Raw genomic sequence first — 57,671 nt, 5'->3', positions numbered from 1 at the left:
AAAGTATTCCACCAATTAGGTCGCTGGAAATTACTAAAAGAAGATAACCCTGATTTGGTTATTGGTGTAGGTGGCTGCGTGGCATCTCAAGAGGGTGACACAATCCGTCAACGTGCCCCTTTTGTTGATATTGTATTTGGCCCACAAACACTTCACCGTCTACCTGAAATGATTAAACAAGTTCAGAGCAAAGAAGGTTCTGTTGTTGATATCTCATTCCCAGAAATTGAAAAGTTTGATCGCCTACCAGAACCAAAAGCAGAAGGACCAACAGCCTTCGTTTCGATTATGGAAGGTTGCTCTAAGTACTGTACCTTCTGTGTAGTACCATACACTCGCGGTGAAGAAGTAAGCCGTCCGCTTGACGACGTTATTTTAGAAGTTGCTCAGCTTGCTGAACAGGGTGTTCGTGAAGTAAACCTACTCGGTCAAAACGTAAATGCATTCCGCGGCGAAATGCATGACGGTGAAATCTGTTATTTCTCAGATTTACTACGTTATGTTGCTGCAATTGATGGTATAGACCGTATTCGCTATACGACGTCTCACCCTGTGGAATTTACGCCAGATATCATTGAAGCATACAAAGATGTGCCAGAGCTTGTAGACCACCTCCACTTGCCTGTTCAAAGTGGTTCCGACCGCGTACTTAACCTAATGAAGCGTGGTCATACAGCGCTTGAGTACAAATCAACTATCAGAAAGCTACGTAAAGTTCGCCCTAATTTAAGTATGAGCTCAGACTTCATCATTGGTTTCCCTGGTGAATCTAAAGCAGACTTTGAAGAAACAATGAACCTTATCAATGCCATCGGTTTTGATATGAGCTTTAGCTTTATTTATTCTGCTCGCCCAGGTACGCCAGCAGCTGATTTACCTGACGATGTGCCAGAGCAAGAGAAAAAAGAGCGACTATATATCCTACAAAATCGCATCAACCAAATGGCGCAAGACATTAGCCGTAAGATGTTTGATACAGAACAGCGTATTTTGGTAGAGGGGCCATCCAAGAAAAACCCTATGGAACTGCGTGGCCGTACTGAAAACAACCGAGTAGTGAACTTTGAAGGCCCACATTCAGTGATCGGTCAATTTGTCGATGTACGTATTACAGAAGCGCTACCGAACTCACTACGTGGTGAATTGATCAGAACCGAAGCACAAATGGACTTGCGTCGTGATGTTGCCCCATCTGACATTTTAAATCGCGCACCATCGGAGCCAGAAGCTAACGAGTTGGGTGTTGCCACCTTTACTCCATAGAACGAACGTTATGCGCCAGCACCTTGCTGGCGCATTCAATCTTAGGAAGTCATTTTGAGCAATCAAGTAAAAAATATTGAGTTTTATCTAGAACCTGCCGACAACAACCGCCTCTCTTCTCTTTGTGGTCCTTTTGACGATAACTTAAAACAAATAGAACGCCGATTAGGGGTAGAAGTCGCCCACAGGGATAACTGGTTTAAAGTCACAGGAAACCAAATCACAGCCAAAGCCGCTGTTGATATTTTAAAGTCTCTGTACGTTGATACTCAGCCAGTAAAAGGCAAAGCCCAAGATATCGAACCTGATCATGTTCATTTGGCGATCACAGAAGCCAACTGTCTAGAACAAGACATGCCCAACGTGTGGGAAAAAGAAGTCTTTATCAAAACGCGTCGTGGTGTTGTTAAGCCTAGAAACCCAAACCAAAGCCAGTATGTTGCAAATATTCTTACTCATGACATTAGCTTCGGTATTGGTCCCGCAGGTACAGGTAAAACATACTTAGCGGTTGCTGCCGCTGTAGACGCGCTTGAACGTCAGGAAATCCGACGCATACTTTTGACTCGCCCAGCTGTTGAGGCAGGTGAAAAGCTGGGCTTTTTGCCAGGTGACTTGACCCAGAAGATTGATCCATACTTACGCCCGCTTTACGACGCCTTGTTTGAAATGCTTGGTTTCGAAAAAGTTGAACGTTTAATCGAAAAAAATGTCATAGAAGTTGCCCCTCTTGCATACATGCGTGGACGTACTTTAAATGATGCCTTTATCATTCTTGACGAAAGCCAAAATACAACGACTGAACAGATGAAGATGTTTTTGACGCGTATTGGCTTTAACTCCAAAGCCGTCATTACCGGTGATATTACGCAGGTCGATTTACCTCGTGGAGCCCGTTCTGGTTTACGTCATGCCATTGAAGTATTAAGTAACGTAGACGAAATCTCTTTCAACTTCTTTAAATCACATGATGTTGTTCGTCATCCAGTTGTGGCACGGATCGTGGAGGCATATGAAGCAAAAGAAGAGCAAGAACGTCAAGAAAAAGTGGCAAAACAAAAAGCGCGACAACAAGCAGCAGAACAAGGTCCAGAATCATGAGTGTTGATGTAGATTTACAGCTCGCCTGTGAATTTAACGATTTACCTAGCGAAAACCAGTTTCAAAATTGGGCCGAAAAAGCGTTGCTTCCGTATAGAGAACACGCCGAAGTGACGATTCGTATTGCTGATGAAACTGAAAGCCAAGAATTAAATGGTCAATATAGAGGAAAAGACAAGCCAACAAACGTTTTGTCGTTTCCTTTTGAAGCACCTCCTGGCATCGAGTTGCCGCTCGTCGGAGATCTAATTATTTGTCCGCAAGTGGTTTTTCGCGAAGCTCAGGAACAAGAAAAATCTTTCCATGATCATTTTGCTCATATGGTCATACATGGGTGCTTGCATTTGTTGGGCTTTGACCATATAAATGAACAAGACGCCATGGAAATGGAAAGTCTTGAAAAAGAATTTTTAGCCGATTTGGGCATTGCTGACCCATATCGAGATGATATTAATTAATTGGAGTAAAAGACTACAATGAGCGACGATAACTCGCAAAGTAGCCAGGGTTCTTCTAGCAGAAACTGGCTGGGACGCATCACTCAGATGCTGCAAGGGGAACCCCAAAACAAAGAAGAGTTGGTAGAAGTCATTGCTGACGCTCAAGAAAGAGCACTTATCGACCCTGAGACCAAGGATATGATGGAAGGTGTATTGAGCGTTTCTGAGCTCAAAGTTCGCGACATCATGATCCCTCGTTCTCAGATGATTACACTCGATGTAGAGCAAGACTTAGAATCTCAACTTCCTGCGATGGTTGAATCTAGCCACTCTCGCTTTCCCGTGGTTTGCGAAGACAAAGACCACGTAGAAGGTATATTGCTTGCTAAAGATCTTTTACCTTTAATACTTAAGCGTAATGGTGCACTACCAGCCATTAAAGAGTATTTGCGCCCGGCCATTGTAGTACCTGAGAGTAAAAGGGTTGATACGCTACTTAATGAGTTCAGACAAAAACGATACCATATGGCTATCGTCATTGATGAATATGGCGGTGTATCAGGTCTCGTTACCATCGAAGATATTCTTGAAACCATCGTTGGTGAAATCGAAGATGAACATGACGATGAAGATGAACAACAGGACATTCGTCAGCTCTCAAAGCATGTATTTAACGTGCAAGCACTCACGCCACTTGAAGAGTTCAACGAGTACTTTAAAACAGAATATGACACACAAGAGGCCGATACGATCGGTGGCATAATTCTACATGCATTTGGGCATATGCCGAGTAAAGGTGAAACCATTGATGTGGAGCCATTACAGTTCAAAGTGACTAACTCTGACAATCGCCGTATTTTGCAACTGCAAGTAACGGTGCCTAAAACTGAGCATGTTGAAGACACAACTGAATAAGCTCATTACCTTATGTAAAGATAAGAACGCATGGCTGGCTTTAATCGCGGGCTGTGCACTTACTTTTGCCTACGCCCCTTTTGGCTTATGGCCCATCACGTTTATATGCTTCTCAATTGCGGCCTATGTCACCGATCAACCCACTCCCAAACAAGCTGCTAAATATGGTTTCTTATTTGGCTTTGGTTGGTTTGCGTTAGGTATTAGCTGGGTTCATGTTTCCATTGCGCAATTTGGTGGGCTACCTATTGCCCTGTCCTTACTTGCTATGGCCCTGCTGTGTGCATATTTAGCACTTTACCCTGCTTTAGCGTTTGCGTTTGCTAACCGCTACAGTAAATCTCACTGGCAAAGGCTAGCTCTACTCATCAGTGGTTTTGCAATTACAGAGTATCTGCGCGGGACCCTGCTGACAGGCTTTCCTTGGCTCAGTTTTGGCTACACCCTCACAGACTCACCTTTCAATGGTCTAGCACCTTGGATTGGTGAATTTGGCCTAACCTTGCTATGCGTTGCGCTTGGTTACATAGGTTATTGGTTGCTTAGATACAAACACTACAAAAGCGTACTCGCAACACTTACACCCATAGTGATACTGTGCCTTTTTAGTGCACATAATACAGATACACGATACAGTGGTCAGCAGCTTAAAACCTTGCTAGTACAGGGCAATATTGCGCAGAGTTTGCGCTGGGCCCCTGAGCAATTTTGGCCCACCATGTCAAAATACCAAGATATGACAAGGCCTAATTGGGCGAATGTCGATCTCGTAGTCTGGCCAGAAGCCGCGATACCCGAAATAGAAGATTATGCGTTTGATTATTTGATCAATTTGGACAAAGCCGCAGCATTTAACAACACCGCTTTGATAACGGGGATCCCCGACTACCAGTTTGATACGCGCAATGTCTACAACACGCTAATTGTCCTCGGTAAAAAGCAGCAAGATGACAAAGAGGGTCAGTACCGATACCTACATCGTAATCGCTACCAAAAGCACCAATTATTGCCTATTGGCGAGTTTGTGCCCTTTGAGGACCTATTAAGACCTCTCGCGCCCCTATTTGACCTGCCAATGTCCTCCTTTTCTCGAGGGGACGCGGTACAAAATAACTTACTAGCAAATGGTATTCACGTTTTACCAGCCATTTGCTACGAAATTGCCTTTAGCGAACTTGTGCGTGGTAACTACACCAATAAGTCAGATATATTATTTACAGTGAGTAATGACGCATGGTTTGGCGATTCTCATGGTCCACATCAGCATATGCAAATAGCTAGAATGCGCGCATTAGAGTTACAAAGGCCTATGGTACGGGTGACCAATAACGGTATCAGTGGCGTGTATGACCCGCTATCTCAGCAACAAATTACAATTCCTCAGTTTACTAGCAACGTACTTAGTACAGAATTAAAACTGATATCCGGCCATAGTTTTTTTAGTAAACATGGTCATACGCCCGTTTGGTTGTTCGTCGGATTACTGTTACTTTTGGTGCTACTGACTCATGCCAGACGTTATGTGTCTGCGAAAATGGAAAAAGCCTTTTTCTAACGGTTGGTTTATCGGTAATGCCACTTAGCTCATCATCTATAAAACTCCCCACTTTGGTGCAAGTTTAGAGACAAAGCACCGTTATGACCCAAAAAGCCATTGGTAAAAAATTTAACCAACTGATTTTTATATAGATTAACTTTTGGCATTAATCTTTCTTCTTGTTATTACTTTAACAAGTGAAGAAAGGGTTCCCATGGATATAGCAACCTTAAACATGCAAGATAACTTGCTCCGCGCAATACATATGGTCAATGAAAAAGGATTAAGTATTAGCGAGAGCGCCAAGTCATGCCATATTTCACAACTGCGTTTATATAAAGCCGTTCGCGCACATAATGCGACCCAAGCGCAGCAACTGGCTCAGCTACAATTAAAGCGCAGCCATTTATTTGAACAGCTTACTGAAATTGATGCGCGTATAACTCAATTAGAGCGCAAGGTAGCAAAGTGATAACCATTGAACGTATTGCTCGAATAGACCCCGCAACCTTTGAAGCGCTGCGCAACCTATTAGACGCTTGTATTGATCACGGCGCATCTCTCGGTTTTTATGCACCAGCAGGGGCAGACTTGCTGCTTTCTTATTGGCAAACAGTTGCAAAAGAAGTCAGTAACAACCAAAGATTGTTATACATCTTATATGACCATGGTGAAGTGCAAGCCACCGTACAGCTGTCATTGTGTCAAAAACAAAATGGGCGTCACCGTGCTGAGGTTGAAAAACTGCTCGTTCAGCCACGCGCTCATCGTCGAGGATATGCTTCACAGCTGATGGCATATATTGAGTCAGATGCGTTACAACAAGGTATTCAACTTTTGGTATTAGATACTCTAAGTGGCGACAAAGCTGAGCACTTTTATCATTCCATTGGGTATAGCAAGGTTGGGCAAATACCCTATTATGTATCCGATGTATCAGGGCGGCTCAATAGCACAAGTTATTACTATAAACACCTTATTGTTAATCCCCAATAAATACTCGCTGATGGGGCTTAATATATAAAGCAGTATACATGGGCTCGTCGGGAGCCCAAAAACTTTTGCTGTTAAAAAACACCACGGTGTAACATGCTCTGCATATTGAGTTAATTAAATTATGCGTTTAATTAGACTGTAAAAATAGAACGGCTTTCCCCATTGTTACTTTTTGTTGCTCAAAATGTGTAGTTTACTATTGGTACGCACATAAATTACGACCTCCTTTTCGGCTACCTCGATAAGAGAACCATCATCTGTATGACTAAAATAGCTCCCAGGGTTGAGAATAGAGTTTTGTTTTATATGCTTTAAATGACCACGAATAACCACGGCATGAAAGATACTGCCTTCACTTTTAAGCTGGCCATTAAAGCCCGCAGGAAGTTTAATCAAGCTGCCATTTAATTGGCCTTTAGCAGTACTCCCCCACAAAAATGCTCGCTTCACATCTTGTTGCGCATCAACCCACTTGATGTCATTCGCTCCAAGCCAAACTAGATTTGACTGGTCAACATTGACCGCACGTTCGCCATTATCAAAAGCTTGCTCTTTTGGATGCACAAGATAAGGACCATTATCAATCTCTATGTAGGCAATGCTTTGTTTGTCTTTCGCCGCAGTAATATGCGCCTCACCAGCAGGTTGTGTCCAAAAAGACCCAGCCGGTAGCCACATTGTTGCGGCTTGCGGATCATCATTATGAACCAGCCCCTCTATAACCACGCCACGATAAGAGACATTGTGAATGTGAGGTGGAGACTCAAAACCCGGCCTAAATTTAACTAAAAACCCTGTTGCTGCACTGCTTTTTCGATCGCCCCATAAATCAGCAGCTTGCGGGCTAGCAACGCCCCTTGCAGGATTCAGAGGGCTCCACTGAAGTTGATCAATAGAACGTACACCAGCCGCTTTACTGGCAGCAAAATGGCTAATGAATAAAAACAAACCAGCTAAAATTAACTTCAAACGACTTACCACACATACTCCTATATTTTCAGATGATGAGAGCACATAAGCTCCTTCCAAACTCAAGGGTAATTCCTATAACTAAAACTGATAACAAGCATAAAAGAGGAAACATAATTAAGATTTTATTGATAATTGAAGTGTTCTATTAAGCTGACGGCCAAACTTGAGCAAAAATGACTAAAAATGCCAATCAGCCACTAAGCTCTATAGACTCACGTTAGTTTTTCATCAAAGTTATAAAAACTAACGTGAGTCTATTTAAACGAAAAAACCTATAAAAATTAATAAAGTCACAATTTAACAATTTAACAATTTAACAATTTAACAATTTAAATATATTATTTAAAAGCATATCATTATTTAAAAATTTGATTTTTTAAATAGAATAGCCAATGGATTTAAAGTTGAAAAATAAAGGACACTAATATGAAAAAATTGGCTATAGCTGCATCTTTTGTTTTATTCGCTGGCTTATCTCAAGCACAATCAACAACCGTTGTAACAGCCGATAAGGTTGTAAAGGAAGTTCGTGTCGAAGTATATCACGGTAATGCATACTATTACTTCGCTTCAGTAGATAGCAATGAAGCCGCTGCAAATGACGCCAATAATACGTGGGAAGCACCAGGTTGCCCATCTGCAATTTATGCGTATATTCCAGCAAGCTCACCAGGTGCTGAGCGCATGTTTGATCTGGCTATGCATTCAAAAAACACCAACACCCCTCTTCAGTTTTCTGGCATCTGTGGCGATCACAAAGGCAATAATATCTATATTCAAGCAAACTACGCGACATTCTAATCGCTAGTTTATTTACAAGCCGTATTAAGCGGCTTGTTCAGCCTATTTTACCTATCAGAATAAGTAGGGTTTTGAGCCTAAGCATCGTACATTAGCTTACTACTTACGATTGCGATAAAAACTAATGTAACATAGAGGATCTCTATTACACTTATCTTCCACTGTAAAGTGACTTCCACTTCTTCTGCTTCTACTTTCTTTTTTATCTTTCGCCAAAAGTAATAACCCGCAAATACGTGCAAAATACATAATAATAAATAATCAAATAATTTAGATGATGTATTAGGTATTGAGTGATAGGCTCTGAGAATAAAAAAAGAGCACACAACACTATAAAAGCAATTCACAATCGAAAACAAAGCAAAGAATATATTTATGTAATACCCAACTTTAAATTCAATCGGAACAAAAACAAGCAATAGTAGAAAAATCAATATCGAGATAGGCAGTAAATATAAGGAAGCAACAACCGATTTCGAAATTTTTATTCTTTTAAGCATCCCCCTACCTTCTTTTGTCAGACAAGTACATACGAATCTCCTGATACTAGCTCAGTTGAAAGCCAATGGATAGAGAATTTTTGTTGATGTTTATGGGACAGTTACATAGCGTCATCCCAATTTTTCCAGTAGCCTTTTTGATCTTTCTTAATTTGGTCTCTTTGAGCCATTTTTAACCTTTAACCCCTTCACGGTGGTTCTTTTTATAATTATCTTTCCCCTGATAATTTTAGTTGAGCACTTGGAAATTGAATTAGGGCTCAGTTTTTTTGCCCAATTTAAAATGGGTGTCTTCTTAAATTGGCTCGTAGCTCATGAGGGGCGCTGAAAAACAGTTAAGCCCAGATATATGTCAGAGCAACGCTTTATTGCATGTGGCTAATCATCGAAGTGCAGCTGGTAGATATTAAAAAACAACGAGGCAGCAAAAGCTGCCCCGATAGATTTGCTTAGCTTGACATAAATGGAGTGTCCATATATGTCTTTTATAGTTTTGCTATGCTTGAATAGTCTACTTTCTTTTTAACATTAACTTAAGAAATCAATGTGACTTACAGTGGCTTTGTATCTGATGATAGTACTAAGCCACTTGTTTCTAGTGCTTCGCCTATCTCCGCCAATCTTCCAGTTTCTATGCTCCATAGAAACTGAGGGATATCATTGTTTAATTGAATCAATGAACCGTTAGACTCCATAAACTCCTTCATAGTATTTTCTGCAAATCTTTTATTGAGATGAGACTCCACAATAAAGTTATATTGATATATCTCTCTGAAATATCCATTTAAGGGGTAAAATTTTGCTACACCCGAGTTTTCTCTCCAGTTATTTAGCCTTCGAACATATTCATCATTAGAACCGAATTTCGTCCCTTTCGGCATTGCATTAATAGATGATAAATAATAGTCTGGGCCGTACTTAGCTGGAAACAAAAACACCCCGCCATAGAAAAGACCTAATTTATTCAAATAGCCTTCATACACATCGACTACATCTTCACTGGTAATATCGTTACTTGTTTCTCTTGCAGAGAAAATCCCTTGATTGAGGGCTTCCTTATCAAGGCTAAATGCAGCAAGAAGCTTTGATGGAAAAAAATCATCTTGGTAGTCTGGCTCACTGACCAATCTAAAATCAACAAATGAGGCTTCTGACCGAAGAAAATCTAATAGTTTCTTTCTGACCCGGCTATATTTACCATCTGTGGTTTTGTCATCGCAGCTTCCATTGGCCAATATAGGCTTCAAACTGTAGTGATTAAAAAGCCCCTCATTAATATTTAAAAGCTCATCTTCTAACTCGCTAGACCAATTGCAGACAAGGAAGCTAACAGCTTTATCTAAATTCAAATCACCTGGAAATACATTTTTGTACATGGCAACCCCAACCTTTAATCTTGTGCTACACAGGTATTTGTTCCACATTTGGAATCAGGCGCTTTCCTTATCTTTCTTTCCATTTGTGCAGCTGTTTGCTTTCCTGATAAGACTTCCACTACATTGACCTCTTTATAGACACCCATCTTAATTTATCACAGCACCAAATAAGCTTCTAAGCAGGAACAAACAACTCCTAAAAGTGATATATGCTGCAATTGTTCAGGTATTTTGCCCAATGAGTAGTCTGAGCAGGAATTTAGGCATGAACAGCCCTGTAACCTTTTATTAGTGGCTTGTGGAAGTGCGGTGATGAAAGTCTGGTAAAAAATTTTAATAGACATATATGGACACTCCGTGTGTGTCTTCTTAAATTGGCAAAGCCCACGGGTGTGGGCTTTAGATAATAAAGGCTAAAGTAATATTCAATCTTCCTGCTACGGTAGAGAGTCATGGTTCATGATAGTAATACGCTCTATCTTTTCTGACCCAACTTTGTATTGAAAATGAATTACAAAGTCATCAAGTACAAACTGATCCCAAGCACCTGAGCGACCCAGTATAGGATGATCAACGGGTCCACCTGACATAGTTGGAGCACCAAAATCATTTACGACTTCACTTTTCTCCAAAGTCAAAAACGCATCTTCAAATTCCTCTTTGAACCCACCATACTCACCAGAATTAATGAATATTACACAGATTTTTAACTCTTCATCGCATCGCACTTCAAGACCATTTTTAATAAAGACATAGTGATAAACTAACTCTTCACCTTCGTCATCTAATGACTTCTCCAAATTCCAATCTAAAAATGGTTTTTTTTCTAATAGTGAATCGATGCTCTTCCCGATAAAACTCGATAGCTTCATGGCTTTTACTACTTCTCCTTCATTGCATCATCAAATATTTTCTTATGTCTTTTAGCTGCACCTGCAAGATCCTCAGAGTATGCATCACTACGTGCAGGTGTATTGTCCTTCAAAGTGTTCTTTTTCGCTTTAGTCAACGGCTTACCTAACTCTCATTCCACAGCTTTTTCTTGGGCTGTGTGGGATGGCTGGAGATCCATTTCCACAACCTCACTTTATGAAGGTGACTATACCCATTGCTAGGTGTGATTTTTACCATGACTCACTTCTCGGAAACCGAAAACGTGAAGGCTGGTATATGAAGGGAAACAAGATGACGGAACTAAGCTATAAACCAAGTATTCTGATAGAGTATGAGAGATATCAGACTTGGTGTCCGTATATGTCAGTTGAAAAATCTAATCGATAATCCAGCTAAATACGACTAAATAACAACCACAAAAACACAAGAGCACTGGCTAAAGAGTAGACAACAAAATTGAGTATCCCATATTTTTTAACCAAACTGCTTTGCATCATTTCTTGGTCAAAATCTGGAAAGCCCTTATACTTTTTCCGTCTTGCCCAGCAATACATGAATGGTACAAAGTAAATGGCAATTGCATTTATATGAAAAAACGCTTCATGATAAAGCCAATCGTTTATTCGCTTAAAAGCACTAGGAATAAGAAGCTCCCCAAGCAAAAAGGCACTATGTACGTTCAACATAATCAAAAATGAAATCAAACACAGAGCAGAAAAGAAAGCGTAATCATTGTTTTCTCCCCTACTTCTTTCAAATGTATAGAGAACATAAAGCTGGACTTTATAAAAATACTCCATGCGACTGAGTCTCCTCTTCTAATAAACTTAATGTGTCCTACATACCGGTTGTAAAATCGAAAGTGTAAGCCAGCCCGCTCAAAACGCAGGAGGAGCGCTAATTAGTTATGGTAGACCCAATTTTCCTACCCAATTACATAAAAAACCGATAAGCATTAGCTGTGATATTAGGTAGGTCAGTGAAATTTAGTCTCTATATAAAAGGCGATAAACCTAAGAGTGCGCTCTTTCAATATGGTAAACAGGGCATCACCCCCAATTAAAATTAGCTTACTTCCCACCAGCTAAATCAATAAACGTGCCGGTGGCATAAGACGCTTCATCACTTAACAACCAGGCAATCGCATTAGCAACCTCTGCAGGTGTCCCACCACGTTTTAATGGCAAAAACTCTGCGACTCTATCAACCCGATTTGGCTCTCCACCATCGGCGTGAATATCAGTATAGATACAGCCAGGTCGCACACCGTTCACACGTATTCCTTCAGCCGCAAGCTCCAGTGACAAGCCTGTTGTGAAACTGTCTATCGCGCCTTTTGCGGCGGCATAATCAACATATTCATTTGCTCCGCCCAAGTAAGAGGCCGCTGAAGAGACATTTACCATGGCACAGCTTGTTACAGGATAGCTTGAGTCACGCATATGTTTAATCGCCTCCCGCGCACAAATAAAGTACGGTGTCACATTTTGTGTCAGCATCCAATTGATGCGCTCAGCATTCATTTCCTCGACACGCATCTGTGTTTGCAATACACCTGCATTATTAACGAGGTGTGTTACCCGCCCCAAACGCGTTTCAATCGCGTTAAACATCGCGACGACCTGCTGCTCATCACTAATATCAGCCTGAAAAAGCGCAGCTTTTCCACCAGCCGCCAAAATATCACTTTTTACTTCTTCAGCGGCTTGATGATTCGACTTATAGTTAATCGCAACCACATACCCTTGGGCTGCTAAGCATCTCGCACTCGCAGCACCGATGCCACGACTAGCACCTGTGATCAGTACAATTTTCATGTGTGCTCCTTGAATAAAAAAAGGGGGCCGTGCCCCCTTTATAATTAACTAATTAACTGACTAAATAGCTTTAGTCAATAAACTTTGTCGGTGCCGGTGGTACAGTGAGCGCTTTCTTCGGGTTTTCTTCAAGCTCTTTTAATAGCTCTTTAACCGCTCGCTCAACAGACGGGTCTTTACCCGCTTGAATGAGTTCAGGACGATCGATCACTTCGATGTCTGGTACCACACCTTCATTTTCGATGATCCAGTTACCGTCGTTGTCAAGAATACGGAAAGTCGCAGCAATTACCTGACCGCCGTCAACCAAACGTGGGTTACCCGAAATGCCGATTAAGCCACCCCAAGTACGTGTGCCAATCAACTTACCTAATCCCGCTTGGCGGAAATAGTAAGGAATAGCATCACCACCAGAACTCGAATAGCCATTAATCAACATAGCTTTAGGTCCATCGTGTGCAAATTGTGGGGTTTTCGTTGGCGTTACGCCACGACGCTTCCAGTAGTTAAGTGGCTTACGTGCAAGCCACGTGATGACATGTTCAGGAATAAAACCACCACCGTTGTAACGATCATCAATGATCAATGCATCTTTGGTCGTTTGTGGCATAAAGTTTTTGAACATTGAACGGTTGCCTTCGTAAGCCGTATTAGGAAGGTGTACATAACCAATACGACCACCAGAGAGCTCTTCTACGTAAGCTTTACGTGACTCGACCCACTGTAGGTAACGTAAACCAATTTCACTCTTTACAGGTTTAACGCTAACTTTCCAACTGTCTGCAAAACTTGGAGACTTACTTAGAATAAGCTCTACCGGCTCACCTTGTGTGTTCTCCAGTAACTCATAGAAGTTACTTACTTCATTTACGTTGCGACCATTTACAGCAAGGATGAAATCTCCCTCACTTGCGCGCACACCCGTTTCATTAAGCGGCGAGCGGAAGTCTTCATGCCAATTCTCACCTTTGAAAATATGCTTGATAGTCACAAAACCTGAACGATGGCTAGCGACTTCTGCACCCAATAAGCCGTGCTTCTTACGCTTGCCTTTTGGTTCATCACCTGACTGCACATAGATATGACCAGCGTTGATCTCACCCGCAATTTCACTGAGTACATAATCGATATCAGTACGGTGTGCCGCAGCATCCGCCATCGGCTGGTAACGCTTCAAGATTGCATCCCAGTCCTGACCGTGATGATTCTCGTCATAGAACCAATCACGTAATGTACGCCAACCTTCCGTGTACATTTGTGACCATTCAATGCGTGGGTCTATCTTCAAGTTCATTTTGCTTAAATCAAGCTGGTTCGCTTTTAAGTCTTGTTTGGCTTTTGGCTTGATCACACTGTATTTACTACCAGCTCGCACGATTACATGCTCACGATTTGTAGACACTTTGTATGTGCTAACGCCTTTGGCAACTGTTTTAACTTTGCCGTCAGCTTTATTTTCCACCAACTTAAGCGCGCCACCAGAAAGTGTTAGCACACCGCCTTTAACACCCGTCAATGCACGGTAGTTACCTGCTGGAGCAGGTAGTGACACCACCCGGTCCATAAACCCATCAACTTGAATGCTGGTATCTAAATCGGCTTTGTCGGCCTCGCTCTGGTCATCACTAACAATGCTCGTTTCATCGCTTTGCGGCGTATTGATTGGTTCAATAGAATCATTCACCGCCACTGAGTAAATACGGGTCGCTTTATTAAATAGATAATCAAACTCGTATGAACTGAAGGCTAAGTTGTAATCACGCTCAGAGGTGAAGTAAATATACTGACCATCTTCAGAGAATGTTGGGTTGTTTTCAGAAGTCATATCATCGGTTAAACGACTTAACTTTTTGCTTTCAACATTGTAGTGCCAAAGTGATGCATAACGGTTTTCGTTGTTTTTAACAAATACTAAGTCTTTACTGTTTGGCGACCATGTATATTGCGTAATGCCATCTTCATCATGTAAACCGCGATCGACTTTTGTTAGCTTTCCTGACTCAACGTCTAATAACCAAACGATATGATCTTTGTCTGCAAACAACAACTTCGTGTTATCTGGCGACCAAATAGGGTCAAAACGCCAAATCGTACCATTGTCTGTTAACTGCTTAACCTCGTTATTATTAGCACGATCTTTTAGGTAAATTTCGTATTCACCCGTTGCATCGCTCAAGTAAGCAATATAACGCGCATTTGGCGACCATGTCGCTGCAATTTCTCGGCCATTAGGCGTGTGTGATAAATTGCGCGTTGGGCCATTTTTAACAGGCACAGAAAAAATTTCACCGCGCGCAGCAAACACAGCGCGTTTACCATCGTGAGAAATATCCATTGAATCGATGAATTTACTGACATTTTTGCTATAAGGCATCGCGTGCTTACGCACACCATCAATATTAATAGTCAGCTTTTCTGTCATCTTATTCGCTTCGTTGAAACGATATAAGTAGCCGCCGTTTTCATAAACGATGGCATCAGGACCCGCAGAAGGCCAAAGCACATCAAACTCTTTATGGTCCGTCATTTTGACAGGCTTTTTACCTTCACGATATTTGTAAAGGTTAAGCGTGTAGTCTCTATCAGATACAAAGTAAATGCTGTCATTTACCCACGTTGGTTGCTGATCAGTAGCACGGTGAGTGGTAAGTTGCTCAGAGGTATTTTTTTCTAGGTCATATACCCAAACATCTTGCGCACGACCGCCACGTGAACGCTTCCAAGTTCTAAACTCTCTGTCGATAGGTGTATAAACGAATTTGCTGCCATCCGCTGATAACATACCGCCGCCACCTTCAGGGATCGCTAACGGTTGCTCTAGGCCCCCTTCCACAGGCACCATATATGGACGACCCATGCGCTTACCCCAAGGCGTACGGTTGGCGCGAAATACAATATGTTTGCCATCTGGTGTCCAATCTAATACACGGTAGTCAAATCCACCACGAGGCGGCATTGGGCCCACATCGTTATAGTAAGTCAGCTGCTTTAACCCAGAACCATCTTTGTTGATAACATAGATCTGACGACTGCCATTATATTCGGCAGCGAATGCAATTTTTTCACCATCTGGAGAAAATTTAGGAAAGGTTTCAAAGCCCACGTGATCGGTTAAGCGGGTGCTTTTACCAGTTTCGGTATTGGCTACATAAATGTCGCCAGAATACACAAAAGTGACGTGCTCTTTATGAATATCAGGGAATCTTAATAAACGAGTATCTTCCGTGCTATAGGCATTTGCCACTGGGCTCGCAAGTGGCCCAAGCACTGCAGCCATAGCCGCAAATAAATGCTTTATTTTCATTATTTTCTCATATTTAGCTAGTACTGTTACATAATAACAACTTCAAAAATAATGTCAGTTTGATGCGACAAAAAGCAAAAATCCGCTTTTAAATGATCCGAAATTAAATAACTAGCCTTATAGATGGCTTACTCTTGCATTGGTAAGCCATCAATTTAGAAGTAGTGTTTACTCCGCTTTATCAAAAAAGCGCGTCACACTAAATGGAGTTAAATCGATTGACGTGGGTTGGCCCATCACTAATTCGGTCATGAGTTTACCCGTGATAGCAGACGTTAAAATACCTGTCCTAAAATGACCACATGCATTTAGATAGCCTTCAATGCCCGGAACTTCGCCCAAAATGGGCAATTCATCTGGTGTGCCAGGTCTAAGCCCTGCCCAGCAACGTTTGATATTCGACTCATTAAGAATAGGCAAACACTTCATAGCACCTCGGGATAGCTCTTGAATTTTATCCAAGCTATTGGTGGTATCAAAGCCTTTTTCCTCGGTAGAAGAACCAATCAATACTTCACCATTGTCTTTTTGTGCAATGTAGCAATCACTGGTGCTGATACACCCATTTAGAATTTTTGGCATACGCTCTGACAACACAATTTGGCCTTTTACTGGATAAACAGGCATGTCCAAGTCTGTGGCTTGTTTAAAGAGGGTATTCGCCCAAGCGCCTGTCGCATTGATGACAGTGTCACTGTGTAGCTCACCAGCGGCGGTTTTTAAACCCAGTACTCGGTTTCCTTCGCGCAGTACGTGTTCAATTTCAGTATGTAAAAACAGTTCAACCCCGTTCTGTCTCGCCGCCTCGGTATACGCTTCAACAAGACGATAAGGGTTCACTTGGTGATCACATTTGAAATCAATGGCACCAATCGCATCAGGTGTAACATATGGTTCTTCTGCTTTTAACTGTTCTGCATTTAGCCAGCGGATCTGATCGCTCAAATGCGGAATACCACTGACAATTTGGTCGGCGTATAACTCGTCATCACGGTTGTACATGATAAACTTGAGCCCAGTTCGTTCAAACTTAAAGTCTACATCATGCTTTGTGCGCAGCTCTTCATAGAGGTCTGGGTACATAGCATTCGATTTTAATGCCAGTTCAAAAAAGCAATCTGGTAATTGGTGGGGGCGCATCGTCGGAATTTCTTCGCCTTGCGCTTCACTTTGCAATTTGGACAAGGTTTTGAAAAAAATCACCCCACATCCAAGTCCTACCGACTCACCAATTGCCCACAATCCACCCGCAGAGGCGCGAGATGCATTACCAGGCTTTTTAATATCGACTAAGGCTATTTTAAGGTCGGTATCACGACTTAAAAAGTACGCGCAAGCCGCACCAATGGCGCCACCACCAGCAATAATGACATCATATTTGCTCATCAATTTATTTCTTCCATAAAAGTAAAGGGAATGGGATCTAAAGGAAATCGAGGTTTTATCACCCCTGTTTTTGGATTTTGGTTATGGCCAGCTTGATGAAGCAGGTCTAACGCATAGCTACTACAAGTTTTGCCTTGACAATCACCCATGCCAATTCGAGTACGCATTTTCAATGTTGTCAGATCTTTTACACCTTGCTTTATCGCATCGTCTAACTGTTTTTTAGTTGCTTGCTCACAACGGCACACCACGGTGTCATCTTGTGCCAAATTGAGTATGCCGTTTTGGCGCTCGCTGAAGCGATCGAAACCAAACCTAAAACGTGAAATTCTGCCATGTCGACGCATTATTTTGTTTTTCTCTTTGAGCGCGACACTCGCGGTTACAGCCCCTCGTTTCAAGGCAATATTCAGTGCGGCGATTTGGCCCTCACATATCGCGGCATCTGCGCCCAGTAGACCACTGCTATCACCCACAACATACATGTTGTTTTGATTACTGAGAAAGTTATCATCCAGCTCTGGTATGTAACCACTCACTTTTGTGTATTTATGTTCTATTCCTAATAGCATTGCCAATTGAGTACGAGCAACAAAACCATACCCTACGCCAATTGCATCAACTTCAATTGACTGTGCGCGACGATGATCGGCCTGCCAATTGTCATCATATGGTGCGACTGTTATTCGCTCTAAACTTTCTGCTCCCTGAGCATTTACGATGCCATGACCGTAGTAAAAAGGGATCTGATGTTTCTTCAGGTACCCCATCATACTCAAACCTGAAAGTGTCAATTTAGGCTTGTTTAATAGTGCAACCGCTTCTTTCGCTAGTTTATTAAATGAGCTTGCTTCATATACACCAACGACATTTACACCCGCTTTGTGTAACTGACAAGCAACCAATGGCAGTAACGGACCTGTTCCTACTAACGCCATTTTGGCACCCGGTTTAACCAGGCCACTTTTTATTTGCAATTGCACGCCTCCCAGCAACATCACCCCCGGTAATTGCCAACCAGGAAACGGTACACTGCGCTCATGACATCCCGTTGCCAAAATTAATTCATTGTAACTTTGCGTAGTCAGTTCGCCATTTTCACTTAACAGTAACTGCTGCTTACCCTCAGGCCCTAACACACGAGTCAATAACTTTAGGTCGATAAAATCACGATTATTCTCATATCGTGTACGAAGTGCACTCATCGCCCGCTGCAAATTATCATCTAAATGGGGCAAAGACGACGTCCTACGTAGTGGCCCTCTATAAATCACACCGCCTATTTTTGGCGCTTCATCAATCACTACTGATGGGATCTGATACTTCCCTAACATGGCGGCAGCGGCGGTACCCGACGGTCCACCACCAATGATCACTACAGGACTAGACTTTACCATTGCATAGTCCCTCTTCTTTAAAGCGGTTACTCAGTGTTTCAATGTTCATGTTTGGCTCAACCAAAGTTTGGCAAGCCCGTTGCTTGTGGCGTTTATTAATTTTAACGTGGCAGCAGTGACAAACTCCCATAGAGCAATATGCACCCGTGACGACATGTTTATCGTTTTCGCATATGCGCTTTGTATTTGTTGCCTGCAATACTGATAACACGGTTTCTCCCTCGCAGGCAGTGACCGGCGTATTATCAATTAGGACTTGAAACTGGATAGAGTCTAAAGGCGTAATATCCTTTGTACGCGTCGCTGTTGTCATTTTATTACCTTACTTACTTTACCGAATTCATTCTGCTTCAGATTAGGGTAAAAAATTGCCAACAAGAATCATAAATTTACAAAAGTTAAACTTTTGTTGATCTAAATTAAACTAGTCTCAAAAAGAGCTCATATGTAATGCGCTGTAATGTATTTTTCCATTTCTTTATGATTTAGGAATAAAAAAGCATAAAATAAAAACTCAAATATACAAAGAGTTATAATCAAAAAAAGATTGATAAAAAGGGTTTAGCGTTAAACACACACAAAATATTGCATTAAATATTTTATTTCAATTATTACCATAAAAATTACTAAACCCATAAATAGAAAGGGGGTGATTGAAATTAATTGTTAATCAATTGGTAATATCGTTACTCCAGCATCTTCTTTTACGTGCTCAATTACCATATAAGTATGATTTGTTCCTACTCCAGGTATTTCAACAATTTGGCCAAGTACTTCCCGATACTGATGCATGTCTGTTACTCGAATTTTTAGTAGGTAATCAAAGCCTCCCGCCACCATGTCACACGACACGACGTGCGGGATCTCAATGACGTGTTGCTTGAATGTTTCGAATACCGACTCCGTAGAACTTTTTAATGTGATTTCGACATGTGCCACCAGCTTCTGGCCTAATTTCTCTGCGTTGAGCCTTGCTGCATAGCCTTCTATATACCCTTCAGCTTCGAGCTTTTTAACTCTATCTAGACATGGGCTGGGGCTTAAATTCACAGCTTTAGCAAGGTTAACATTTGAAATTCGGCCGTTTTTTTGCAGTGCTTCTAATATGGCAGTGTCAATGCGATCTAACACTCTGGTTTTTATTGACGTGGTCATGCAGCATAAAATTCTGTAAGAAAGTCTTTATACCCCTAAATTTACCGTATTTAGTGAAAATAGAACAGCATATTCTGCTGAAACTTCTATACAATGCTCTCAAATTTCTATGGCGTTCCTATGATAAGGGCAAAGTTGTTTCTTATCACTCAGGGGCTAAAATTTAACCACCGTAAATTTACACAGCAGCTTACTCTTTGAGCTGCAGAAGACACTTGCTGTCTTCGTAGTACTTAGGTTTTTATATTGAGGGTTTAACCTATGCTATTTCAAGGCGATTTAACAACCCAGTGTCCGATCCGTCAAAAGATCCGTGACTTCTACCGCATTGATGAAGAAACTGTCATCGATCATATTTTACCGCTTGCTGAAGTCGGTGTTTCTGCTCGTACTCGTGCATGGGAACGAGCTCGTCAAATGGTATTAAACATCCGTAAAGATCAACACGGTCAAGGCGGTGTAGACGCATTATTAGAAGAGTACTCACTGTCTTCTGAAGAAGGTGTTGTGCTTATGTGTTTGGCTGAAGCGCTTTTACGCGTACCAGATGCACAAACGCAAGATATGTTAATTCGCGATAAGCTTAGCAAAGGTGACTGGAGCTCGCATTTAGGTAATAGTGATTCACTATTTGTAAACGCGTCGAGCTGGGGCCTATTACTAACCGGTAAAATGGTTAACTACGCTGACAAAAACAAAGAAGAACAATTTGGTTTACTAAAGCGCACTATGGGTCGCATTGGCGAACCTGCGATTCGTAAGTCAGTGCAATATGCGATGAAGATCATGGGCCAGCAATTTGTAATGGGCACCACGATTGAAGCTGCACTTGAACGCGCTAAAGAAAAAGAAGCGACAGGCTACGCATATTCATACGATATGCTTGGTGAAGGCGCGCGCACAATGGCTGACGCAGAGCGTTACTTTAACAGCTATATGACGGCTATCCATGTCATTGGTAAAGCAGCAAATAACCGTGGCCCAATCAAGAGCCCAGGTATTTCAGTAAAACTATCAGCCATTCACCCTCGTTATGAATTTACTCACCGCGACCGTGTTATTGAAGAGCTGGTACCTAAACTTAAAGAATTAGCACTTGCGGCAAAACAATACGACATTAACTTCACAGTAGACGCTGAAGAAGCGGACCGTTTAGACATATCACTTGATATCATCGAAGCCGTATTTTCTGATGATGCACTCGGTAACTGGAATGGCTTTGGCCTTGCTGTGCAAGCGTATCAAAAGCGTGCTATTTGGGTTATTGATTGGCTGGAAGCCCTGTGCCGCCGAGTTGGTCGTAAGATGATGGTTCGTCTTGTAAAAGGGGCTTATTGGGATACTGAAGTTAAACTCACTCAAGCTGATGGCCTTGAAGACTTCCCAGTATTTACTCGTAAAGCAACCACTGACGTATCTTACAAAGCATGTGCAATCAAGCTAATGAATGTACGTGACGTGATCTTCCCTCAGTTTGCAACCCACAACGCCTACTCAGCTGCCACTATCCTTGAGCTTGCAAACGGTGAATTCAATAACTTTGAATTCCAGTGTCTGCACGGTATGGGTGATTCGTTATACAACCAAGTCGTAACAGAAGACAAAGTACAATGTCGTGTCTATGCGCCAGTTGGCCAGCACGAAGACTTGCTTGCCTACCTTGTTCGCCGTCTACTTGAGAACGGTGCAAACTCTTCTTTCGTAAACGCGATTGTTGATGAGTCAATGCCTGTTGAGTCTCTCCTTGAAGATCCGGTAGAAAAGATCCAACGTGTTAAGCACAAGCGTAATATGCAAATCACGTTGCCAATCGACCTGTACGGTGAAGAACGCAATAACTCAAAAGGTCTTGACCTGACAAACATCAACCACATCACACCGATGCGTGACAACTTGCAAAAGTGGGTTGAGGAAAACTTAATGACGGCTGCGGATGTCCCAGCAGGTCACGAAGCGGTATTAAACCCAGCTAACCACGATGAAGTGATTGGCTCTATTCGCCACCAAGATGCTGATGAAATGAAGCAACTTGTGGCCAATGCAGAGACGGCTTTCGCAACTTGGTCACAAACATCAGTCAGTGAACGCGCAGAAATTTTGCGCCGCACAGGTGATGCACTTGAGCGCCATCGCGACGAACTTATCGCGATGTGTATCAAAGAAGCAGGTAAAATCACACAAGACGGTATTGATGAAGTCCGTGAAGCAGTTGATTTCTGTCGTTACTACGCTGCAAAAGCTGAAGAGCTTGCTCTGGATGAGCGCTTTAGTCCACGTGGTGTGATCTTATGTATCAGCCCTTGGAACTTCCCACTGGCTATCTTCCTTGGACAGGTTGCTGCGGCAATCGTGACGGGTAACACCGTTATCGCAAAACCAGCTGAGCAAACATCATTGGTTGCCCTTCGTACCATTGAACTAATGGAAGAAGTGGGTTTACCAAAAGGTATTGTACAGCCTGTTATCGCGCGCGGTAGTGAAGTAGGCAAACACATCGTGCCAGATACACGTATCCAAACGGTGATGTTCACAGGCTCGACTGAAACTGGAACGCGTATTTCGCAAACGCTTGCTGAGCGCGGCGGTGATCAAGTGCCTCTAATTGCAGAGACTGGTGGTCAAAACTGTATGATCGTTGACTCAACCGCACTGCCTGAGCAAGTGGTTGATGATGTGATTTCATCTGGTTTCCAAAGCGCCGGTCAACGATGTTCAGCACTTCGCGTACTCTTTGTACAAGATGAGATCGCGGACAAGGTGATCAATATGATCAAAGGGGCGATGAAAGAGCTACATATTGGCGACCCTGCGCATCTATCTACTGACGTAGGCCCTGTAATTGACCAAAAAGCATTGAATGCGCTAAATGAGCACGTTGAATACTTAAAAGGCAACGCAACACTGCATTATGAGTGCTCACTGCCAGATATGGACGAGACTGGTCACTTCTTCTTTGCACCGCGTCTATACGAAATCAGCGACCTATCAGTACTGAAAAAAGAAGTATTCGGCCCATGTGTTCACGTGATCCGCTTTAAAGGCGCTGATATAGACAATGTTATTGACCAAGTTAATAGCACTGGTTTTGGTTTGACTATGGGTATCCACACACGTATCGAAGAACGTGCTGAGTACTTAGCAAAGCAATCTCGCGCTGGTAATATTTACGTTAACCGTAACATGATTGGTGCGGTCGTAGGTGTACAACCATTTGGTGGTCGCGGCCTATCTGGTACAGGTCCTAAAGCAGGCGGCCCTAACTACATTGCTAGATTAGTAAAAGAAAACCAAGCTGCAGAAAACATCCAAGCGACTAATATCAAAGCTGACGGAGAAGAGATCACTGCTTATCAAGGCGCACAAGAGCAAGTATCTCGCATGATGAATATCTCAAAGCGCGACGAAAAGACTTGGCGTGCAATGCCACTAAACGATCGCGTTTCTGTCGTACGTCAGCTACTTGCTAAGCTCGCCAAAGTTGAGATCCTAGATACGCTTGCCGATGACTTAAACAAAACGCTGGCCGATGCCCGTGAGCAACTTATTCGTGTTGAAAAGCGTTTAGATACGGTAATTGAGCTACCTGGCCCTACAGGCGAATCAAACACGCTTCGCTACGAAGCACGTGGCTGTGTTGTCTGTTATGCAGATAAAGATACCTCATTTAACTTCTGGGTATTATCGGTTATCACTGCGCTAGCAGCTGGTAACACCGTGATCACGGTTGTCTCTGACTTATTCCACGAAGAAGCAATTGCGTTTAGAGATAAGTTATTAAGCAGTGGTGTAGCAGAGGGCGTACTTCAAGTTGCTAAGCTTAACCAGCTTCCTGCACTTCTTGCACACGAACACCTTGCTGGTGCTGTCGTCGGAAGTGGCTGTGAGCGTAAGGGCTATGTCAGTACGCAGCTTGCCGCGAGAAGTGGTGCGATTTTGCCTGTGATCAGCGCAGAGTACTACGATACGCTACTAGGACGCCTAGTCACCGAGAAGACAATCAGTATCGATACAACAGCTTCAGGCGGTAATACATCGCTGATGACGCTTGTCGAAGATGAGTCATAAATCACATCATGACTAAGTCGTAAACGAAGTTTAAAAGCCAGCTAATGCTGGCTTTTTTATTTTTAAACTCATTCAAAGCGTCTTCAGATAGCACTATAACTAACAACAAGTTATCTTCACTAAAAACAAAATAAATTAACTTTTGTAAGACATAAATTACAATCCTTTACTTTGATTTTCAGCAAAACTATTTCAATTTTGTGCAGACCGTTATATTGTGCCTGTTTCTCTCACAAATATAGGGGCAATTTGTGCTTAATAATAAAACACTGGGCAGTATGCTGATTGTCGCAGGTACCACAATTGGTGCAGGTATGCTCGCGCTGCCAATTGCATCGGCTGGGCTCGGGTTCACCACTTCGCTCATTTTAATTATCGCAACTTGGTTGTTAATGACTTATACCGCCCTGCTTATGCTTGAAGTCCACCAGTTTGCTAATCAAGAAGCCACATTAAATACATTGGCGAAACAGATCTTAGGCATTAAAGGACAATATATTGCCAACTTTTCGATGGTCTTCTTATTTTACGCACTTTGCGCAGCCTATATCGCTGGTGGTGGCTCCCAATTAGGAGAAAAACTCAGTAACCTAGCGGGCGTGAAAATTGCGCCTCAAATAGGCTCCATCGTTCTCGCCGTGATTGTCGCAACCATTGTTGCGCTAGGAACCAGCACAGTAGATAAACTAAATAGAGTATTATTTACAATTAAAATCATCGTACTTGCTAGTTTGTTTTTCGTTTTAACTCCTTATGTTCACGGTCAACACTTATTGAATATGCCGATTGAACAGGGGCTTATCTTGTCAGCTATTCCCGTTATTTTTACCTCATTTGGGTTCCATGGCTCTATTCCATCTATTGTGAAGTATGTCGGGCTAGACATTAAAACTTTACGACGAGTGATGATAGCTGGCGCAGCTTTACCATTGACTATTTACGTTTTTTGGCAATTGTTAAGTCAAGGTATCATGGCACAAGAAGCACTGCTCCAAAGTGAAAACCTTCAGGGCCTAGTGACCTCAATTTCAAGTATTGCCCAAAGCTCTAAAGTACATACCTTTGTTACTATTTTTGCCGATTTAGCGCTCGCAACATCATTTTTGGGAGTGAGCCTGGGACTGTTTGATTTCTTTGCCGATGCTTTCAAACAAAACAACAATGGTATGGATAGAGTGAAAACGGCTTTAATAACGTTTATACCACCGCTTGGTTTTGCACTTTTTTACCCACAAGGTTTTATCATGGCGCTAGGCTATGCTGCCATCGCGCTAGTCGTATTAGCAGTATTTCTACCAGTCGCCATGGTTTGGCAACAAAGAAAGGAGAACATGTCTGGTTACCAAGTCCGAGGGGGTAACTTAGGGCTCGCTTGTGCAGGCTTATGCGGCCTGCTTATCATCTCTGCACAATGCTTACAAATGTTTGGTGTAATACCTGCACTGGGATAATCACCCAGAATACATGTCCTTTGGAGATAGACTTCCTATCTCCACTGCCTTTGCATGGTAACTCCATCTACCACGCTTCTACAATCTCTAATATATCACTACCACTTTCTTACAATTCTAGTGTCGATTTTCATCTAGTGCGATGTATATAATAGGCTCAATCATAAAGGAGTTAACAATGAAACAGGCTACATTGGCGCTAGTGCCACTACTATTGCTCAGCGCATGCGGCGGTGAGAATGACTCACCATTACAGCGAGACAATAGTTCTAATCCAGATACACCAACTGCACAAAATCCAAGTACAGGGCAAGATTGCGGTGCAAACTTTAGTGCTGAGCGTTCGCTGAATAAGTTTGAGTTCTCTAGCGTGTTCTGGCAAGTGGAAGGCGAACGCCTACAATCTAAGCCTGAGTTCAGACTCTATGCAGATAGCCGCTCTCTCGGGGCTACACATACAATTACTTCGGATAAAACACTTTGTCTACTCGCTGCCAGTGTTTTTGGCTCAATCAGCGCAGAAACATGGGATGGCGAAGATAATGCGTCATTTAAAAAAGGTGAGCTGTACTACTACGCGCCAGAATTTAAATTTAAGACCAGTTTACCTGATATTGCTTCACTTACGGATTGGCGTTCAAAAAGCCAGCCAGAGAAAATAACGCAATCGCTTGAGAGCGTTAATCTAACAATTCACTACCGAGATAGAGACAACAACCTAATAACATTGGGGGATCCTCAAACAAATATGAACTCCATCATATTAAGTTGTGATCAAACAGAATTCGATATCTCTCTCTCTTTACAACAAGTTGCCAATTCAGCTCTCGCCACGCTCGACCCTGCATATTGCGAAACACAAACAATAGGCAACGAAGCGCAAACGTTTTGTTTATCTGCAGGGTTTGAACAAGACATTAAACTTGAAAGCTGTAAATTTGACCTGACGAAGGTGTCATTACCAGACCAAAGAGGGAATAAAACATCTGTTCAGGTATCGGGGTTATTAGAGTTTGAACAGGCCAACGCTGAGCTAAAAATCTCAGATATTGACTTATAAGACTGATTGCTAGGGCTTTAGCTTTTTACGGAACTATTTTTCCACTTGAGCTTTTGCCCAAAGTGCCATAACAAAGGCACAAAGCACAGCACAATCGTGACGGTATTGACGATTGGCAGTACCGACTTGTAAAGGTAAGTAGAGTAGCTCAGGTCCATTAAATGTCTATCAACCAAACGGAACAACTGAAGTATAGGCGCAGGTAACACCACGAGTTGAACCATTATACTCTGCCACATATACATTTTATCTTTCAAAGCCCAGTACGCGACAATGGCAATGAAAATAATGTCATTAAGTGCCCAAATAATATAACGGTAGACTTTGTCATCATCAAAAGAACGAATAGGGTCAAAAGTAAATGACCCCACGACAAAGAACACTAGGCACAACATTGAATATCGAAAAGCTTGCTTATCTTTTATCACTAAAAAAATCACACATGCTAAAAAAGCCAATAGCGTTAGTGAGTCATCAAGAACCGCTATAAACTTAAGATGAAAAGCATGAGTATTTAAGTACTCGGCAAGCTGAGAGGAGTCCAAATGTATGCCTATTTAGTGTTCTATGCTATTTATTTATCCGTTTGATCGTCGCTATCGCCACCGCTACCATTACCACCAGGCATTCTTGCGAAGCGTTTTAAAATTGACATAACAAGCTCCTTAAAATAAAAATTTTCCAACCAACATACGTTAGCCCAAAAATGTACATCACGCAATCTTTTCTAGTTATTTTCCCGCCTAACTTCAATAGGATCGGATTCTTTTGCTTTGCCCTGCAATATCGAGATTTCGACGCGGCGATTACGTTTTCGGTCTGTGTCATTTGCATTTGGTACTAAAGGACGAGTATCAGCGTGCCCCACGACAACCATGCGGTTTTTATCAAAGCCACTGACTGTTTGCATTTCACTCGCAACGGCAACAGCACGAGTTGCTGACAAGTCCCAATTATTGTAGTAAAGCTCGTTAGACACTTGAAAATCATCTGTGTGCCCTGAAACCGTGATCTCACCCGGGACATCTTTCAGCAGCTCCGCAATATCATGGATCACGGGCTTAAATTTTGGCTGTAAAAATGCACTTCCCGATGGAAATGAGCCGTTCTCTTGAATGCGAATAATAATTTGCTGACCGAGAGACTCTAACTCTATTGCACCATCCATAATCTGCTTTTCAAGCTGCTGCGAGATTTTTTTAACCAGCTCATTCACCTGCTCTTGATCCGCAGCTGCAACGGCTTGTGTCATAGACTGCTCTTGAGCGGTACTGGCTGACTCACCTCCCCGCTTGTTGCCACGCTGTTCCTGTCTACCACCAGCAGAGCTCTCTTCACCCGCTTGAAACTCTAACATTTGCTGAGTCATTTCAACAGTTTGCTGTTGAATCGTTTCTATCGGCGTAGGCTCTGGTTTTCCGGGCGTAAACTCCATTGCGATTACGCTGGTCCCTTTGGGAATGTCTTTAACTTCTATTTTATTCTGCACACCAAACGCGAACTTCATAGAGCCCGCTATTTGCTTAAACTTCAGTACGTCCATTTCTGAAAACGCCAAAAGTAAAACGAAAAAGCACATCAACAATGACATCAGATCCGCAAAAGTCCCCATCCACGCAGGCAAACCTGGGGGGGGACATTTACATTCATTTTCGTCAGACATAGCCTACTCCTCTGCGCCGTCACCGCGTTTTGACTCTGGCAAGTAGTTTTTCAAAATGCCTTCAATCACTTTTGGATTCTGGCCATCTTGTATGCCTAAAATAGCATCTAGGATCAAACGTTGATTGCGCTCTTCTTCGTCTTTTCTGAGCTCTAGTTTCACTTGAATCGGTATGGCAACAACGTTTGCTAAAAAGGCACCATAAAGCGTTGTTAGTAGTGCTACCGCCATCGCTGGACCAATCGCTTTAGGGTCATCCATGTTTGATAACATGGCAACAAGACCGATTAATGTACCAATCATACCCATTGCTGGTGCTATATCTGCCAGTGATTTAAATAACCCCGCACCTAACTCGTGACGGTTAGCTGTCAAAGCAATGTCTTTTTGTAGCGTCGCGCGCACTACATCAGCGTCGTGGCCATCAACCAGCATATCGACCCCTTTTCTCATAAATGGGTTCGGTATTTCTGCTTCTTCTAAAGCGAGAAATCCACCTTTACGCGCCGAGTCAGCAAGCTCTACAGCTTTTTCAATTAATTCTTCAGGCGTTTCAATCTTAAACATGAACGCCTTGCCTGCTACTTTACCAATGCCCAAAAACTGCGCCATTGTAAAGTTCGAAAGCACTATAAATATTGAGCCACCGAATACAATAACCACTGAAGGAGTATTGTAAAACATGGCAAGTTGACCATCACTACTTAGAACCATCGACATGACTATCAAACCAATGGCACCAAGGATACCTATAACGGTTGCTAAATCCACACACCCTCCAAAGGTATTTATCCGTGAAATATCACGCAGTTATTGTTATACGTTGAGTTATCGGCAGGTTTTGCAATAACTTAATTCAATTATATTAAAAACCCTTTAAATTGCGAGAATATACGTAAACATTCAATTCAATTTGAGCAATAAGGATAGTAAAAAAGTCTATCAGATACTTTGACCTCTATCTTTAATAACCATAAAATTGAGCCCTTAAAAGTTTTGCGCAAAAGTAAAGAGAAGATATGGCAGTTAAAAAACCAGAAAATATGAGCTTTGAAGAAGCTGTCACAGAGCTAGAAACCATCGTGCAAGAAATGGAGCACGGAGAATTGACTCTTGACCAGTCCCTAAAGCAATTTGAACGAGGTGTGAAACTAGCCCAAGCGTCAAATCACAAACTTCAACAAGCAGAACAGAAAGTATCAATTTTACTCGCGAATGACGAGACGACCACACCCAGTGAGTTTGCGGATCAAGTGGAATAATTGCGTGGATTTACAACAAAAACTCAGCATCGCTAGACAAGATGTAGAACAAACAATACAAAACTATTTTGCGCAAGACCTAAATACAGATCCGACAGCTAAAGCGGCTGCACTATACTCTATTAGCAATGGCGGAAAGCGATTGCGCCCTTTTTTAGTGTATGCCACTGGCGAAATGCTCGGTGCTAACAAGCAAGACTTAAATATCGCTGCCGCAGCCGTAGAGTGTATTCATAGCTATTCGTTGGTACACGACGATTTGCCAGCCATGGATGACGACGATTTAAGGCGAGGCAAGCCAACATGCCATATTGCATTTGATGAAGCTCAAGCCATTCTCGCTGGAGACTCTTTGCAAACCTTAGCGTTTGAATTGTTGTCTTCTCACAACTTTATTGTACCACCGAACCAGCAGCTAAAAATGATCAACGCGTTAGCGCAAGCATCAGGGCTGCAAGGTATGGTGGGTGGTCAGGCACTTGATATTGCCGCAACAAACAAATTGATCGATTTAGCACAATTAGAGCGTATTCATAGACTAAAAACAGGCGCTTTACTTAATTGTGCAATCGAATTAGGGGCACTTTGTGCTCCCAATGTTTCAGACTCAACTCGTAGTCAACTAAAGGAGTTTGGTTTAGCTATTGGATTGGCTTTTCAGGTACAAGACGATATTCTCGACATTGAAGGGGATACCAGTACGCTGGGTAAACCGCAGGGTTCGGATCTACAGCACAATAAATCTACTTACCCAGCTTTACTGGGCATGGAAGGGGCAAAAAATAAAGCCAAAATGCTGATTGAACAGGCATTACAAGCTTTGGATAAAATAGATGCTGATACCCGCATACTGGCCGAGCTAGCACATTATATTATTGCTAGAGACCATTAACCTTGGCCCTGTTGTAAATGACTATTTAGTGACAAGTTCCCTTTAAATTTATAAAACTATTGGCAAGCTTTGTATATAATTCAGCAAGGTTTGCTAAGGATATTACAAATAATATGACTCTTGATAGTAGCAAGTATCCCCTATTGGCACTCGTTGATCAGCCTCAACAGTTGCGCCAATTACCGCAGCAAAAGTTAAATGACTTTAGCGCGGAGCTGAGAGGTTATTTATTAGACTCAGTGTCTCAAAGTAGCGGCCACCTAGCTTCTGGGCTAGGCACTGTTGAATTAACTGTGGCGCTCCACTATGTGTATAACACACCGACTGATAGATTAGTGTGGGATGTTGGTCACCAAGCGTATCCTCACAAAATCTTAACTGGCCGAAAAGGCCAGATGCACACCATCCGTCAGAAAGATGGACTGCACCCCTTTCCATATCGTGAAGAAAGTGAGTTTGACACATTTAGTGTTGGCCACTCTAGTACCTCTATTTCGGCAGCCTTAGCCATGGCAATTGCAGCCGAAAAAGAAGGGAAAAACCGTAAAACCGTCGCCGTGATTGGTGATGGGGCAATGACAGCAGGTATGGCTTTTGAAGCAATGAACCATGCAGGTGACGTAAAATCAGATATGCTGGTTATACTGAACGACAATGAAATGTCTATTTCGGAAAATGTCGGCGCTTTAAACAATCACTTTGCACGTATCTTATCAGGTAGCTTCTATACCAATATTCGAGAAGGTGGTAAAAAGCTTCTCTCTGGAGTGCCACCAGTAAAAGAACTTGCCAGCAAAGTAGAAGAACACTTAAAAGGCATGGTGATCCCTGGTACGTTCTTTGAGGAGCTAGGTTTCAACTATATTGGCCCTATCGATGGGCACGATGTAGACATGCTGGTTGACACTTTGCGTAACATGCGCAATTTAAAAGGCCCGCAACTTCTGCATGTTAAAACGCAAAAAGGTAAAGGCTATCAACCTGCCGAAGCCGATCCGATTGGCTATCACGGCGTACCTAAGTTTGACCCAAACGTACATAGCTTACCTAAATCAAAACCGAGCGCACCGACTTTCTCTAAAGTATTTGGCGACTGGTTATGTGATATGGCGGCCCAAGATAAAAACTTAATGGCTATAACGCCAGCTATGCGAGAAGGTTCTGGCATGGTGAAGTTTTCTAAAGAGTACCCAAGACAGTACTTTGACGTCGCAATAGCTGAACAGCATGCTGTAACTCTGGGTGCAGGATTTGCCTGTGAGGGCCTAAACCCGGTCGTTGCAATTTATTCTAGTTTTTTACAGCGAGCTTATGATCAGTTGATCCACGATGTTGCACTGCAAAACTTGCCGGTTCTTTTCGCAATTGATAGAGCAGGCATTGTTGGTGCAGATGGCGAAACTCACCAAGGTGCCTATGATCTTAGTTTTATGCGCTGTATCCCGAACCTAGTTATCATGGCCCCGAGTGATTTAAACGAGTGCCGACAAATGCTTTATACTGGACACCTGTTAGATCAGCCAGCGGCAGTAAGATACCCAAGAGGATCGGCTGGTACTGCTGAAGTAGCGCAAACAATGACGCAATTACCTATCGGCAAAGCAAACCAGGTTCGTAAGGGAGATAAGCTCGCTATATTGAACTTTGGTACTTTACTAGAAAATGCCCATCAAGCTGCTGAACAGTTGGATGCAACACTTGTTGATATGCGTTTTGTTAAGCCTTTAGACACTGCGTTGCTCGAAACACTCGCTCAGACACACAGCCACTTTATAACATTGGAAGACAACGCAATTGCAGGTGGCGCAGGCAGTGCAGTCAGTGAATTCTTCGCTCAAAACAAAATCACAAGACCTGTCATGCATTTAGGGATCCCAGACGAGTTCATTAAGCATGGTACTCAAGCAGAGATGCACAGTGAAATGGGCCTTGATGGCGAAGGTATTTTAGCATCTGCAAAACATTGGCTTGCAGAGTAGCGAAGTTGGCCATATTTAGCTGCCTTTAATTAGGCAGCTATTTCTCCAAAATCCACATTAAGCGTATTTGTTGCGACAATACCAATACATTGTAGCTTCACTCCACCCTGCACCTATTAGTGCAAAATACTCAACAAAAAACACACAACCAGCCGTTCATAGCTGGCTCAGTTTTGCTGATGGTTTGATTAAACTAAAAACGACCTTTCTAAGGGTATATTTCTCTACAATTTAAACTTTGAAATAAATATAATTATAAAAAAACAAATATAATCATAATGATAACAAGATACCTCCCTCTCACCTATCGTTTTAAGCATCCAATATAGTTACTTTTTACAGTTGATTTTTAACCTCTCTTTATGAGTCGTTAATTGCGCTTTTGGCTTTTTATGCAATATTTCCTACCCAAAACAAAGAACCTATGAAACATTTCATATAGTTGAATGAACAATAGACAGTATTAATTTTATGTGATAAAAATCTGTGAAAATTACAATCTGTATACGAAATTAGCTTTGATTATATAAGTATGAACGGGTTGTAGTTATTTGTTGCTGAGGCAAGCTTATTCTTTAAAACAACTCATGCTATATAAAGTTGCTGATAATGTGTAACACCTTAATAAAGCACATATTAACTTTAGTTCATGGCCTCACAACAAAGTTTCGTCTTTTAAATGTTGTAAAATTGTAACGGATTCGGTATTAAGGTAAGGGGAATATGGTGGATTTTTTTGCAAGATATATCACAGGGGATGACCTTAGAGCACTGCGCAAGAAGAAAGGTGTCACAACAGCAATCATGGCGAAACATTTAGGTGTATGTCGCAAAACATACGAAAATTGGGAACGTGATGTCGGACAGCCAAAGCTTAACCAGTTTTTTGCGATTTGTGCCTACTGCTCCATTGATTTAACAGATTTAATTGCAAAAATCCGAGGTCAACAAAGCTCCTAAAGGACTGCTTGCGATGATAGGTTTTAATATACGGCACTCAAACCAAGATTATGAAAGCTCTAACGATCGTTTATATGATGAAAGCATAGAGCTTTTTGAGGAAATAAGCATTCATAACTTTATTTGCCAAAAGCGATACGTTGCTCAATATCATTTACTTCGCGATTAAAGCACACAGATCAATCAAGTTACAGCACAACGAATGAAAGTCATCGCAATCTTATTCGCTGCCACTTTAATCATGTATTTAACTACCAATGTGTTAGATGCAGTAAAGGCAGAGATTCTTTATGTCAGTGTTATCGTTTTTATCGGTATCTGGTTTCGTATTAATATCAACATTGCACACATTTGTGCCCTGCTCGCGTCACAGCATATTGTGTCGATCATTATTTTTCACTTTAATTTATTTTCTGTTGAACCCGATGCGCCTTGGGTTTGGCATAATGCTCGCGCTTTTACTATCCACTTTATTTTGGACTTAATACTGTTTTTTGCGATTGGTCTGCGGCCAGCTATATCTAGGTGGGTAAAACGACACCATGATGATGCCAAACAAATGATATGCATGACCAATGCTGACATTACCTTGCTAAGTATATTTGGTTTATTCATGCTGGTCGATGGCCTCGCTTTGATAGAGAACTTTTTAAGAAACTTGCGATACTTAGGTATCACTGGGTCGTTCTCTACTTACTTCCAAAACTGGACTGGGATTTACTACAACTACGAGCTCATTAAATCTTTTATTCTGGGCTTAGAAATGATTGCAGTGCTCTCAATCATCAAACCATCTGTGCGTAAGAAGTCTAACTTTAAACTGCCTTTCAAAGCTCATTCGCAACAACACCCGTGATTTTAACTGAGTAGTTAACACTTATCTGACAGCACTTAATTTATGGCGAGAATACAACACTAATACATCGCCATAAATAGAGCCGCTACACAATGATAAACTTTCATGTTCAAAAATTCAGCTAAAAACAGCGTGTTATAAATGGGGAAGCATTGTACAAAAAAAACCCACTTGCATTTAGTTTTCAATTTTTACAAAGATAAAACGGATACAACAATAAAGGGAAATTGAAATGAAACACTATGCATATGTGGGGTGTATAATTGGATTAATACTCTTACTCCACAGTAACATCGCACACTCTCAAACATACTCGGTTGGTGTCACATATATTGCTGCCACTGACTATAGTCGGACAGAAAAACTAACACCGAGGTATGATGATTATCGAGACGTACTAATTAAACTATGGTATCCAATCACCCAAACAGGCGACTTCGACGCGCGTTATCTGCATTTTCATACCGAGGAGTTTCCCTACTCAACCGCAACGCCATCCGAGCCTGATTACCAATTCCATGCTTATTTAAAAACACTGCCATTCACAACTTACAAAAATGCGCCAATAGCCCATTCTGACACACCTTTTCCAGTCGTTTTTTATTCTCATGGTTACCAATCAACGGTTGAAGATAAAGAAATATTAATGATAGAGCTCGCCAAACGAGGTTACATTGTTGCAAGTGTTGGGCATCCTCATCACGCCGGATTTGTCACTCAGAGCCATGGACAAAGTGCCACTTACGATCATGAAGCGCGTAAAGATGATTTTTACATTAGTGATCAAGCTGATGTGAACTTTGACGAGTTGGTCGCAGAGCTATATCAATTGGCTGGCCGCCCTCTAAATGAAAGTGAAGTTGCCCGCGTATATCAGTTAATGGCATGGGCTGAAGGTGACCGTATCGCTTTGAGCACTTGGGTACAAGATATGCATTTTGCTTATGACCAACTTGTTCGTCTTCAATACGGTCAGTATTGGGGTATTAATTATTTAGGGGAACATCTTAGGACCTTTAAAGGCAACCTCGATTTAACTCAGATCGCCGCGATTGGCCTGTCTTTTGGTGGGCCAACTGTGGCTGCATTTTGCGAGCAAGTATTTCAGTGTAAAGCGGCTATCAACTTGGATGGACTGCACTTTAACCTATCGCCTACTACCCCACATTCAAAACCTTACTTAATGATGCATTCTGATACACCACTGAGTGCTGACTATACCGTTGTATTTAATCAGCAGAAAGCTGATACCTATATGATGAAAGTCAAAGAAGCTTTACATTGGGATTTTTCAGATTATCCCTACGTGTTTCCTAACGATAGAAATCGAGAGTTTCTCGGGACAATAGACCCCTATGTTGTCACTGAGCTTGTGAATTCCGCGAGTGTGGAATTTATAGACTTATATCTAAAAGGGCTCGGCACCCGCAATCAATACCTTGAAACGCTATCCAACTTCGAACAAATCCAACTTCAGACAAAAACAGGAGATAACAATGAAAATCAATAAAACAAAACTTAAAAATCTCAGCTCAAAAAAGCAGTTAGAAAAGCAAGTAACACCAAATGTGAATGGTGGCGCAATATCCGTGCTGTACGGCGCTTGCCTCACGGCACCTGAGTTTTGCGGCACACTGTCTAAACTCACTTACTGCTAAGAAATATCATGCCTCTCATTCAGGGAGGCATTTATAAAGTGTTATATCTCCTTTGCAAATCTGGCAATTTGAGTAAATCAGGTAATACTTAAAACTCGACAGCTAACTAGGGTTCTGTTTATGCCAAATCAAGCAAAAGACATGGAAGAGATGCTGTTTTTCAGCCAAATGCTCAATGAGTGCTCTCCGCTGACACTGCTACAACAAATATTGATCCATTCTCATCATGCTATTGTCATTACAGATGCAGACGAACAAGCGGGATATCGTATTGTGTATGCCAACCCTGTATTTTGCCGACATACTGGGTATGAGCTGGCAGAACTTGTCGGCACCTCACCAAAGATACTCCAAGGGCCAAAAAGCAATAAACGCGTGATTGAAAAACTAACACCATCACTCAAAGAAAGAGGTTTTTTTTATGGTGCTTCAATTAACTATAGAAAAGATGGCAGTATGTATCCGGTTGAGTGGAATATTTCCGAGATCAAGAATGAACAAGGCGAAGTAACCCATTATATTTCTATGCAAAAAGACCTGAGCAACTTCAAGCGGTTGGCTGAAAAGGTCAAAGAATCAAATGAAAACTTTAAAGAATTTTATCTATCCACTACCAAAAAGAATAAGAGCGCAGAAAACCAAGAGGTAGTCGAGTCTTTAAAAAGTAATGAAAAAATCTACGCTGGTGGGCTGAGAAATGAAGAAAATGCAGATTTGTTTGAAGACGCATTTTTTGACTTTTCACCTGATGAACTGGGAGCACTTGGCAATAAAATGGACAAAGGCACATTAAGTGCTAATGACTTTTGGGCCGAAAATCCAATTGATGAAGAGGATATTTCAGCACTTATTGAGTCTATTCAAGAAGTGGATGTTGAGATTGGTTTATTGCAGTCCCAGGGGCAAAGTAAAGAGCGCTTAGAAAACATTGCTAACGGCTTTAAAGAAGTCGCCAATAACCTTTATTTTTGTGTTGAGTTTAATGATGGCGCACTCATTATTGACGAAGTTGCGAACGTCTTAATGATACTCGATGAAAATTATGATTTTCCTGTCGATACACTGATGACATTTAATAAGGAAGTGTTTGAATGGTTAGATGGTGCTGTAATTACCAAGCACACAGATAATATATTTGAAGGTGAAAACAACACCATAGCAGCAGGCAACCAACTCCTGCTATTCCTTAGGTAATACTTATTCATTGGTCGCTCAGAGTAATAGCATGAAGCTTTCCTGCTGAGCGACCGTAATGTCTCCTGCTAGCTTTAATCCCGTCATTAATTTTTATGGTGCATTTTTGCTAAGAACTTACCTTTTCTTTTTGCAATTTTTTCACGCTGCTCTGGAGTTAAAATATGATGAATGGCATGTCTTGCTTCCAGCATGGTTAGCATAAATGCCTGCTTTTTAGGTGCATATTCTTCTAGTAATAATTGTACTTGAGCCTTATCGAAAGTTTCTGCTTCAATGACTTCTTTAAAGGCTTTGTGCGGCTTGTTTTGAGGTTGTGTTTCTTTTAAAGCTGCAAAACGCGCTTTATAAGTATCAAAAACTGACTTCAGCTCAGTCTGCTGTGTATCAGACAAACCTAAATGGCGTACAGCTTTGTCGGAAAGCAGCCTTTTTTCAATATGCGCTAAGGGCTTCATGTGATGGCGCTTCGCTTTGTGTACCTGATGATTGCCTTCGTCTGCAAAAGAAGCTGCTGGAAGCATACCCATGCCGACACAACTGGCTAGTAATAGGCTGGCTAATTTTTTCATAGTGGTCTCTCCGGTTGATTGTATTTTCGTTCGACAGCGGTGCTCAACAACATCGTTCTACCTGGCACTGTCTGTACTCGTGACATGATTTAATTTAGCAAGCTCAAAGCAAAGCAACGTCAAGTCAGAGTAAAGTTTTGTCAACAGTGATTACAAAACATCTTAGGACATAGTGTTCATGACAAATGTGCAAAAATTATTGAAGCTGTATAAGCGCTTAGCTGTATGCTCTGCAACGCATAGATTCCGGAAAAAGTGCGTAAAGAAGTGTAAATTCCATCCTCGGGGCTCTATAGTTAGGTACAATAAAAGTCATCTAAACTCGAAGATGTGACGTTATGAGTAATTCAGTTTTGATCATTGATGATGATCAGTCTTTATGTGAGCTGTTAGGCGAATATTTAGAGAGTGAGCAGTTTTCAGTAACCTGCAAACATGACGGTGAAACAGGCCTAAATGAAGCACTGAATAAAGAATTTGCCGTCATTTTGTTGGATGTCATGCTTCCTAAAAAGGATGGGTTTGAGGTCCTCAAGGCATTGCGAGTAGAAAAAATGACCCCTGTCATTATGCTCACGGCGAAAGGTGACGATTTTGACCGAATCTTTGGGTTAGAGCTAGGGGCAGATGACTACATCCCAAAACCCTTCAATCACAGAGAGCTTTTAGCTAGGATAAAAGCAATAACACGTCGTGTTGCACACCTAACACAGGCAACAAAAGAGCAAAGCTTAGCATTTCATGGCCTCTCTCTTGATATTGCCTCCAGAAGTGTCACTTTAAACAACACCCCTCTTACACTCACGGGCACCGAATATGAAGTACTCTATCATCTGATGAAATCAGCAGGAGAAGTCGTAAATAAACAAGCACTTTGCCAGCGAGTACTCGGTCGACCTCTAGTGCCATACGACCGTTCTGTAGATATGCATGTAAGCAATGTAAGAAAAAAGCTAGCTCAATACAGCGACCACACTTTCATAAAAACATTACGTGGTTCTGGGTATATATTTTTAACGGCTTAGTATGAAACGATTTTTAGCAATTAAAGTCTTTCTCTGGTTTTGGCTCACGGTAATTAGTACCCTTGCCATTATGGTGAGTGTTAGCTTTTTACAACCCGATGTGCTGGCGTCAAAAGACATCTCTCCACCTATGCTGAAAAACCTTTTTCATATGAAAAAGTCTTTGGATAGACATCTTGAACGCATGCCTGACAAATCTCTTGAGGAAATACTGACTCATAGACGTCATGGCAAACGTTCAAAACTTTACCTCAAAAATAGTGATCCGGATAAAAGCTTAATCAGCAGCCCTGAGTTAAACCAGTTTGACTTAACACTACTCAATTTTGCCATCGGTGATGAGCCAAAAGTAATTAACACAGAAAAATACCGAGCCTATGGTCCGGTGAGTATTCGTGCTAGGCAATATGACTATCAACTTTTCATGATACTAGATAACCGTGAAGGCGATTTATTTCTTAAAGTTAAACTGATGCCTCGGTGGATGAAACTGACGATCTTGTTGCTCGCAAGCTTAGTGCTCAGCTATTGGTTTGCGATGGGTCTTTTGAAGCCCATTAAACAGCTTCAGCTTGCGGCGGCAAAACTAGCCAAGGGGGAGCTAAATGCCAGAGCTCAGGTTGATAGCAAACGTCGAGATGAACTCGGACAGCTAGGTAAAGACTTTGATATCATGGCTTCCCAACTTGAAACACAAGTTTTGAGTCAAAAGCGACTCCTCGCTGATATTTCACATGAGTTACGCTCTCCGTTAACTAGGTTACAAATGGCAACGGGTATTGCTGCGGGTAAAGCCTCTGGGGAGCTAGATAACTATTTGCAAAGAATTGAAAAAGAGTCGCACCTGCTGGACCATATGCTGAGCGATATTTTACAGTTATCTCGTTTAGAATCGGGAACCTCCTGCTTAGTGTTACATTCTTTGTGTATCGCAGAACTCTTGGAGCCAATCATCAGCGACGCACAGTTTGAGTCTCAGCAATTGAATAAGCAAATTGTCGTTGGCGAGCTGCCTGAAGCGTACTTAGTGGGCGATGCTGTTTTACTCAATCGCGCTATCGAAAACATTATTCGTAACGCACTAAAATACGCAACGGCCAAAGTGACGATTAAGTGCGAAGTTATTAATGAACAATTTGTTTTACAAGTGGCGGATGATGGTGCTGGCGTCAGTGAAGAGATGCTCGATAAACTGTGCATTCCGTTTTATCGCGCGTCACAATCTAGGACGCCTGACGTTAACCAAAAAGGTGGATTTGGCCTTGGGCTCGCGATTGCGCAACATGCGATAAAAGTGCATCATGGCCATATTCTCTTCAAGAACAATCATGGACTGGATGTCACCTTGAGCATCCCTTTAACACAGCAAAATGATTTACAGCAATAGTACCGAGTTACCCCAAAATTTAGCGCTCATAGAACAACATTGGCAACATTGCAGCAAGGGCGTTCTTGATTCGCCTTTTGGGGATATTTTTTACACTTACCACTTGCCTCAAGCTCCTCGTTATACGGTGGTACTCGTCAATGGCCGTATAGAGTGCGCTCATAAATACCAAGAATTGCTGTGGGAATTAGCACAAAATAATATTGGTGTGATTACTTATGATCATCCAGGTCAAGGCATGTCTTCTCGGTTAGTCGAAAACCCTCAAATAGGTCATATTCAATGCTTTAGTCAGTTTTCACAGGTATTAAAACTGGTGGTCGAACAGCTAGTTACACCGACAACCCAAAACTGGTTATTTATGGCGCATTCAATGGGAGGAGCTATAGTATGCGACTACCTAACACGCTTTTATGACTCGCCAGCAAAAGGAGCATTTTTGTGTGCACCCATGCTCGAAATTAATACCTCGCCTTATCCATTTTGGCTGGCGAGCAACCTTGCCAAATTAGCTTGTTTTTTGGGTCGGGATAAACACTACGCGATAGGCCAGCAAGACTACCAAGCAAAGCCTTTTACTGAAAACGAACTCACACATTGTGAGTATCGCTATGATTTATTTCGTAAACTTTATGAGCAACACCCGCAACTACAGTTAGGAGGTGTTAGCTTTGGTTGGCTTAATGCCGCACTGTCGCTGACCAAAAAGCTGGACAAAGACACCATAAAACATCCTCTTAGTATCGCCAGCGCAAACCAAGATACGATTGTCAAAGCCAGCGCACACCACACATTTGCACGGCGACATCCACGTTGTACTTTAAAAACATATAATGGGAAACATGAACTACTGTGTGAATCGGATTCTATTCGAAACGCCGTATTAGCCCAGTTTTATGAATTCGCCGATTCGGTCACACTGAGCGAAACAGGGTCTTGATGCACTAAAACATCAATTTCCCCTTCACTCTGTGCCTGTATTTGAGAGACAACCTCATCTGCAACCTCATGGGCACGCATAAGTGGCATATCATCATCAAGTTCCAAATGCAGTTGTACAAATTTTACTTTACCACTTTGGCGCGTTCGTAAATTATGCACACCAAAGACCGCCTCATGAGAGGTCGCAATCTCTACAATCAGCGCTTTTTCTTCTTCTGGAAGTTCCTTATCCATCAGGTGATCGGCACTTTCTCTGGCTATGTCCCAGCAGTTATACAACAAGTAACCAGCAACACCTATTGCGAATACAGAATCGGCCCACATGATCCCATAGTGACTTAACAACAAAGCTATCAATACGGCGATATTCAATAAAATATCGCCTTTGTAGTGCATTGAATCCGCTTTTATCGCCAGGGATTGTGTACGCTTAACCACTTGATGCTGAACCATCACAACTAACAATGTGCAGAAAATGGCGAATAAACTCACCCATACGCCCAGCATGCTGTGGTTGATTACAACAGGGTTAAAGAGCCGTTCAATACCATGAAATGCCAAAAAACATGCGGAGCCAGAAATAAACGCCGCTTGTCCCAAACCAGCCAATGCCTCAGCCTTACCATGGCCAAAGCGGTGATCATCATCTGCAGGACGCAGTGCATAACTCAACACAAAAAAGCTCATAAGAGATGCTGTCACGTCTAACATAGAGTCCGTCAGTGAACCAAGCATTGAAGCACTACCAGATGATAACCAAGCCGACGCTTTGGCAACGATCATTATGCCAGCCATCACGATAGTAAAAATGCTCGAAAAACGAACTAGATAATCATAATTACGCGTCACAGTTACTCCCCCTTGTTGCACGCGTTCAACTCTCTCATCATACTCCAGAAATGGAGTAAAATAGAAATATTAGATTACAAATGCTTATTGTTGGCTATCTTGATAAACACCATAAATTGATGTGTCATATCAATGCTAGCTGCATGAGTGCTCTGACTTGACGTTACATTGGACTTTTAACGACTCATGACATGGAATAAACACCCTATTCAATTGGGTTATAACTACTTATAATGACGAAACATGGGTCACCAAATTCATTGACTATCGTTTAGGGAGAGTATAAGCGCATGTCAAATTGGTGCCCTTAAAGCGGGAAAATGCCAAAATAATCTGATAGAGCATTCTGTAAAAATAGGTACTTTAATCATCGGCCAACCATTGGTACCAGATACTTTCTTGCTTTTCTGTATTTTTAAACTGCTGTATCAATGACTCTATTGACTCAGATTTAAGATCAATCGCAGGGCTCATTGCTTTTTCATCCTGCGCTAATGTCACTCCATTTTGACGCCCCTTCTCTGTGACTTCGCAATGTCCATTTTTACAAACTACATCAGGCTCAGGCCTAGTGATTGCCTCTTCAGAAGTACTCATCACATACCGTTCAACAGTGCTCGAAAAGTCCTTAAATACTTCAAAGTTCCCAGCTGATACGCTAGTTTGTGAGCCAGCTGTCACTTCTACCATATGCTGTAAAAACTGGTAGCTCCCTACATGGGAAAGTGCTCCCAAACCGGGATCCGTAAGAAATGAGACAAACCCCTGATCTAATCGTGAAGAAGCGAGTGCACTCCCGCTGCGCAGGCTATCTATCGTAGCCTGATCTTTTTCCGTAAAACCGACACTGAGTTGATGCCCATGTTCATCGAAATGACCGCTGTTGAAATTGCTTACCAACTTACCGTCGTTGTGCTTTCTGTAGTCACCAAGGTCACTCGCAAGCCTTTGAATATATTTAAAGTCGATATCATTTTGATCCGCATACTCATACATATCTGCCAACAATAATCGGTCCTCTTGAGTTAAAAATTCAAAAGGGCTTTTAGATATATTGGAGAGAGACATCCCATCAACACCACTCAGCACATTAGGTTCATCACCTGCAAAAATATCTTTCACCATCATCGTGTAATAGTGTTCAGACTGACTTGTGGTTTTGTGTAGTGCTTTGTCCTGTTCATTGATGATGGCTTCAAATTTTGCTTGTGCATTTGAGGCATATTGCTCAGAGACCATCGCTTTGCCAAGTACCGAGAAAGATTGAGTGTGGGAATTTACTGCCTTTTCAAATCCTGTAATCGCATCAAGCGGGTTTTCATGCTCTAAACTTTCTCGCTGCATGCTAGACAATGCCATTTGGTCTAATACATGCCATTGTTCATATGCGGCGACTTTCTCCACATCAGAAAATGTGCCACCTGGGTCTAACGCAATCGTCTCTAACTGAGCTTTTGACAATTGCTCAAACTCCCACCTCGCAGCGGCGACTTCCTGTTTATTCAGCTGTTCACTTTTCAGCGCTTTTTGCCCATTCCAGACTAAAGGCAGCTGCTTAACCTGTGCATTGTCTATTGAACGTTGGGCATCTTTTAACTTCAATGCCAAAGATGAAAATGAGACATTGGTCGTGTTTGATTTAAATTGGCTGATTGGTGACTGAGTTTGCTGAGAGTTTTTTGCCGTAACACCTGAACTTGAACTCCACTTAGTGCTTGATATATCCATATTATCTATCTCTTCTAAGCGTAATGAATTGCCCCCATATTGACATAAAGGGGCAAAGACTGACTAGTTAGTAGTATAGTGGAAAGTAACGCTCTCTTCTCTGTTTGGCTCTAAATAGTGGAAGCTGCCAGTCGCTTCAACCCGATGAACAATAGATGCTTGAACACCCGCTCTGAACCATTGACCGTTGAAAGCAGTCACCATACCGGAAGAGTTTGGTACAATCTCCTCGCACATAAGAGGGTTTGAACTATAAGCTCGGTAAAAACATAGCTCTGCGGTCTCTGTTGCAGAGTCTGAAAAGCTTGCAGAAACATAACTAATACCAGTGATTGTACCTGTTTTGTCTCTGTAAGGAATATCTCTTAAATCCATATTTAACACAGAGAACAGCTCGCTTGATAGTCCTCCAGCAGAACTAAGAACTAACATTCTGCTTGGTTGTTTCTGCTTTGTGATTGTGTAGTCTGTAGCAAGTGCTTGAACACTAATTGTCAGTGTCGATAAAAGTAGAGCGGCGATAGACAATGTTTTCATAACAACTCCTTATTTTACTGTCTATTAGGTTATTTGTAGTTTCTACTACAGTGACAAAAGTATGATAATTGAACAACCCTGTCAACGCCAAAATCTACAGACTAAAGTCGCTTATTGTCCTAGATCATACTCATAACTAATATGTGGAGGTGAAGAAGCGTGGATGAACAAAAAGCGCTTAAATTGCAAACAAGAAGTGTTTATTTTGAATGCGTCAACATACTTAAATCGCACTTTTAGCGTTAAACCAAAAAATGATGTGCTGCGCTTAAAAGACTTCACTTTTTAGTCATGCTCAACCGTGTTTTAACAACAGCTACACCGTTTAACTGGCTCTAAATTTTAGAGGCACGCTTTAACTTAACGCATAGTTAAAGCGCGAAACCTTATTTGCCGCCCGAAAAGCCAACTTGACGCCATGCTTCATAACTCACTATGGCAACAGCATTAGATAAATTCATGCTGCGAGCATCTGGCAGCATTGGAATACGAATACGCTGCTCAGCTGGAAATGAGTTACGAATTTCATCAGGTAACCCGGAAGTCTCTGAGCCAAACAATAAAACATCACCTTCCTGATATTCCGGCTCGTGATGTGGGCGACTTCCTTTGGTCGTCAAAGCAAAAATACGCCTATCTCCCATCACCTCTAGGAAGGATTCATAGTCAGGATGAACCGTTACTTTAGCCATATCACGATAATCAAGTGACGCTCGGCGCAGCTTCTTTTCATCCAAGTCAAAACCCAAAGGTTCTATTAGGTGTAAGTGACAGCCATTGTTACTAACTAGCCTGATTAAATTACCAGTATTCTGTGGTAAGCGGGGTTCATGTAGTGCGATATGAAACATAGTCGTGTTAACTTCTTTAATTTTCTATATGTAAAGATGTGGTCGTATGTGTCTCAATTCTACACAGATATCGCGTATTTTACAGAAAATTTATTGATAACTAGGGATTCAGGCACACTTCAAAAACGCGAGTGTCGAATACTGTGACATAGAGCTTTACGCCAACCGAGCAAGAAGTGTGATGTAAATATTCCCTTGTTGTGAAGGGCTGAAAATTCGCATGTGCTGCAAGTCTTCACATGTTCAATAAGCACAAAAAAACCGCTTAAACATAAGCGGTTTTTCTATTGAAGATGCGCTAGCTTTGGAGGTTTATAGCTGATCTTCTAAGTCTGCTAGACCTTTGTCTTCGCCTTCTTCATCTTTGATCGTAGCTTGAAGCAATAACATTTCACGTAGCTTGCCTTCAATTTCGTCAGCAATTGCTACATTTTCCTTTAAGAACTTAATTGAGTTAGCTTTACCTTGACCAATTTTATTGCCATTGTAGCTAAACCAAGCGCCAGCTTTATCAACTAACTTGTGTTTTACACCAAGGTCAATAAGTTCACCCTGCTTAGAAGAACCCTCACCATACATAATGATAAATTCAGCTTGCTTAAACGGAGGCGCAACTTTGTTTTTAACAACCTTCACACGGGTTTCATTACCGACAACCTCATCACCCTCTTTTACCGAACCGATACGACGGATGTCTAATCTTACAGATGAGTAAAACTTAAGTGCGTTACCACCAGTAGTTGTTTCAGGGTTACCGAACATCACACCAATCTTCATACGAATTTGGTTGATGAAGATACAAAGCGTATTTGAACGCTTAATGTTACCTGTTAGTTTACGTAAAGCTTGTGACATCAAACGAGCTTGAAGACCAACATGTGAATCACCCATATCACCTTCAATTTCGGCTTTAGGTGTCAAGGCAGCTACAGAGTCAACTACGACAACATCAACAGCGCCAGAACGAACTAGCATGTCACAAATTTCTAGTGCTTGCTCACCAGTATCAGGCTGAGAAACTAGCAGGTCGTCTACATTTACGCCTAACTTTTCAGCATATACTGGGTCAAGTGCGTGTTCAGCATCAACGAATGCACACGTTTTACCCATTTTTTGCGCTTGTGCAATAGTTTGCAGTGTTAGCGTTGTTTTACCCGATGACTCAGGACCATAAATTTCTACAATACGACCAGTTGGCAGACCACCGATACCCAAAGCAATATCCAATCCTAGAGAACCGGTAGATACTGACTCTATGTCTAAAGCTTGGCTATCGCCTAACTTCATAATTGATCCTTTACCGAATTGACGCTCAATTTGCGACAATGCAGCATCTAATGCTTTTTGTTTGTTATCGTTCATCTGTTTCTCCAATCTAGCGTGTTGCCGACAAGTATACTGTATAGAATTACAGTATCAAGAGTCTTTTACTGATTTATTAAAGAAATTATTTTTTCCAAAATAAATTCAATAGCTTGCAATCTCACTTCAGCGCGACCTCCGGAAAAAACTTGCTTAAATGTATAGGTCTTTTGCTGTATATCAACGGCAAACCATACAGTACCGACGGGTTTTAATTCAGTCCCACCTGAGGGGCCTGCGATTCCTGAGACCGAAATCGCAACGTCCGCCTGTGCGTGTGCTCTTGCCCCATTGGCCATTTCAATGACAGTCTGCTCACTTACAGCACCAAATTCTATGAGCGTTTGTTCACGCACGTTTAACAAAGCTTGCTTAGCATCGTTACTGTAAGTGACAAAACACCGGTCAATATAAACCGAGCTACCGGGGGTATCTGTAAGCGCATAACTGATTCCTCCCCCAGTACACGACTCAGCAGTAGTGATCGTGAAGCTTTTATTCGTTAGAATAGCGCCCAATTGTGCCGCCAATGCGGCGATCTTAGTGTGTATTTCCATACAAAAAACCTTAGGTAGAAGCATGTCATTAGATCTTTATTCTGAACATACTATAAAGCAACAAACACCTATGATGCAGCAGTATCTTAGGATCAAAGCCCAACATAAGGAGATCCTGCTATTCTACCGTATGGGTGACTTTTACGAATTATTTTTTGACGATGCCATCCGTGCCGCGCAATTGCTAGACATATCGCAAACCCATCGTGGTAAAGCCGGTGGCAATCCTATCCCAATGGCAGGTGTGCCTTATCATGCCGTAGAAAACTACCTTGCACGTTTGGTACAAATGGGCGAATCAGTTGCGATATGTGAGCAAGTTGGTGATCCGGCTACAAGCAAAGGGCCAGTTGAACGTAAGGTTGTGCGCATTGTGACACCAGGAACGGTCACTGATGAAGCACTGTTGCAAGAGCGTCAAGACAATTTACTCGCAGCTGTTTGGCAAGATAAAACCAAATATGGCGTGGCATATCTTGATATTAATTCAGGACGTTTCAACATTGTTGAGCTGGCTACGGACGAAGCGCTTACATCAACATTGCAAAGGCTACAACCGGCCGAATTACTCTATCCAGAGTCTTTTCAAAATTTAATCGTGTTAGAACAAATCAAAGGCAGTCGCAGACGCCCAGACTGGGAATTCGATTTAGACACCGCTAGGCATCTGCTGTGCCAGCAGTTTGAAACCAAAGATCTCATCGGTTTTGGGGTTGAAAATGCCAGCGCAGGTTTGATAGCAGCAGGCTGTGTGATGCAATATGTTAAAGACACTCAGCGCACTGCGTTACCTCACATCAGATCCATAACTCTTGAAAAAAATGAACATGCAGTGATCTTAGATGCTGCGACACGTAAAAATCTAGAGCTAACAATGAACCTTTCTGGCTCGATAGATAATACTTTGGCTCAAGTGCTGGATAAAACCGCCACCCCAATGGGTTCGCGTCTGTTAAAGCGCCGTATTCATACCCCTGTTAGAGATAGACAAGAACTGAACGCACGCCTTAACGCCATATCGAGTATCTTGAACCTTCAACTTGGTATGGATGTCTATGATGCTTTGCGTCAAATTGGAGATATTGAGCGTGTTGTCGCTAGACTAGCTCTCTGTAATGCAAGGCCCAGAGATCTCACTCGATTACGCAGTGCGTTACAAGCATTGCCGCCTCTTCATCATTTACTTAATGAAAGTGAAGATGCACGCATACAGCAAATTAAAGCTCAATCTCCTCAATTACCGCACCTTCAAGAGTTACTAGAGCGCGCAATTATTGATAATCCACCTGTACTGATCCGAGATGGGGGTGTCATTGCCAAAGGCTATTCGAGTGAGCTGGACGAATGGCGAGCGCTCAGTGAAGGCGCTACAGATGTACTGGATCAATTAGAGGAGCGTGAACGTGAAAGAACGGGGATCAGTACACTAAAGATTGGCTACAACAAAGTACATGGTTTCTATATCGAAATCAGCAAGGCCAACTCTCACTTAGCGCCACCAGAGTATATTCGCCGCCAAACACTCAAAAATAATGAACGCTATATCATTCCAGAGTTGAAAGAACACGAAGACAAAGTGTTAGGTAGCCAATCAAAAGCGTTGGCACTAGAGAAGCAACTCTATGAACAGCTATTCGAGTTAATCGCTCCGTATATCGAGCAGCTCCAGATTATGGCAAGTGCACTCGCTGATTTAGACGTGCTCAATACCTTGGCTGAACGCGCTCAGACCCTCGACTACTGTAAACCGGAATTGACTTCGGGAGACGAAATTCATATTGAGGCGGGTCGCCACCCAGTTGTCGAACATGTTAGCAGTGAACCATTTATTGCCAATCCAGTACATCTGAATAGTGGACGTAAGATGCTACTAATTACCGGCCCGAATATGGGCGGTAAATCAACCTACATGCGCCAAACAGCACTTATTGTGTTAATGGCACATATTGGTAGCTTTGTGCCAGCAAACAGTGCGCACATTGGTCAAATAGATAGAATATTTACGCGTATTGGTGCCAGCGATGATTTGGCTTCCGGGCGCTCAACCTTTATGGTGGAAATGACCGAAACAGCCACTATTTTAAATAACGCCACAGAACAGTCGTTGGTACTTATGGATGAAATAGGTCGCGGTACAAGTACTTATGACGGCCTTTCCTTGGCCTATGCTACCGCTGATTATCTAGCCAATAAGATCTCTGCAAAAACGCTGTTTGCGACACATTACTTTGAATTAACCGAGCTGGCTGAACAACAAACCGGATTGGTTAACGTGCATTTGGACGCAGTTGAACATAACGATACCATTGCCTTTAAACACACAGTGTTAGAGGGTGCAGCAAGTAAAAGCTTTGGCCTGCAAGTAGCTGGCCTTGCCGGTGTACCAAAAGCAGTGATAAAACTTGCAAAGCAAAAGCTCACGCTACTAGAACAACATCAAAGTGTTGTTGAAAGCACAGCTGGAAGCGCCCCTCAGCAGCAAAGTCTCGTGCTAAATAGTGAGCCTTCAGAGGTAGAAATAATGTTAGAAACTATCGACCCTGATGAGCTAACACCCAAGCAAGCCCACGCGCTCCTTTATCAATTGAAAGACAAACTTTAAGAGAGTAAAAAGGCTGCAATCCGCAGCCTTTTCTAACAATAGCGCGTCCGCTTTATATGCATTTTATAAAGTGTGGTTGTACTGTAAACCAAACACAGAGGCATGGCCTTTAGACTTAAACCCCCACTCACTTCCAGCGTTATCTTTCTCAATAAAACGCTGTGTTTTACCGCGAATTATACTAACTCCAAAATCAATACTGGCCTCTTTACTCATTTGGTACTCTGCACCAAATGCATACCAAGTTCGATCGGTATCAGGAATAGAAATAGACATATGGTTTTCATCGGCAGGTGACTCATCATATGCAAAACCCGCGCGTAACTTTAATGCCTCATTCCATTGATAATCAGTGCCAACCGAATATCGTAGTGAATTGCTAAAGTTTTCATCTTTACTAAATACCGTCCCTACGTTGTCTACTTCAGCAGATAACGTCTGAAAACTATTCCAGCCGGTCCACAAAATACTGTAGTGCAAGGTCGATTTTGTATTCAATTTGTGAGAACCAGACACCTCAGCAATTGCTGGCAATGTGATAGCAACACTGCCAGGTAGCTGCTTACCTGCCGTTCCATTGAATGGGGCTGCCGCAGGTAATTGGTTACTGAAGGTACCCTCAAAAGTAATATCCGTTTCACTGCGATAGTGAAAACCAAATCGATTATCAGCATCGATGTTATAAACAACCCCCACATTCCAACCAAAGCCAGAGTCATCACCCTCTAAATCAACCACCTCAGTTTCTTTTGGTACCCCTAGATTATTCGCTCCCAAATTACGAATAATTTTCGCATCAGCGTAAACATGGTTTAACCCAAAAGCGACACTCCACTGCTCATCCACTTGATAGGAGGCTGCCACACCTGTATTGATGGTTACTATTTCTGTTTCGCCTGCAATCTGACCCGCAACATAATCAGCATCAAACTCCGTGGCAAGACCAAACTGTGAGTATATGCCGCCGCCAACAGACCACTTATCTCCGATAGAGGTCGTCATAAAAGCACTTGGCACAATCGCACTCGGTGCAATGCTGCTATTATCCAAAGCGGCGGCTGGCACTCCGTTATTAGTGCTTGTACCTTGCAGACTAACATCTGGTTTTACGTACATCGCCGCAACGCTTAGCTGTGTACCTTCAAGCCTGCTCATCAGCGCAGGGTTTCTAGAAACCACGGAAGCATCATCTGCCACACTCGCTTCGCCGGCATAGGCACGACCCAATCCAGAAACGTTTTGCTCAGCTAATTGGAATGCGGCAGCTAAACTTTGCGTTGATACCATCAACATGCCTGTGCCCAATAGCGCGACCATTACTTTGTTCATTAATAACCCCTAAATCAAAAATACGATAAATGTGTTGCGCGACACAGTACATAAATAAGAATTAAAAATCTCCAATTTTAGGGCTTTTAACAACCTAATTGAGTGAAATAGAATCATTTAATTACTTTTAATAACAAAGCAGACCAGCATTTAAACAATTATATTAGCACCATAAATGAGACTGATTCTCAATATCATTGAACCATTTCAAAGTTTCGCTTATACTGTTCGCCATTACTTTAAGGGAGATGATTATGATAGTGTTGTTGATCTTGGCAGCGCTGCTACTTTCTGGGGTCAGTGTTTTCTGCCTATGTAAAGCAAATTACTGTGCTTGCCAACGAGCAGGACAATGTGACAATCCAGTAAATCATTACTGGCTTGGTGCCATTATGGCTGCACTAGCAGCGCTGGCGTGCTGTTGCATCGCACTGCACAGCGAAAAAGGCACTCTAATGTGGATAGTACTCATGTCGAGCTGTCTAGCTGGAGCTTTACTCTCTGCTAAAGTACAGAGACTAAAAAGATGCAAGCAAGCTAAACAAGCAAGTTCTCTTGTAACAGACGGGATAAATTGATCTGATAATCAAGTGGCTTCACATTTGCGATAATTTTAATATCATCGTTGTCATTTAGATCAACATCTTTCATTGTGACGTGATGCATATGTTTGGCATTGTAGAACACTCGAACAATGGGTGCCTTCGGGTTTTCTTTATTACCAGCCATGACCAAGCCAAGACGGTCATTGGTCAACTTTACGATTGTACCAACAGGGTGAATGCCGATGCATCGAATAAACTTATGCACCAATACCTCATCAAACTTATCTTTGTTTGATAACAGAATACGCAGCGCGTGCACCGGCTCAAGCGCTTCCTCAAAGCTTTGATCTGTTGTCAAAGATGCATATTCGTCCACGATTGCCATTACCCGAGCCGCTTTACTTAGCTTTTCTGCACTGAGCCCTCTGGGAAATCCGCTACCATCTAAACGCTCGTGATGGTTGACTATCATGTCGATAACCAACGGCGTAATGCCTTTTTCTTCCTTAACCATGGCAACTGAATACGCCACATGCTTTTGCCAATGTCGTCTTTCATGCTTGGTATATGGTGTCGCTTTTTCCAAGATGCTTTGCGGTATTTTACTTTTTCCAATGTCATGCAGCATTGCAGCCATAGCCATTTGAGTTACAACATGTGGCTTTAACCCTAAGTACTTGGCAAAAATGGTCATCAAAATAGTACAGTTGATCATATGGCGCCAGTTAAAGCCTTGCTTGTCCTTTAAACGCGTTAGAATGGCCATAACATTGCTATTTTGAGTCACCGAAGCAACAATCTCTTGGCTAATATCATTGACTAAGTGAAGCTGCAGGGCTTCTCCCCCCAAGATATTGCCATACACAATCTGAAGCTTTTTGTTTTGTACTTCAAATTGATTTAAAGCAGCTGCAAACACCTCAGCTGTTGGCACATTGCTATTTAATTGCGACGTCTGCGCTTCACTCGCCTCAGCAGTATTTTGCGCAACACGAGTGTACCTTGGTACCTGTGGTGGTGAGACTTCAGGTTTAGGGAGGTAATGTTCGGGTACGGGGACTTGGCTCTGCTTAATATCAATGTTTAATTCAAGTACACCATCAGCTTCCAGCTTTGCAATTATCGCTGAATTACGCACCATCCCTCGTGACTTTAGCTTTACATCTGCATCAGATTTTAACCTGTGGACGCTGTCCACAAACATTCCTGGCACAAGTTCATTAATAGGGATTGTCGCGTGCATAGTTCCTAAGTGAAGCTTTTTTACTCAAACCGCAATAATATGCATAGTTACGACTAAATTGTCTACTACTAGATAAAAATACAATAATAAAGGATGAGAATTTAAGAGAGAGAAATCCATTTCTTTCTACCGCATTGAGAATGCGTTTTAATTAGTCTTGAAAGTAGGTACCCCAGCCGTCGTATTCAACCCCAGTCTGAGTCGCTACAGCCACAAGCTTAGTTACATCTTCCATAATCACTTCTGCGTTAAGTTCTGCTTCAACAACAATATCAAAGCCCCAGATCTTACCACCATCTTCCAACTCTAGTTCAGCTGGCTCTTCAACATCATAGCCGAGTTTAAATGCTGCTAAAGCGGCTTCTTCTAGCTTGTCAAAGTCTTCACACACAAAGTGGTGCTCAACCTCATATAACTTTTCAGGGTTAGAGCCATCTTCAAGTAATGACTCCACAATATCTTCACTGATCTCTTGCCAATTTTCCATCAGCTTATTCACCTTTATCTAATTGTGCGATTCTGTCGGCCATTTTAGCATGAATGTTATTTGCATGCTCTCTTGCAGATTTATCCGCTGACAACTCTACCGGAGCCATTATAGAAATATACACTTTGCCATTGTCCCAGCGATTTAATTTGATTTTGTTTTGGGTCGAGCTCATACACACAGGAACAATTGGCACTTGTGCACTTTTCGCTGCGTGAAAAGCACCCGTTTTAAATGGTAGCAGCCCACGGCCATAGCTACGAGTCCCTTCAGGAAACATCCAAAGAGATAGGCCTTTTTGTTTAATTTTTTGTACTGCCCTATCCAGCGTGCCAACCGCTTTTGAACGATTAGCTCTGTCAATTAAAATGTTACCTGACAACCAGTAAAGCTGACCAAAAAACGGGATCCACTTTAAGCTTTTTTTACCCATGCTCACTGTATTTTGAGGAACTACAGCTGGTAAAGTGAATAAGTCATAGTTATTTTGGTGATTAGCCACATACAATGCTGGTCCAATATCTTTGACTTCAGGCGCTCTATCGATCACCAACTCAACACCAATAACTTTCGCCATTGACCCAAACCAAGACGCAATCACATGCACATTATTGCGATGAAACGGCCTGACAATACATAACGCTAATCCAAAGACACAACTAAAAATAATAAACATGGCCATTGCCACGATACGAAATAAAGCTAACAAATTCTGAGCTCCTATATCTTAAGCTGAGCATTATAATCAAATAAGCGTACACTTGTAAGCTCAATTTTTTATGACACAAAAAAATACCGCCCCATATGGAGCGGTATTTATGCTTAATTTGTTTTAACTATTAGCTCATTGCAGCTTGCAGCTTTTTCATTGCTGATTTCTCTAGCTGACGAACACGCTCAGCAGATACACTGTACTTATCGGCTAAGTCTTGCAGTGTCGCCTTATCTTCTGCTAGCCATCTCGCAGCCACGATATCTTGCGAGCGCTCATCGAGTGTTTTCATTGCTGCAAGTAAACGGTTTTGCGACTGCTCTTGCCATTGCTCTTCTTCAATGACTTCGGCCAAATCACTATTTGTATCTGTAAGGTACTGTACAGGTGAGAAGCTAGTGCTGGTGCTATTATCATCTTCATCAGCACCTAAATCAAAGCCCATGTCTTGGCCACTCATACGAGACTCCATTTCACGAACTTCTTTTTCACTCACACCTAACTCGGTCGCTACCGTGGTTACTTCTTCTTGATTGAACCAACCTAAGCGCTTTTTATTTTTACGCAAGTTAAAAAATAGCTTACGTTGAGCTTTCGTTGTCGCAACTTTAACAATGCGCCAATTCTTTAATACATATTCGTGAATTTCAGCTTTGATCCAGTGCACAGCAAATGATACAAGTCTTACGCCTACCGTAGGGTTGAAGCGCTTAACAGCTTTCATCAGTCCAATGTTGCCTTCTTGGATCAAATCCGCTTGCGGTAGACCATATCCTGAATAACTTTTCGCAATATGCGCAACGAACCTGAGGTGAGACATAATGAGTTGCTTAGCTGCATCAAGATCGCCATTTTCATGAAGACGCGTCGCAAGTTTATGCTCTTTTTCAGCGTCTAGCATTGGGATCGTACTAACAGCCTGCAAATACCCTTCAATACTCGCGCTTTGCTGTCCAGCTGTTAATGCCATTGCATATATGTCTTTACTCATTTTTCACCTCAGTGATAAATCTTTAGTTAATTTTAGCACTCTAACCTTTAGAGTGCTAACTGCAATCTACTACTTTTTGAGACTAAAAATCAAGCTTTTTATTATCCCGATATAAAGAATAAATAAGCACTTGATTTATATAGACTAATATAAACGAATTTAATACAAGATGAATGGAGAACAGGCCTTTAATCTAAAAGACCTGCTAGATCTGACAGGTTAAACTTTTTCAGGTTCAATCTCGCGAATATATTTTCGCACTGATAAGTAAGACCCAATGAAGCCGAGCGAAATAGCTAACAGCAACAAAAACATCAACTCAGATAACTCTAAGCCTTCTAACACAAAACTACTTTGATATACGCCTACAACCAAAGAAACAGCAGACTCTAGCCACCACAACATAAGTGTAACACAAATAAAGGCAACTAAGCCGCCAACGATGCCGTACCATATACCAGTCCACAAAAAAGGAGTATGGATAAAGGTGTTGGTTGCCCCAACCAATTTCAAAACTTGGATCTCTTCCTTTTTATCCATAATAGACAATCTAATCGTATTACCGATTATCAGCACAACAGCACTGAGTAAGAGTATCCCTACCGTAAACACACTTTCTTTGAGCAAACCTAATAACGCATTAAGTCTCTCAAGCCACTCTATATCTAACTTACCAAACTCCACTTCCCGCTCTTTTTCAAGCTTCTCTAACAGCATCTGAGCGCTATCAGCACCGCGATGGCGCTTTGTTGGTGTTACAAGCACAACGCTGGGCAATGGATTTTCTTCTAAATAATCCAAGGCTTGACCAAACCCAGAGATTTGCTTGAACTCATTTAATGCTTGCGCCTGTGAAATAAAACTCACAGATTCAATTTCTGGGTACAGACCTAAACGCGTTACTAGAGTTTGTGTTTCCTGTTCACTGGTACTTTCTTTAACAAAAAGTGAGATTTCAGCAGCCTCTTGAAAACCACTACTTACTTTCTGCACATTTTTGACAACAACATAAAGTGTCGTTGGTAAGGTAAGACTTAATCCTAATACCAAAATTGTCATCAACGATGCCATTGGCGTGCGCCACATTTCACCAAGGCTATGCACCCCATGACGAAATAAAGTAAGAACGAAAAAGTAAAGTTTTAGGAAGATGGATTTTTCTTGACTATTAGCTTGATTGCCGCGCCCTTTAAACAACAAACTCATGAGTGCCCTCCCAGGTAGTCACCTTTTAATGGGTCAATCGCGAGTGGATCTTGCAGCATTCGGCCGTGTTCTAATGTTAAACTTCTGTATTTCATTCGCGCGATCAGACCCAAATCATGGGTAGCAATGAGTACAGACGTGCCATGGCGATTAAAGTCTTCAAACAAAGTTAGAATTTCCATTGATAATTCAGGGTCTAAGTTACCTGTCGGTTCATCCGCCAATAACAACGGTGGTGAATTAACAATAGCGCGAGCAATACCAACACGTTGCTGTTCACCGCCAGACAAAGTACTGGGCTGGCATTTTATTTTATCTAAAAGTCCTACTTTATCTAATGCGGCATGCACGCGTTTTGTAATATGTTTTCGGTGAGTCCCCTCAATTACAAGTGGCAGCGCCACATTATCGAAGACATTGTAGCGCTCAAGCAGGCGGTGATTTTGAAATATGATACCGATATCACGGCGAACAAAAGGGACTTGACGATTCGAAATGCGATTGAGATCCACGTCATTAATTGACACTTTCCCAGCTGATGGCCTTTCCATCAAGCTAATTAACTTTAATAGAGTACTTTTTCCAGCACCACTGTGGCCAGTTAAAAAAGCTAATTCTCCTTTGCCGAGCTCAAAACTTACCTTTTCGAGGGCTCTATGTCCTCCTGGGTAAGTCTTACTAACTTGATCAAATTTAATCATACCTAACCCGAAAAATGCCTATATTCATTCCCTAACTAAAAAGCGCCTTCTTTTAAAAGGCGCTTTTACGATGTTATTAGTTTTTATGTTCGTCTTCTTGACTAAATAGCGCTTCAATAAAGTCTTGGCTTTTAAACGTTCTCAAGTCGTCAATACCTTCGCCCACACCAATATAACGAATTGGGATCTTGAACTGGTCCGCAACAGCGAAAATAACGCCACCTTTTGCCGTACCATCTAGTTTAGTCAACGAGATCCCCGTTAAGCCAACAGCTTGATCAAATAGTTTAACCTGACTAATTGCGTTTTGCCCCGTACCAGCGTCAATCGTAAGCATCACTTCATGTGGCGCATCTGGGTCAAGCTTCTTCATAACCCGGGCTATTTTTTCTAGTTCTTGCATCAAGTTGTCTTTGTTTTGAAGACGTCCAGCTGTATCAGCAATTAGTACATCTACATTTCTTGCTTGTGCGGCTTGAAACGCATCAAATACAACTGAGGCACTGTCAGCACCCGTGTGCTGTGCTACAACAGGGATTTCATTACGCTCACCCCATACTTGAAGCTGTTCAACAGCGGCAGCACGGAAAGTATCACCCGCAGCAAGCATTACCGATTTACCTTGCGCTTGGAACTGTTTTGCCATTTTACCAATAGTTGTTGTTTTACCTACACCGTTCACACCAACCATCAAGATCACATAAGGTTTTTTGCCCGCATTTATTTCTAACGGTTGCTCCGCATCTTTTAAGATGTCCGCCATTTCACTTTTCATCAGTTCATAAAGGGCATCACCATCTTTAAGCTGCTTACGATCTGCGGCGTCAGTTAAATTATCAATGAGCTTCATGGTCGTATCGACACCCAGATCAGCCGTTAATAATTGCGTTTCTAATTCCTCAAATAAATCATCGTCAATTTTTTTGCCTTTGAAGATAGAAGCAAAACCTGACCCGATATTTTCTTTAGTTTTTAGTAAACCTTGTTTTAGACGTGCAAAGAAGCCCTTTTTCTTCGGCTTCTCTTGCTCTTCTTGTTCTTTCGCTAGACGTTCTGCTTCTTCACGCTCTGCCTTCTCTTTCGCTAAGCGCTCTGCTTCTTCACGCTCTGCCTGCTCTTTCGCTAAGCGCTCTGCTTCTTCACGCTCTGCC

Annotated in this window: 53 protein-coding genes (1 of these 53 running past the window's edge); 24 read left to right on the top strand and 29 right to left on the bottom strand. The window is 42.0% G+C overall.

The features are described from left to right. The 7 genes from miaB to N480_RS13490 all read left to right on the top strand — a co-directional run. Window positions 1-1,263 carry the 3' portion of a tRNA (N6-isopentenyl adenosine(37)-C2)-methylthiotransferase MiaB gene (gene miaB, locus N480_RS13520; protein ID WP_063373028.1) on the top strand. Its footprint begins 171 nt before the window's first position, so the window shows 1,263 of its 1,434 coding nt (coding positions 172-1,434); the start codon falls outside the window, past its left edge; its stop codon occupies window positions 1,261-1,263. Between the two features lie 54 nt (window positions 1,264-1,317). Next, a complete protein-coding gene (locus N480_RS13515; RefSeq protein ID WP_063373027.1) occupies window positions 1,318-2,364 on the top strand; it encodes a PhoH family protein in 1,047 nt (348 codons plus the stop codon). Continuing rightward, entirely contained in the window at window positions 2,361-2,822 is a 462-nt protein-coding gene (gene ybeY, locus N480_RS13510) for an rRNA maturation RNase YbeY (RefSeq protein ID WP_063373026.1), read from the top strand. The genes N480_RS13515 and ybeY overlap by 4 nt, the downstream gene beginning before the upstream one ends. 18 nt (window positions 2,823-2,840) lie before the next feature. Next, entirely contained in the window at window positions 2,841-3,719 is an 879-nt protein-coding gene (gene corC / locus N480_RS13505; RefSeq protein ID WP_063373025.1) for a CNNM family magnesium/cobalt transport protein CorC, read from the top strand. Beyond that, the gene (lnt, locus tag N480_RS13500) at window positions 3,697-5,274 is read left to right on the top strand and encodes an apolipoprotein N-acyltransferase (RefSeq protein WP_063373024.1); all 1,578 of its coding nucleotides are present in this window, start codon (window positions 3,697-3,699) and stop codon (window positions 5,272-5,274) included. The genes corC and lnt overlap by 23 nt, the downstream gene beginning before the upstream one ends. A 196-nt stretch (window positions 5,275-5,470) precedes the next feature. Next, entirely contained in the window at window positions 5,471-5,728 is a 258-nt protein-coding gene (locus N480_RS13495) for a hypothetical protein (protein WP_063373023.1), read from the top strand. Beyond that, on the top strand, window positions 5,725-6,252 hold the full coding sequence (locus tag N480_RS13490; RefSeq protein ID WP_081231872.1) for a GNAT family N-acetyltransferase: 528 nt from the start codon (window positions 5,725-5,727) through the stop codon (window positions 6,250-6,252). The genes N480_RS13495 and N480_RS13490 overlap by 4 nt, the downstream gene beginning before the upstream one ends. Window positions 6,253-6,417: 165 nt before the next feature. Here N480_RS13490 and N480_RS13485 read toward each other — a convergent pair whose 3' ends face one another. After that, entirely contained in the window at window positions 6,418-7,233 is an 816-nt protein-coding gene (locus tag N480_RS13485) for a DUF4437 domain-containing protein (RefSeq protein ID WP_196761494.1), read from the bottom strand. Between the two features lie 417 nt (window positions 7,234-7,650). Between N480_RS13485 and N480_RS13480 the strand changes: the two genes are divergently transcribed. Next, window positions 7,651-8,025 (top strand): hypothetical protein, encoded by a 375-nt coding sequence (locus N480_RS13480; protein WP_063373022.1) that lies wholly within the window; start codon window positions 7,651-7,653, stop codon window positions 8,023-8,025. Window positions 8,026-9,076: 1,051 nt separating this feature from the next. Here N480_RS13480 and N480_RS13470 read toward each other — a convergent pair. From N480_RS13470 to N480_RS13430, 10 genes are all read right to left on the bottom strand, one after another. Next, window positions 9,077-9,901, bottom strand: a complete 825-nt coding sequence (locus N480_RS13470) for a hypothetical protein (RefSeq protein ID WP_063373020.1) — start codon at window positions 9,899-9,901, stop codon at window positions 9,077-9,079. Window positions 9,902-10,338: 437 nt separating this feature from the next. Continuing rightward, window positions 10,339-10,773 (bottom strand): hypothetical protein, encoded by a 435-nt coding sequence (locus N480_RS13465; RefSeq protein ID WP_063373019.1) that lies wholly within the window; start codon window positions 10,771-10,773, stop codon window positions 10,339-10,341. A gap of 8 nt (window positions 10,774-10,781) precedes the next feature. Further along, a complete protein-coding gene (locus tag N480_RS25920; protein WP_269201003.1) occupies window positions 10,782-10,910 on the bottom strand; it encodes a hypothetical protein in 129 nt (42 codons plus the stop codon). Between the two features lie 277 nt (window positions 10,911-11,187). Beyond that, entirely contained in the window at window positions 11,188-11,595 is a 408-nt protein-coding gene (locus tag N480_RS13460) for a hypothetical protein (protein ID WP_063373018.1), read from the bottom strand. A 270-nt stretch (window positions 11,596-11,865) separates the two neighbouring features. Beyond that, on the bottom strand, window positions 11,866-12,612 hold the full coding sequence (locus N480_RS13455) for an SDR family oxidoreductase (RefSeq protein ID WP_063373017.1): 747 nt from the start codon (window positions 12,610-12,612) through the stop codon (window positions 11,866-11,868). Between the two features lie 70 nt (window positions 12,613-12,682). Continuing rightward, window positions 12,683-15,916, bottom strand: coding sequence for a S41 family peptidase (locus tag N480_RS13450; RefSeq protein ID WP_081231871.1), 3,234 nt, complete (start codon window positions 15,914-15,916; stop codon window positions 12,683-12,685). Between the two features lie 168 nt (window positions 15,917-16,084). Then, complete coding sequence (locus N480_RS13445; RefSeq protein WP_063373015.1) at window positions 16,085-17,302, bottom strand: NAD(P)/FAD-dependent oxidoreductase; 1,218 nt, start codon at window positions 17,300-17,302, stop codon at window positions 16,085-16,087. Beyond that, on the bottom strand, window positions 17,302-18,699 hold the full coding sequence (locus tag N480_RS13440) for an NAD(P)/FAD-dependent oxidoreductase (RefSeq protein ID WP_063373014.1): 1,398 nt from the start codon (window positions 18,697-18,699) through the stop codon (window positions 17,302-17,304). Before N480_RS13440 ends, N480_RS13445 begins: the two co-directional genes overlap by 1 nt. After that, on the bottom strand, window positions 18,686-19,012 hold the full coding sequence (locus tag N480_RS13435) for a 2Fe-2S iron-sulfur cluster-binding protein (protein ID WP_063373013.1): 327 nt from the start codon (window positions 19,010-19,012) through the stop codon (window positions 18,686-18,688). Before N480_RS13435 ends, N480_RS13440 begins: the two co-directional genes overlap by 14 nt. Window positions 19,013-19,365: 353 nt before the next feature. Further along, complete coding sequence (locus tag N480_RS13430) at window positions 19,366-19,854, bottom strand: winged helix-turn-helix transcriptional regulator (RefSeq protein WP_063373012.1); 489 nt, start codon at window positions 19,852-19,854, stop codon at window positions 19,366-19,368. Between the two features lie 261 nt (window positions 19,855-20,115). Between N480_RS13430 and putA the strand changes: the two genes are divergently transcribed. The 3 genes from putA to N480_RS13415 all read left to right on the top strand — a co-directional run bounded on the left by putA (window position 20,116) and on the right by N480_RS13415 (window position 26,430). Then, window positions 20,116-23,919: a bifunctional proline dehydrogenase/L-glutamate gamma-semialdehyde dehydrogenase PutA gene (gene putA, locus N480_RS13425; protein ID WP_063373011.1), complete on the top strand. Its 3,804-nt coding sequence runs from the start codon at window positions 20,116-20,118 to the stop codon at window positions 23,917-23,919. Between the two features lie 251 nt (window positions 23,920-24,170). Further along, window positions 24,171-25,370, top strand: a complete 1,200-nt coding sequence (locus N480_RS13420; protein WP_081225492.1) for an aromatic amino acid transport family protein — start codon at window positions 24,171-24,173, stop codon at window positions 25,368-25,370. Window positions 25,371-25,548: 178 nt separating this feature from the next. Then, a complete protein-coding gene (locus N480_RS13415) occupies window positions 25,549-26,430 on the top strand; it encodes a hypothetical protein (protein ID WP_063373010.1) in 882 nt (293 codons plus the stop codon). Window positions 26,431-26,447: 17 nt separating this feature from the next. On the opposite strand, the gene N480_RS13410 is transcribed toward N480_RS13415, so the two are convergent. From N480_RS13410 to pomA, 3 genes are all read right to left on the bottom strand, one after another. Then, complete coding sequence (locus tag N480_RS13410; protein ID WP_063373009.1) at window positions 26,448-26,975, bottom strand: hypothetical protein; 528 nt, start codon at window positions 26,973-26,975, stop codon at window positions 26,448-26,450. A gap of 182 nt (window positions 26,976-27,157) precedes the next feature. Further along, window positions 27,158-28,093, bottom strand: coding sequence for a flagellar motor protein MotB (locus N480_RS13405; protein WP_063373008.1), 936 nt, complete (start codon window positions 28,091-28,093; stop codon window positions 27,158-27,160). A gap of 3 nt (window positions 28,094-28,096) precedes the next feature. After that, on the bottom strand, window positions 28,097-28,864 hold the full coding sequence (gene pomA / locus N480_RS13400) for a flagellar motor protein PomA (RefSeq protein ID WP_063373007.1): 768 nt from the start codon (window positions 28,862-28,864) through the stop codon (window positions 28,097-28,099). 248 nt (window positions 28,865-29,112) lie between these two features. Between pomA and N480_RS13395 the strand changes: the two genes are divergently transcribed. The 8 genes from N480_RS13395 to N480_RS13365 all read left to right on the top strand — a co-directional run bounded on the left by N480_RS13395 (window position 29,113) and on the right by N480_RS13365 (window position 36,894). Next, a complete protein-coding gene (locus N480_RS13395) occupies window positions 29,113-29,355 on the top strand; it encodes an exodeoxyribonuclease VII small subunit (RefSeq protein ID WP_063373006.1) in 243 nt (80 codons plus the stop codon). 4 nt (window positions 29,356-29,359) lie between these two features. Then, complete coding sequence (gene ispA / locus N480_RS13390) at window positions 29,360-30,247, top strand: (2E,6E)-farnesyl diphosphate synthase (RefSeq protein ID WP_063373005.1); 888 nt, start codon at window positions 29,360-29,362, stop codon at window positions 30,245-30,247. A gap of 113 nt (window positions 30,248-30,360) precedes the next feature. Then, the gene (gene dxs, locus N480_RS13385) at window positions 30,361-32,226 is read left to right on the top strand and encodes a 1-deoxy-D-xylulose-5-phosphate synthase (protein WP_063373004.1); all 1,866 of its coding nucleotides are present in this window, start codon (window positions 30,361-30,363) and stop codon (window positions 32,224-32,226) included. Between the two features lie 723 nt (window positions 32,227-32,949). Beyond that, window positions 32,950-33,186 (top strand): helix-turn-helix transcriptional regulator, encoded by a 237-nt coding sequence (locus N480_RS13380; protein WP_063373003.1) that lies wholly within the window; start codon window positions 32,950-32,952, stop codon window positions 33,184-33,186. Between the two features lie 202 nt (window positions 33,187-33,388). Further along, window positions 33,389-34,042, top strand: a complete 654-nt coding sequence (locus N480_RS13375; RefSeq protein WP_063373002.1) for a hypothetical protein — start codon at window positions 33,389-33,391, stop codon at window positions 34,040-34,042. Between the two features lie 232 nt (window positions 34,043-34,274). Continuing rightward, window positions 34,275-35,552: a hypothetical protein gene (locus N480_RS13370; RefSeq protein WP_063373001.1), complete on the top strand. Its 1,278-nt coding sequence runs from the start codon at window positions 34,275-34,277 to the stop codon at window positions 35,550-35,552. After that, window positions 35,539-35,700 carry a hypothetical protein gene (locus tag N480_RS25370; protein ID WP_155732851.1) on the top strand — a complete coding sequence of 54 codons (162 nt, stop codon included), beginning with the start codon at window positions 35,539-35,541 and terminating at the stop codon, window positions 35,698-35,700. Before N480_RS13370 ends, N480_RS25370 begins: the two co-directional genes overlap by 14 nt. 120 nt (window positions 35,701-35,820) lie before the next feature. Next, the gene (locus N480_RS13365) at window positions 35,821-36,894 is read left to right on the top strand and encodes a PAS domain-containing protein (RefSeq protein ID WP_063373000.1); all 1,074 of its coding nucleotides are present in this window, start codon (window positions 35,821-35,823) and stop codon (window positions 36,892-36,894) included. A gap of 86 nt (window positions 36,895-36,980) precedes the next feature. On the opposite strand, the gene N480_RS13360 is transcribed toward N480_RS13365, so the two are convergent. Beyond that, window positions 36,981-37,466: a Spy/CpxP family protein refolding chaperone gene (locus tag N480_RS13360; RefSeq protein WP_063372999.1), complete on the bottom strand. Its 486-nt coding sequence runs from the start codon at window positions 37,464-37,466 to the stop codon at window positions 36,981-36,983. 338 nt (window positions 37,467-37,804) lie between these two features. On the opposite strand from N480_RS13360, the gene N480_RS13355 reads away from it, so the two are divergent. From N480_RS13355 to N480_RS13345, 3 genes are read left to right on the top strand one after another with little or no spacing between them, the layout of a single operon-like run. Beyond that, complete coding sequence (locus N480_RS13355) at window positions 37,805-38,491, top strand: response regulator transcription factor (protein ID WP_063372998.1); 687 nt, start codon at window positions 37,805-37,807, stop codon at window positions 38,489-38,491. 1 nt (window position 38,492) lies between these two features. After that, a complete protein-coding gene (locus tag N480_RS13350) occupies window positions 38,493-39,878 on the top strand; it encodes an ATP-binding protein (RefSeq protein WP_063372997.1) in 1,386 nt (461 codons plus the stop codon). After that, a complete protein-coding gene (locus N480_RS13345) occupies window positions 39,862-40,818 on the top strand; it encodes an alpha/beta fold hydrolase (protein WP_063372996.1) in 957 nt (318 codons plus the stop codon). Before N480_RS13350 ends, N480_RS13345 begins: the two co-directional genes overlap by 17 nt. On the opposite strand, the gene N480_RS13340 is transcribed toward N480_RS13345, so the two are convergent. The 6 genes from N480_RS13340 to N480_RS13315 all read right to left on the bottom strand — a co-directional run bounded on the left by N480_RS13340 (window position 40,773) and on the right by N480_RS13315 (window position 46,704). Further along, window positions 40,773-41,621, bottom strand: a complete 849-nt coding sequence (locus tag N480_RS13340; RefSeq protein ID WP_419554944.1) for a cation diffusion facilitator family transporter — start codon at window positions 41,619-41,621, stop codon at window positions 40,773-40,775. The genes N480_RS13345 and N480_RS13340 overlap by 46 nt on opposite strands. A gap of 411 nt (window positions 41,622-42,032) precedes the next feature. Next, window positions 42,033-43,397, bottom strand: a complete 1,365-nt coding sequence (locus N480_RS13335) for a hypothetical protein (protein WP_063372995.1) — start codon at window positions 43,395-43,397, stop codon at window positions 42,033-42,035. A 63-nt stretch (window positions 43,398-43,460) separates the two neighbouring features. Next, a complete protein-coding gene (locus N480_RS13330; protein WP_063372994.1) occupies window positions 43,461-43,934 on the bottom strand; it encodes a hypothetical protein in 474 nt (157 codons plus the stop codon). A gap of 386 nt (window positions 43,935-44,320) precedes the next feature. Next, window positions 44,321-44,785: a tRNA (cytidine(34)-2'-O)-methyltransferase gene (locus N480_RS13325; protein ID WP_063372993.1), complete on the bottom strand. Its 465-nt coding sequence runs from the start codon at window positions 44,783-44,785 to the stop codon at window positions 44,321-44,323. 312 nt (window positions 44,786-45,097) lie between these two features. Continuing rightward, window positions 45,098-46,147: a recombinase RecA gene (gene recA / locus N480_RS13320; RefSeq protein ID WP_063372992.1), complete on the bottom strand. Its 1,050-nt coding sequence runs from the start codon at window positions 46,145-46,147 to the stop codon at window positions 45,098-45,100. Window positions 46,148-46,212: 65 nt separating this feature from the next. After that, on the bottom strand, window positions 46,213-46,704 hold the full coding sequence (locus tag N480_RS13315; protein WP_063372991.1) for a CinA family protein: 492 nt from the start codon (window positions 46,702-46,704) through the stop codon (window positions 46,213-46,215). Between the two features lie 22 nt (window positions 46,705-46,726). On the opposite strand from N480_RS13315, the gene mutS reads away from it, so the two are divergent. Next, entirely contained in the window at window positions 46,727-49,306 is a 2,580-nt protein-coding gene (gene mutS / locus N480_RS13310) for a DNA mismatch repair protein MutS (RefSeq protein ID WP_063372990.1), read from the top strand. 63 nt (window positions 49,307-49,369) lie between these two features. Here the strand turns inward: mutS and N480_RS13305 are convergent, their stop codons facing one another. Then, window positions 49,370-50,635 carry an outer membrane protein transport protein gene (locus N480_RS13305; protein WP_063372989.1) on the bottom strand — a complete coding sequence of 422 codons (1,266 nt, stop codon included), beginning with the start codon at window positions 50,633-50,635 and terminating at the stop codon, window positions 49,370-49,372. Between the two features lie 254 nt (window positions 50,636-50,889). Between N480_RS13305 and N480_RS25015 the strand changes: the two genes are divergently transcribed. After that, window positions 50,890-51,213, top strand: coding sequence for a hypothetical protein (locus N480_RS25015; RefSeq protein ID WP_081225491.1), 324 nt, complete (start codon window positions 50,890-50,892; stop codon window positions 51,211-51,213). Here N480_RS25015 and N480_RS13300 read toward each other — a convergent pair. The 7 genes from N480_RS13300 to ftsY form a co-directional block, all read right to left on the bottom strand. Beyond that, complete coding sequence (locus N480_RS13300; RefSeq protein ID WP_063372988.1) at window positions 51,173-52,423, bottom strand: HD-GYP domain-containing protein; 1,251 nt, start codon at window positions 52,421-52,423, stop codon at window positions 51,173-51,175. The genes N480_RS25015 and N480_RS13300 overlap by 41 nt on opposite strands. Before the next feature lie 151 nt (window positions 52,424-52,574). Then, complete coding sequence (rraB, locus tag N480_RS13295; RefSeq protein WP_063372987.1) at window positions 52,575-52,910, bottom strand: ribonuclease E inhibitor RraB; 336 nt, start codon at window positions 52,908-52,910, stop codon at window positions 52,575-52,577. Window positions 52,911-52,914: 4 nt separating this feature from the next. After that, entirely contained in the window at window positions 52,915-53,619 is a 705-nt protein-coding gene (locus N480_RS13290; RefSeq protein WP_063372986.1) for a 1-acylglycerol-3-phosphate O-acyltransferase, read from the bottom strand. Between the two features lie 130 nt (window positions 53,620-53,749). After that, window positions 53,750-54,613 carry an RNA polymerase sigma factor RpoH gene (gene rpoH / locus N480_RS13285; protein ID WP_063372985.1) on the bottom strand — a complete coding sequence of 288 codons (864 nt, stop codon included), beginning with the start codon at window positions 54,611-54,613 and terminating at the stop codon, window positions 53,750-53,752. A 219-nt stretch (window positions 54,614-54,832) separates the two neighbouring features. Beyond that, window positions 54,833-55,819: a permease-like cell division protein FtsX gene (ftsX, locus tag N480_RS13280; RefSeq protein ID WP_063372984.1), complete on the bottom strand. Its 987-nt coding sequence runs from the start codon at window positions 55,817-55,819 to the stop codon at window positions 54,833-54,835. After that, window positions 55,816-56,520: a cell division ATP-binding protein FtsE gene (ftsE, locus tag N480_RS13275; protein ID WP_063372983.1), complete on the bottom strand. Its 705-nt coding sequence runs from the start codon at window positions 56,518-56,520 to the stop codon at window positions 55,816-55,818. Before ftsE ends, ftsX begins: the two co-directional genes overlap by 4 nt. A 76-nt stretch (window positions 56,521-56,596) precedes the next feature. Next, window positions 56,597-57,671 (bottom strand): signal recognition particle-docking protein FtsY (gene ftsY, locus N480_RS13270; RefSeq protein ID WP_063372982.1); only part of this gene is annotated, 1,075 nt, incomplete at its 5' end.

This window comes from Pseudoalteromonas luteoviolacea S2607 (assembly GCF_001625575.1).
Taxonomy (GTDB): Bacteria; Pseudomonadota; Gammaproteobacteria; order Enterobacterales; family Alteromonadaceae; genus Pseudoalteromonas; species Pseudoalteromonas luteoviolacea_E.
Note: the sequence above shows the minus strand (reverse complement) of the source record. Positions and strands in the feature narration are given on the sequence as shown.

Bases quoted from the DNA above. Each gene is read 5' to 3' on its own strand.
- N480_RS25015 (WP_081225491.1), top strand. From the start codon at position 50,890: ATGATAGTGTTGTTGATCTTGGCAGCGCTGCTACTTTCTGGGGTCAGT.
- dxs (WP_063373004.1), top strand. From the start codon at position 30,361: ATGACTCTTGATAGTAGCAAGTATCCCCTATTGGCACTCGTTGATCAG.
- recA (WP_063372992.1), bottom strand. From the start codon at position 46,147: ATGAACGATAACAAACAAAAAGCATTAGATGCTGCATTGTCGCAAATT.
- N480_RS13405 (WP_063373008.1), bottom strand. From the start codon at position 28,093: ATGTCTGACGAAAATGAATGTAAATGTCCCCCCCCAGGTTTGCCTGCG.
- rpoH (WP_063372985.1), bottom strand. From the start codon at position 54,613: ATGAGTAAAGACATATATGCAATGGCATTAACAGCTGGACAGCAAAGC.
- N480_RS13395 (WP_063373006.1), top strand. From the start codon at position 29,113: ATGGCAGTTAAAAAACCAGAAAATATGAGCTTTGAAGAAGCTGTCACA.
- N480_RS13330 (WP_063372994.1), bottom strand. From the start codon at position 43,934: ATGAAAACATTGTCTATCGCCGCTCTACTTTTATCGACACTGACAATT.
- N480_RS13325 (WP_063372993.1), bottom strand. From the start codon at position 44,785: ATGTTTCATATCGCACTACATGAACCCCGCTTACCACAGAATACTGGT.
- N480_RS13365 (WP_063373000.1), top strand. From the start codon at position 35,821: ATGCCAAATCAAGCAAAAGACATGGAAGAGATGCTGTTTTTCAGCCAA.
- N480_RS13375 (WP_063373002.1), top strand. From the start codon at position 33,389: ATGAAAGTCATCGCAATCTTATTCGCTGCCACTTTAATCATGTATTTA.
- ftsX (WP_063372984.1), bottom strand. From the start codon at position 55,819: ATGAGTTTGTTGTTTAAAGGGCGCGGCAATCAAGCTAATAGTCAAGAA.
- N480_RS13495 (WP_063373023.1), top strand. From the start codon at position 5,471: ATGGATATAGCAACCTTAAACATGCAAGATAACTTGCTCCGCGCAATA.
- corC (WP_063373025.1), top strand. From the start codon at position 2,841: ATGAGCGACGATAACTCGCAAAGTAGCCAGGGTTCTTCTAGCAGAAAC.
- N480_RS13360 (WP_063372999.1), bottom strand. From the start codon at position 37,466: ATGAAAAAATTAGCCAGCCTATTACTAGCCAGTTGTGTCGGCATGGGT.
- N480_RS13380 (WP_063373003.1), top strand. From the start codon at position 32,950: ATGGTGGATTTTTTTGCAAGATATATCACAGGGGATGACCTTAGAGCA.
- rraB (WP_063372987.1), bottom strand. From the start codon at position 52,910: ATGGAAAATTGGCAAGAGATCAGTGAAGATATTGTGGAGTCATTACTT.
- N480_RS13300 (WP_063372988.1), bottom strand. From the start codon at position 52,423: ATGCACGCGACAATCCCTATTAATGAACTTGTGCCAGGAATGTTTGTG.
- putA (WP_063373011.1), top strand. From the start codon at position 20,116: ATGCTATTTCAAGGCGATTTAACAACCCAGTGTCCGATCCGTCAAAAG.
- N480_RS13465 (WP_063373019.1), bottom strand. From the start codon at position 10,773: ATGAAGCTATCGAGTTTTATCGGGAAGAGCATCGATTCACTATTAGAA.
- N480_RS13445 (WP_063373015.1), bottom strand. From the start codon at position 17,302: ATGAGCAAATATGATGTCATTATTGCTGGTGGTGGCGCCATTGGTGCG.
- N480_RS13305 (WP_063372989.1), bottom strand. From the start codon at position 50,635: ATGAACAAAGTAATGGTCGCGCTATTGGGCACAGGCATGTTGATGGTA.
- N480_RS13335 (WP_063372995.1), bottom strand. From the start codon at position 43,397: ATGGATATATCAAGCACTAAGTGGAGTTCAAGTTCAGGTGTTACGGCA.
- N480_RS25370 (WP_155732851.1), top strand. From the start codon at position 35,539: ATGAAAATCAATAAAACAAAACTTAAAAATCTCAGCTCAAAAAAGCAG.
- N480_RS13435 (WP_063373013.1), bottom strand. From the start codon at position 19,012: ATGACAACAGCGACGCGTACAAAGGATATTACGCCTTTAGACTCTATC.
- N480_RS13455 (WP_063373017.1), bottom strand. From the start codon at position 12,612: ATGAAAATTGTACTGATCACAGGTGCTAGTCGTGGCATCGGTGCTGCG.
- ybeY (WP_063373026.1), top strand. From the start codon at position 2,361: ATGAGTGTTGATGTAGATTTACAGCTCGCCTGTGAATTTAACGATTTA.
- mutS (WP_063372990.1), top strand. From the start codon at position 46,727: ATGTCATTAGATCTTTATTCTGAACATACTATAAAGCAACAAACACCT.
- N480_RS13370 (WP_063373001.1), top strand. From the start codon at position 34,275: ATGAAACACTATGCATATGTGGGGTGTATAATTGGATTAATACTCTTA.
- N480_RS13440 (WP_063373014.1), bottom strand. From the start codon at position 18,699: ATGGTAAAGTCTAGTCCTGTAGTGATCATTGGTGGTGGACCGTCGGGT.
- lnt (WP_063373024.1), top strand. From the start codon at position 3,697: ATGTTGAAGACACAACTGAATAAGCTCATTACCTTATGTAAAGATAAG.
- N480_RS13415 (WP_063373010.1), top strand. From the start codon at position 25,549: ATGAAACAGGCTACATTGGCGCTAGTGCCACTACTATTGCTCAGCGCA.
- N480_RS13460 (WP_063373018.1), bottom strand. From the start codon at position 11,595: ATGGAGTATTTTTATAAAGTCCAGCTTTATGTTCTCTATACATTTGAA.
- N480_RS13355 (WP_063372998.1), top strand. From the start codon at position 37,805: ATGAGTAATTCAGTTTTGATCATTGATGATGATCAGTCTTTATGTGAG.
- N480_RS13450 (WP_081231871.1), bottom strand. From the start codon at position 15,916: ATGAAAATAAAGCATTTATTTGCGGCTATGGCTGCAGTGCTTGGGCCA.
- N480_RS13315 (WP_063372991.1), bottom strand. From the start codon at position 46,704: ATGGAAATACACACTAAGATCGCCGCATTGGCGGCACAATTGGGCGCT.
- N480_RS13345 (WP_063372996.1), top strand. From the start codon at position 39,862: ATGATTTACAGCAATAGTACCGAGTTACCCCAAAATTTAGCGCTCATA.
- N480_RS13350 (WP_063372997.1), top strand. From the start codon at position 38,493: ATGAAACGATTTTTAGCAATTAAAGTCTTTCTCTGGTTTTGGCTCACG.
- N480_RS13430 (WP_063373012.1), bottom strand. From the start codon at position 19,854: ATGACCACGTCAATAAAAACCAGAGTGTTAGATCGCATTGACACTGCC.
- N480_RS13480 (WP_063373022.1), top strand. From the start codon at position 7,651: ATGAAAAAATTGGCTATAGCTGCATCTTTTGTTTTATTCGCTGGCTTA.
- ftsE (WP_063372983.1), bottom strand. From the start codon at position 56,520: ATGATTAAATTTGATCAAGTTAGTAAGACTTACCCAGGAGGACATAGA.
- N480_RS13470 (WP_063373020.1), bottom strand. From the start codon at position 9,901: ATGTACAAAAATGTATTTCCAGGTGATTTGAATTTAGATAAAGCTGTT.